General features: G+C 63.1%; 44 protein-coding genes and 1 riboswitch (2 of these 45 only partly in view). Of the genes, 19 read left to right on the forward strand and 25 right to left on the reverse strand.

Annotated features, from left to right (window positions below):
- The 5 genes from VIZ63_RS06555 to VIZ63_RS06575 all read right to left on the reverse strand — a co-directional run.
- Positions 1 to 1,446: the 5' portion of a sensor histidine kinase gene (locus VIZ63_RS06555; RefSeq protein WP_331608730.1), read on the reverse strand. 660 nt of this gene lie to the left of the window's left edge; only the first 1,446 of its 2,106 coding nucleotides appear in the window; the start codon lies at positions 1,444 to 1,446; its stop codon lies off the left edge, out of view.
- Positions 1,447 to 1,493: 47 nt separating this feature from the next.
- Positions 1,494 to 2,366 (reverse strand): sulfate ABC transporter permease subunit CysW, encoded by an 873-nt coding sequence (cysW, locus tag VIZ63_RS06560; RefSeq protein ID WP_331608731.1) that lies wholly within the window; start codon positions 2,364 to 2,366, stop codon positions 1,494 to 1,496.
- Positions 2,366 to 3,208 (reverse strand): sulfate ABC transporter permease subunit CysT, encoded by an 843-nt coding sequence (cysT, locus tag VIZ63_RS06565; protein ID WP_331608732.1) that lies wholly within the window; start codon positions 3,206 to 3,208, stop codon positions 2,366 to 2,368. Before cysT ends, cysW begins: the two co-directional genes overlap by 1 nt.
- A gap of 69 nt (positions 3,209 to 3,277) precedes the next feature.
- Positions 3,278 to 4,360 carry a sulfate ABC transporter substrate-binding protein gene (locus tag VIZ63_RS06570; RefSeq protein WP_331608733.1) on the reverse strand — a complete coding sequence of 361 codons (1,083 nt, stop codon included), beginning with the start codon at positions 4,358 to 4,360 and terminating at the stop codon, positions 3,278 to 3,280.
- Positions 4,357 to 6,144, reverse strand: coding sequence for an ABC transporter ATP-binding protein (locus tag VIZ63_RS06575; RefSeq protein WP_331608734.1), 1,788 nt, complete (start codon positions 6,142 to 6,144; stop codon positions 4,357 to 4,359). The genes VIZ63_RS06570 and VIZ63_RS06575 overlap by 4 nt, the downstream gene beginning before the upstream one ends.
- A gap of 203 nt (positions 6,145 to 6,347) precedes the next feature.
- On the opposite strand from VIZ63_RS06575, the gene VIZ63_RS06580 reads away from it, so the two are divergent.
- Positions 6,348 to 8,690, forward strand: coding sequence for a hypothetical protein (locus tag VIZ63_RS06580; RefSeq protein ID WP_331608735.1), 2,343 nt, complete (start codon positions 6,348 to 6,350; stop codon positions 8,688 to 8,690).
- A 164-nt stretch (positions 8,691 to 8,854) separates the two neighbouring features.
- Here VIZ63_RS06580 and VIZ63_RS06585 read toward each other — a convergent pair whose 3' ends face one another.
- Positions 8,855 to 9,670, reverse strand: coding sequence for an OmpA family protein (locus tag VIZ63_RS06585; RefSeq protein ID WP_331608736.1), 816 nt, complete (start codon positions 9,668 to 9,670; stop codon positions 8,855 to 8,857).
- Between the two features lie 31 nt (positions 9,671 to 9,701).
- The gene (locus VIZ63_RS06590; RefSeq protein WP_331608737.1) at positions 9,702 to 10,094 is read right to left on the reverse strand and encodes a DUF4398 domain-containing protein; all 393 of its coding nucleotides are present in this window, start codon (positions 10,092 to 10,094) and stop codon (positions 9,702 to 9,704) included.
- A 198-nt stretch (positions 10,095 to 10,292) separates the two neighbouring features.
- Between VIZ63_RS06590 and VIZ63_RS06595 the strand changes: the two genes are divergently transcribed.
- The 3 genes from VIZ63_RS06595 (at position 10,293) to VIZ63_RS06605 (ending at position 13,212) form a co-directional block, all read left to right on the forward strand.
- The gene (locus VIZ63_RS06595) at positions 10,293 to 11,522 is read left to right on the forward strand and encodes a TlpA disulfide reductase family protein (protein ID WP_331608738.1); all 1,230 of its coding nucleotides are present in this window, start codon (positions 10,293 to 10,295) and stop codon (positions 11,520 to 11,522) included.
- Positions 11,523 to 11,657: 135 nt separating this feature from the next.
- Positions 11,658 to 12,689: a Gfo/Idh/MocA family oxidoreductase gene (locus VIZ63_RS06600; RefSeq protein ID WP_331608739.1), complete on the forward strand. Its 1,032-nt coding sequence runs from the start codon at positions 11,658 to 11,660 to the stop codon at positions 12,687 to 12,689.
- Between the two features lie 40 nt (positions 12,690 to 12,729).
- Positions 12,730 to 13,212, forward strand: coding sequence for a YajQ family cyclic di-GMP-binding protein (locus VIZ63_RS06605; RefSeq protein WP_331608741.1), 483 nt, complete (start codon positions 12,730 to 12,732; stop codon positions 13,210 to 13,212).
- 187 nt (positions 13,213 to 13,399) lie between these two features.
- Here VIZ63_RS06605 and VIZ63_RS06610 read toward each other — a convergent pair whose 3' ends face one another.
- Entirely contained in the window at positions 13,400 to 14,662 is a 1,263-nt protein-coding gene (locus tag VIZ63_RS06610) for an NAD(P)/FAD-dependent oxidoreductase (protein WP_331608742.1), read from the reverse strand.
- Between the two features lie 12 nt (positions 14,663 to 14,674).
- Positions 14,675 to 15,112, reverse strand: a complete 438-nt coding sequence (locus VIZ63_RS06615) for an NUDIX domain-containing protein (protein WP_331608743.1) — start codon at positions 15,110 to 15,112, stop codon at positions 14,675 to 14,677.
- 185 nt (positions 15,113 to 15,297) lie between these two features.
- Here VIZ63_RS06615 and VIZ63_RS06620 point away from each other — a divergent pair, with 185 nt between their 5' ends.
- From VIZ63_RS06620 to VIZ63_RS06635, 4 genes are all read left to right on the forward strand, one after another.
- Positions 15,298 to 16,188: a LysR substrate-binding domain-containing protein gene (locus VIZ63_RS06620; protein ID WP_331608744.1), complete on the forward strand. Its 891-nt coding sequence runs from the start codon at positions 15,298 to 15,300 to the stop codon at positions 16,186 to 16,188.
- A gap of 4 nt (positions 16,189 to 16,192) precedes the next feature.
- Positions 16,193 to 16,612: a copper chaperone PCu(A)C gene (locus VIZ63_RS06625; RefSeq protein WP_331608745.1), complete on the forward strand. Its 420-nt coding sequence runs from the start codon at positions 16,193 to 16,195 to the stop codon at positions 16,610 to 16,612.
- A gap of 15 nt (positions 16,613 to 16,627) precedes the next feature.
- A complete protein-coding gene (locus VIZ63_RS06630; RefSeq protein WP_331608746.1) occupies positions 16,628 to 17,872 on the forward strand; it encodes an alpha/beta fold hydrolase in 1,245 nt (414 codons plus the stop codon).
- 131 nt (positions 17,873 to 18,003) lie between these two features.
- On the forward strand, positions 18,004 to 18,846 hold the full coding sequence (locus tag VIZ63_RS06635) for a hypothetical protein (protein ID WP_331608747.1): 843 nt from the start codon (positions 18,004 to 18,006) through the stop codon (positions 18,844 to 18,846).
- Here VIZ63_RS06635 and VIZ63_RS06640 read toward each other — a convergent pair.
- The 4 genes from VIZ63_RS06640 to VIZ63_RS06655 all read right to left on the reverse strand — a co-directional run bounded on the left by VIZ63_RS06640 (position 18,840) and on the right by VIZ63_RS06655 (position 27,618).
- Positions 18,840 to 24,752 carry an OmpA family protein gene (locus VIZ63_RS06640; protein ID WP_331608748.1) on the reverse strand — a complete coding sequence of 1,971 codons (5,913 nt, stop codon included), beginning with the start codon at positions 24,750 to 24,752 and terminating at the stop codon, positions 18,840 to 18,842. The genes VIZ63_RS06635 and VIZ63_RS06640 overlap by 7 nt on opposite strands.
- A 104-nt stretch (positions 24,753 to 24,856) precedes the next feature.
- Positions 24,857 to 25,945: a hypothetical protein gene (locus tag VIZ63_RS06645; RefSeq protein ID WP_331608749.1), complete on the reverse strand. Its 1,089-nt coding sequence runs from the start codon at positions 25,943 to 25,945 to the stop codon at positions 24,857 to 24,859.
- 50 nt (positions 25,946 to 25,995) lie between these two features.
- A complete protein-coding gene (locus VIZ63_RS06650; protein WP_331608750.1) occupies positions 25,996 to 26,481 on the reverse strand; it encodes a hypothetical protein in 486 nt (161 codons plus the stop codon).
- A gap of 153 nt (positions 26,482 to 26,634) precedes the next feature.
- The gene (locus tag VIZ63_RS06655; protein WP_331608751.1) at positions 26,635 to 27,618 is read right to left on the reverse strand and encodes a hypothetical protein; all 984 of its coding nucleotides are present in this window, start codon (positions 27,616 to 27,618) and stop codon (positions 26,635 to 26,637) included.
- Positions 27,619 to 28,108: 490 nt separating this feature from the next.
- Between VIZ63_RS06655 and VIZ63_RS06660 the strand changes: the two genes are divergently transcribed.
- The 5 genes from VIZ63_RS06660 (at position 28,109) to VIZ63_RS06680 (ending at position 36,932) form a co-directional block, all read left to right on the forward strand.
- Positions 28,109 to 30,604 (forward strand): right-handed parallel beta-helix repeat-containing protein, encoded by a 2,496-nt coding sequence (locus VIZ63_RS06660; RefSeq protein ID WP_331608752.1) that lies wholly within the window; start codon positions 28,109 to 28,111, stop codon positions 30,602 to 30,604.
- 747 nt (positions 30,605 to 31,351) lie between these two features.
- On the forward strand, positions 31,352 to 33,172 hold the full coding sequence (locus VIZ63_RS06665) for an FAD-dependent oxidoreductase (RefSeq protein ID WP_331608753.1): 1,821 nt from the start codon (positions 31,352 to 31,354) through the stop codon (positions 33,170 to 33,172).
- Positions 33,139 to 34,974 (forward strand): 2-oxoacid:acceptor oxidoreductase subunit alpha, encoded by a 1,836-nt coding sequence (locus tag VIZ63_RS06670; RefSeq protein ID WP_331608754.1) that lies wholly within the window; start codon positions 33,139 to 33,141, stop codon positions 34,972 to 34,974. The genes VIZ63_RS06665 and VIZ63_RS06670 overlap by 34 nt, the downstream gene beginning before the upstream one ends.
- Before the next feature lie 115 nt (positions 34,975 to 35,089).
- Complete coding sequence (locus VIZ63_RS06675) at positions 35,090 to 36,145, forward strand: 2-oxoacid:ferredoxin oxidoreductase subunit beta (RefSeq protein WP_331608755.1); 1,056 nt, start codon at positions 35,090 to 35,092, stop codon at positions 36,143 to 36,145.
- Between the two features lie 133 nt (positions 36,146 to 36,278).
- The gene (locus tag VIZ63_RS06680) at positions 36,279 to 36,932 is read left to right on the forward strand and encodes a thiopurine S-methyltransferase (protein ID WP_331608756.1); all 654 of its coding nucleotides are present in this window, start codon (positions 36,279 to 36,281) and stop codon (positions 36,930 to 36,932) included.
- 90 nt (positions 36,933 to 37,022) lie between these two features.
- Here the strand turns inward: VIZ63_RS06680 and VIZ63_RS06685 are convergent, their stop codons facing one another.
- The 5 genes from VIZ63_RS06685 to VIZ63_RS06705 form a co-directional block, all read right to left on the reverse strand.
- Positions 37,023 to 37,763 (reverse strand): 3-ketoacyl-ACP reductase, encoded by a 741-nt coding sequence (locus VIZ63_RS06685; RefSeq protein WP_331608757.1) that lies wholly within the window; start codon positions 37,761 to 37,763, stop codon positions 37,023 to 37,025.
- A gap of 170 nt (positions 37,764 to 37,933) precedes the next feature.
- Positions 37,934 to 38,293: a DUF559 domain-containing protein gene (locus tag VIZ63_RS06690; RefSeq protein ID WP_331608759.1), complete on the reverse strand. Its 360-nt coding sequence runs from the start codon at positions 38,291 to 38,293 to the stop codon at positions 37,934 to 37,936.
- Between the two features lie 168 nt (positions 38,294 to 38,461).
- Positions 38,462 to 38,665, reverse strand: coding sequence for a hypothetical protein (locus tag VIZ63_RS06695; protein WP_331608760.1), 204 nt, complete (start codon positions 38,663 to 38,665; stop codon positions 38,462 to 38,464).
- A gap of 105 nt (positions 38,666 to 38,770) precedes the next feature.
- Positions 38,771 to 41,014, reverse strand: a complete 2,244-nt coding sequence (locus VIZ63_RS06700) for a Calx-beta domain-containing protein (RefSeq protein WP_331608761.1) — start codon at positions 41,012 to 41,014, stop codon at positions 38,771 to 38,773.
- A gap of 537 nt (positions 41,015 to 41,551) precedes the next feature.
- Positions 41,552 to 42,829, reverse strand: a complete 1,278-nt coding sequence (locus VIZ63_RS06705; RefSeq protein WP_331608762.1) for a hypothetical protein — start codon at positions 42,827 to 42,829, stop codon at positions 41,552 to 41,554.
- Between the two features lie 284 nt (positions 42,830 to 43,113).
- Between VIZ63_RS06705 and VIZ63_RS06710 the strand changes: the two genes are divergently transcribed.
- The 4 genes from VIZ63_RS06710 to VIZ63_RS06725 all read left to right on the forward strand — a co-directional run bounded on the left by VIZ63_RS06710 (position 43,114) and on the right by VIZ63_RS06725 (position 46,761).
- Positions 43,114 to 43,674 (forward strand): hypothetical protein, encoded by a 561-nt coding sequence (locus VIZ63_RS06710; RefSeq protein ID WP_331608763.1) that lies wholly within the window; start codon positions 43,114 to 43,116, stop codon positions 43,672 to 43,674.
- Positions 43,675 to 43,757: 83 nt separating this feature from the next.
- The gene (locus tag VIZ63_RS06715) at positions 43,758 to 44,468 is read left to right on the forward strand and encodes a hypothetical protein (protein WP_331608764.1); all 711 of its coding nucleotides are present in this window, start codon (positions 43,758 to 43,760) and stop codon (positions 44,466 to 44,468) included.
- A 169-nt stretch (positions 44,469 to 44,637) separates the two neighbouring features.
- Positions 44,638 to 45,861, forward strand: a complete 1,224-nt coding sequence (locus tag VIZ63_RS06720) for an acyl-CoA dehydrogenase family protein (RefSeq protein WP_349261140.1) — start codon at positions 44,638 to 44,640, stop codon at positions 45,859 to 45,861.
- A gap of 129 nt (positions 45,862 to 45,990) precedes the next feature.
- Positions 45,991 to 46,761, forward strand: a complete 771-nt coding sequence (locus VIZ63_RS06725; protein WP_349261141.1) for an SDR family oxidoreductase — start codon at positions 45,991 to 45,993, stop codon at positions 46,759 to 46,761.
- Positions 46,762 to 46,825: 64 nt separating this feature from the next.
- Here the strand turns inward: VIZ63_RS06725 and VIZ63_RS06730 are convergent, their stop codons facing one another.
- A complete protein-coding gene (locus tag VIZ63_RS06730) occupies positions 46,826 to 48,457 on the reverse strand; it encodes a caspase family protein (protein WP_331608767.1) in 1,632 nt (543 codons plus the stop codon).
- A 239-nt stretch (positions 48,458 to 48,696) separates the two neighbouring features.
- Between VIZ63_RS06730 and VIZ63_RS06735 the strand changes: the two genes are divergently transcribed.
- Entirely contained in the window at positions 48,697 to 49,527 is an 831-nt protein-coding gene (locus VIZ63_RS06735; RefSeq protein WP_331608768.1) for a dienelactone hydrolase family protein, read from the forward strand.
- A 4-nt stretch (positions 49,528 to 49,531) separates the two neighbouring features.
- Here VIZ63_RS06735 and VIZ63_RS06740 read toward each other — a convergent pair whose 3' ends face one another.
- The 6 genes from VIZ63_RS06740 to VIZ63_RS06765 all read right to left on the reverse strand — a co-directional run bounded on the left by VIZ63_RS06740 (position 49,532) and on the right by VIZ63_RS06765 (position 57,117).
- Positions 49,532 to 50,551 carry a glycerophosphodiester phosphodiesterase gene (locus VIZ63_RS06740; protein WP_331608769.1) on the reverse strand — a complete coding sequence of 340 codons (1,020 nt, stop codon included), beginning with the start codon at positions 50,549 to 50,551 and terminating at the stop codon, positions 49,532 to 49,534.
- Positions 50,552 to 50,821: 270 nt separating this feature from the next.
- Positions 50,822 to 51,658 (reverse strand): NAD(P)-dependent oxidoreductase, encoded by an 837-nt coding sequence (locus tag VIZ63_RS06745; protein ID WP_331608770.1) that lies wholly within the window; start codon positions 51,656 to 51,658, stop codon positions 50,822 to 50,824.
- Between the two features lie 273 nt (positions 51,659 to 51,931).
- Positions 51,932 to 53,134, reverse strand: a complete 1,203-nt coding sequence (locus VIZ63_RS06750; protein ID WP_331608771.1) for a fibronectin type III domain-containing protein — start codon at positions 53,132 to 53,134, stop codon at positions 51,932 to 51,934.
- 89 nt (positions 53,135 to 53,223) lie between these two features.
- A riboswitch (cyclic di-GMP riboswitch) is annotated at positions 53,224 to 53,310 on the reverse strand.
- 378 nt (positions 53,311 to 53,688) lie between these two features.
- A complete protein-coding gene (locus tag VIZ63_RS06755) occupies positions 53,689 to 54,867 on the reverse strand; it encodes an ABC transporter permease (protein ID WP_331608772.1) in 1,179 nt (392 codons plus the stop codon).
- Complete coding sequence (locus VIZ63_RS06760; RefSeq protein WP_331608773.1) at positions 54,864 to 55,592, reverse strand: ATP-binding cassette domain-containing protein; 729 nt, start codon at positions 55,590 to 55,592, stop codon at positions 54,864 to 54,866. Before VIZ63_RS06760 ends, VIZ63_RS06755 begins: the two co-directional genes overlap by 4 nt.
- Positions 55,593 to 55,704: 112 nt before the next feature.
- Complete coding sequence (locus tag VIZ63_RS06765; RefSeq protein WP_331608774.1) at positions 55,705 to 57,117, reverse strand: alpha/beta fold hydrolase; 1,413 nt, start codon at positions 57,115 to 57,117, stop codon at positions 55,705 to 55,707.
- A 244-nt stretch (positions 57,118 to 57,361) separates the two neighbouring features.
- Here VIZ63_RS06765 and VIZ63_RS06770 point away from each other — a divergent pair, with 244 nt between their 5' ends.
- Positions 57,362 to 57,671, forward strand: partial view of a hypothetical protein gene (locus VIZ63_RS06770; RefSeq protein ID WP_331608775.1) — the 5' end (the start) only. 503 nt of this gene lie beyond the right edge of the window; the window shows 310 of its 813 coding nt (coding positions 1–310); its start codon is at positions 57,362 to 57,364; the stop codon falls past the right edge of the window.

A 57,671-nucleotide genomic window follows, 5' to 3' on the forward strand; every position in this document is an offset into this window, starting at 1 on the left:
ATTGGCGAGCACCGAATCGCGCGCGCGGCGCACGCCTTCCAGCTCGGTTTCATCGCGGATCACCTGCACCTGCAGATCGTCGACCGGGGACGCGCTGGTGATGATCGCCGTGCGTGGCGTGCCTTCGCGCAGATTGAGTCGTTCGGTCGCCTGCGAACTGCCTTCCGCACGTGCACGCAGGATCGGGCAATTGCTTTCGCAGGGACGCACGCCGTTCTCGGCGCACGGCTTCAACACATCGCCGCAGAAGCGGCCGATGGCCTCGTGCGCCTGTACGCCCAGCAGCCGTGCCGCCTGCGGATTGAGATAGCGAATGACACGCGACTTGTCGACGGCGTACACGCCTTCGACGATGCCGCCCAGCACCGCCTGCGCTTCGGCTTCGCGGCGACGCAACGCACCCGTGAGTTCCACGAGGTTGTTACGCATGTCTTCCATGGTGCGGCCAAGCTTGCCGACCTCCTTGGTGCCGCCGACCGGAATCGACGTCGAGAAATCGCCGTGACCCAGACGTTCGGCAGCTTCGGTCAGCGTACTCACTGGACCTGCGACCTGCTGACCCAGTATCACGCCAGCCAGCACCGCGAGCGCAGCGAGGATGACGGCGGTAATGAGCAATCGTCGGACCAGGCTACCGACGGATTCGTCGATGTCACTCGCCGGCAGACGCGCCTCCAGCAATGCGATCGCTTCACCGGTCGAGGCGAACACCGGGAAGCTTGCGGCGTACAGATCCTCGCTTTCGATACGCGCCACCGCGGACCGTCCATCCGACAGGCCTGCCGAGTGCAGTCGCGTGTAATCGTCGACCTTCTTGCTGCCGACGAAATTGCGATAGCCGATCAGCCGGATCTGCAGGCCGACACGATCGGTCAGCGCGCGCCCCAGCTTGTCGTCGAACAAGCGTGCCACGTACAGACGTCGCTCGGTCGCGCCGCCGATCTGCGCCGAGGCACCCAGCACTGGATAGGGCGCATCGGCCGCTGTCACCAGAAAGCGCTCGCCCTGCTCCGCACCGGTCTCGGCAATCTCCACCCAGGGCAGCGGGACGCCGGCCTGCGCCACCAGATTCCTGCCTTCGAACACCGCGCACGACGTGATCGTGTCGCTGTTGCAGGAGCGGCGCAGATAGGGACCGATGGCCGCGGCTTGCCGGTTGGCCAGCAGACGCTGCAGCGTGGCCCGCTCCGCGACGGTCTTGGCCTGAACCAGCGCATCCTCGCCGTAGCGGCGCAGATCTTCGCGCGCCATGGCGCCAGCGAGCTGGACGCGTGATTTGCCCTGCTGATCGGCGAGATCGCGCAGCGAGCCGATGGCCGAGATGGAAATGCCGCCCACGACCAGCACCACGATCGCGACGTTGATAGCCGCGATCCAGAAGCCAAGACTGGCTCGCGACGTGTCGATCTGCAGTTGATCGATGAATTGCTGAAGACGGGACAACATGCAGAAGGAACCGCTACCGACTGGCTGCGCAGAGAATCGTCATGGTGCTAGCTCTTGCTGGATCCGCTGCGCCATTCCACCAGCGACTTGATGATCAGGGTGACCACCGCCAGCAGCGTCAGGAGCGAAGCCACGGCGAAGGCGCCGACGAAGTTGTACTCGTTATATAGGATTTCCACGTGCAGCGGCATCGTGGTGGTGAGACCGCGGATGTGGCCGGAGACCACGGACACCGCGCCGAACTCACCCATGGCGCGCGCATTGCAGAGGATGACGCCGTAGACCAGACCCCAGCGGATCTTCGGCAGCGTCACGTGGAAGAAGGTCATCAGCCCGCCCGCACCCAGTGTGATGGCCGCCTCTTCCTCGTCATTGCCGAGCTGCTGCATCAGGGGGATCAGTTCGCGCGCCACGTACGGAAACGTCACGAACATGGTGGCGAGCACGATCCCCGGCAGCGCGAAAATGATGCTGATGTCGTTCTCCTGCAGCCACAGGCCGAACCAGCCCTGCATGCCGAACAGCAGCACGTAGATCAGGCCGGAAATCACCGGCGACACCGCGATGGGCAGATCGATGAGCGTGATCAGGATGCTCTTGCCCTTGAACTCGAACTTGGCGATCGACCAGGCGGCGGCGATGCCGAAGACCGTGTTGACCGGGACCACGATCGCCGCGGTGATCAGCGTGAGCCGGATGGCCGCCAGCGTATCGGGGTCTTTGAAACTGTCGAAGTACAGCGCGAAACCCTTGCTGAGCGCCGTCGCGAACACCGTGATCAGCGGTGCGAACAGCAGGGCTGCAAGGAACAGCAGCGACAAGCCGATGAACACCGCCTTGATCAGCGTGCTCACAAACGTGTCGCGGCCCGGACGGCTCGCGAGTTCGGCCAGCAGTGCCTTGGACGGCCCGTGCGCCATCAGCGTCCTGCCGCCACGTGCCGGCGGCGCCCCCAGGTCTGCAGCAGGTTGATCGACAACAGCATCACGAACGAGATCACGAGCATCAGGAAGCCGATGGCGGCGGCGCCGACATAGTCGAACTGTTCCAGCTTGATGACGATCAGGAGCGGCGCGATCTCGGTCTTCATCGGCAGGTTACCGGCAATGAAGATCACCGAGCCGTACTCGCCGACGCCGCGTGCGAAGGCCATCGTGAATCCGGTCAGCAGTGCCGGCATGACGGTCGGCAGGATGATGCGGCGAAAAATGGTGAAGCGGCCGGCGCCGAGCGTTTCGGCGGCGTCTTCCAGATCGCGCTGCACTTCGAGCAGCGCCGGTTGCACCGAGCGTACGACGAACGGCAAGCCGATGAGCGTCAGTGCCACCACCACGCCGATCCAGGTGTAGGCCACCTTGATGCCGAACGGCGCGAGGTGCTCGCCGATCCAGCCGTTCTCGGCGAACACGGCGGTCAATGCGATACCCGATACCGCGGTCGGCAGCGCGAAGGGCATATCGATCAATGCGTCGATGAACTTGCGACCCGGGAAGTCATAGCGCACCAGCGTCCACGCGATCACGAACCCGAACACGGCATTGAACATCGCCGCAAGGAACGACGCGCCGAAGCTCAGCCGGAACGATGCCAGCACGCGCGGATCGAACAGCACTGCCAGGAAATCGCGCCATCCCATGGTGGCGGTCTTCATGACGAGCGCGGTGAGCGGTATCAGCACCAGCGCACACAGGAAGAACACGGAAAATCCCAGCGTCAGGCCAAAGCCGGGCAACACCGATGGTTGGCGAACGGAGGAATACATGCGCGGACTAGCGGCAACCGGCCAAGGGCCGACGACTGGCCAAACCAATAAGAGTCCAGGAGACCGTCCTCACTTGCCACCCGCCTTGTAGATCAGATCGAAGACTCCGCCATCGGCGAAGTGCGTCTCGTGTGCAGCGCTCCAGCCGCCGAACGCCTCATCGATGGTGAAGGTCGGCACGGCGGGGAACAGTTCGCTGTAGCGTTCCAGCACCTGCGCGTTGCGCGGGCGGAAGTAATGTTTCGCGACGATGTCCTGGCCCGCATCCGAATACAGATGCTGCAGATAGGCCTGGGCGACCTGTCGCGTGCCGCGTCGATCGACCACGGTATCGACGACCGCGACCGGCGGTTCCGCCAGGATGGTGATGGACGGCACGACGATCTCGACCTTGTCGGGACCGAGTTCGCGCAGCGCCAGCAATGCTTCGTTTTCCCATGCAATCAGCACGTCGCCGATCTCACGCTGCACGAACGTGTTGGTGGAGGCGCGCGCGCCGCTGTCCAGCACCGGTGTATGACGGTAGATGTCGCTCACGAACTTCCGGGCCGCGGCCTGCGCCTGCTCCACCTGCACAACGGCCTCCGGATCGTCCAGCTTCGACCAGTCGCCGAGTTGGCGATGCAACTCGTAACCCCACGCAGCCAGGTAGTTCCAGCGCGCGCCACCGGAGGTCTTGGGATTCGGCGTCACGACACTGATCCCATCGCGAATCAGGTCCGGCCAGTCACGGATCTGCTTCGGATTGCCCTTGCGGACCAGGAACACGATGGTCGAGGTGTAGGGTGCGCTGTTGTCTGCAAAGCGCGTCTGCCAGTTGGCACCGAGCCGCTTGCCCTTCACCTGGATGGAGTTGATGTCGTAGGCGAGCGCCAGCGTGACCACGTCGGCTGCGAGTCCATCGATCACCGCACGTGCCTGGCTGCCCGAACCGCCGTGCGATTGCTTGACGGTGACGCGCTGTCCCGTCCGTTGCTGCCAGTCGCGCGAGAAATCCTCGTTGAAATCGCGGTACAGCTCGCGCGTCGGATCGTAGCTGACATTGAGAATCGTGACGGCAGCGTCGCCGTCGGTCGCGTCGCCGCCCGAGCCGCAGCCCGCCGTTACTGCAGCCAGCAGCGCCGCGAGCATGAACCTGGAAAATGGTCTCATCGTTCAGACGCTCCGCCGTGTGCAACAGGCCGATAAACGATCATCAGCGGATGGGTCAACGGCCCCGTGAACAGGGCGGAAAAATTCTTGTGCAGATCCGCGATGTCCGACAAGCCGAGAATCAGCATCTGCTCCGGTGCCTCACTCAACTGACGGCGCAGCTCGTCGGCCGCGGCGCCAAAGCGCAGTTCGGTACGCATTTCCAGGCCATGGATGGCCTGCGCTTCCGAGCGCGCATCCAGCAGCGTGCGCATGCCGAGCGGACGCTGCGCGTCGCCAGCGCCGTGAGGGAGGATACCGACGTACACGGCCTCGGCCGGCACGTGGCGCAACAGGCTCGCCGCCACCGCGAGTGTCGGCCGGCGCGCGGAGTCGTCCGCCCAGTGAATCAGCACACGCTGCGGCGGAACCAGTTCGTCCGGCAGCACCAGCACTTCGGCGGCGCCATTGCGCAGCAACCACTCGATCTGCGCAGCGACGTCACGCCGCGGCGCGATCACCGCCACACCGGAAATCGCCGTCGCGGCATTGCCCGCCGCAGGATTCTCCAGCGCGGGTTCGACACGCGAGACGACGCGCGTCTTCATGCGATTCGCGAGTTCCAGCAGCAATGGATTTTTTGCCAGCGCCTCCGCGGCTGCAGCATCCGCTGCGCATGCGGTGTAGCTCGACAGCGGGGTGGGCAGCACATGAATGCGGCGCACGCCCATCGCCACCGACTGGCCGACGCTCAACGGAAACACACGCTGTTCGTGCTGCGTGCGAGTGACATCGAGCACCGCCGCGTTGCCGCTCTCGGCCGCAGGTCGTGCGATCTGTGCGTCCGCGGCGCCGTCGGTCAGGCGAATGCGCAGTCGTTCGAACGCGCCGGTAAACACCATCTCCTCGATGGTGCCGTGTCCCAGGTAGCCCACTCGCAGGTTGTCGCGCGTCGGAGCGATCTCCACTTCTTCGGGACGCAGCACGGCCACGACTTCATGCTCGCGCCCGCTGTCGAATTTCTCCAGCGCGCGCGCATTGACGGGCGTCGCGCCGAAGCGGATCCCCTGCGCCGTCTGTCGCGCCAGCAGGAGGTTTGCCGCGCCGAGGAACGTCGCGACGAAGCGCGTCGCCGGGCGGGCATACAGTTCGTCGGGCCGCCCGCATTCGAGCAGTCGGCCGAGATTCATCACGCCGATGCGATCCGCCAGTGCAAAGGCCTCTTCCTGATCGTGTGTCACGAGCACCGTGGTGATGTTGAGTTCGCGCTGTACCTGGCGGATGGTGCGGCGCAGTTCTTCGCGGATCTTCGCGTCCAGCGCGCCAAACGGCTCATCCAGCAGCAGCACCTGCGGCTTGTGCGCCAGCGCGCGGGCCACGGCCACCCGCTGCTGTTGTCCGCCCGACAGCTGGCTCGGCAGGCGATCGTCCATGCCCTCGAGCGCCACCAGCCGCAACAGCTCCTTGCGACGGGCCTGGCGTTCCGCGGTCTTCATGCGCCGTACGCGCAGGGCGAACTCGATGTTGTCGCCAATGGTCATGTGCCGGAACAGGGCGTAGTTCTGGAAGACCAGCCCGACGCCGCGCTGCCGCGCCGACATGTATGTGACATCGTGGCCGTGCAGGGCAATACGACCGTGATCGACACCGGTCAGACCCGCGATGGCGCGCAGCAGCGTGCTCTTGCCACTGCCGCTGGGACCCAGGAGTACGAAGAATTCGCCTTCGCCGACTTCGACGGAGACGTCGTTGACGACAGGGGATCCCTGATACCGTTTGGTAACTTGGTCGAGGGTGATAGACATAGGGTGCGCGAGCTTACCGGCCTGCAGGTAGCAGGGTCAGTCTCCAAGAGGTGACAAAGCGGTTACAAAACCGGATGACTCCGGCAATGAAAGTGACGATAGTCACCCGGTTTCGGCGAGTCGTGACCGGTGCGCGGCTGGCGTCGCAGTCCTTCTCCTCGTCACTATCGCCATTTCGTGACCTGTCGTATTCAAGATTTCCCATGCTGCCCACCTACGAAAAACTCGGCTCCTTCTATCTCGGCCGCGAAGTCGATCCGGCCAGCGGCGCGGACAAGCCCGATCTTCTTCTATATGACTCGCGCGACCTGACGACCCATGCCGTGTGCGTCGGCATGACGGGCAGCGGCAAGACCGGCCTGTGCCTGTCGTTGCTGGAGGAAGCCGCGATCGATGGCATCCCGACGATTGCGATCGACCCGAAAGGTGACATCGGCAATCTGCTGCTGACGTTCCCGCAGTTGCGTCCCGAGGATTTCGCCCCGTGGGTCGACGCGGGCGAGGCAGCTCGCAAGGGAATGAGTACCGAGGCTTATGCCGCCTCGACCGCGGATACCTGGCGTAAAGGGCTTGCGGACTGGGAACAGGACGGTGAGCGCATTCAACGCTTTCGTGACACGGCCGAAGTCGCGGTCTACACACCCGGCAGCACGGCGGGCCGGCCGCTGTCCGTGCTGCGTTCCTTCAGCGCTCCCGATCCGGCGCTGCGCGCCGATGCCAGTGCGCTGCGTGAACGCATCGGTTCGACCGTTGCGGGCCTGTTGAGCCTGGTCGGCATCCAGGCCGATCCCTTGCAGAGCCGCGAGCACATCCTGCTCTCGACCCTCCTCGAGCAGGCCTGGAGCAACGGTCGCGATCTCGACCTGGCCGCGTTGATCCAGGGCATTCAGAAGCCTGGCTTCGACAAGGTCGGCGTCTTCGACCTGGAGACCTTCTACCCGGCGAAGGAACGCCTGCAACTGGCGATGTCCCTCAACAACCTGATCGCCTCGCCGGCGTTCGGCGCGTGGATGCTGGGTGAAGCGCTCGATGTACAGCGCCTGCTGTTCACCGAGTCAGGCAAGCCGCGCATCGCCGTCATTTCCATCGCGCACCTGAGCGATGCCGAACGCATGTTCGTCGTCACGCTGCTGCTCGGAGAAATCGTCGCCTGGATGCGCCGGCAGTCCGGCACCTCGAGCCTGCGCGCGCTCTTCTACATGGACGAAATCTTCGGCTACTTCCCGCCAACGGCCATGCCGCCATCGAAGCAGCCACTGCTGACGTTGATGAAGCAGGCACGCGCGTTCGGTCTCGGCGTCGTGCTGGCAACGCAGAATCCGGTGGATCTCGACTACAAGGGACTCTCCAATGCCGGTACCTGGTTCATCGGCCGGCTGCAGACCGAACGCGACAAGGCGCGCGTCATCGACGGACTGCTGAGCGCCGGCGATGGATTGAGCAAGAGCGAACTCGAGTCGTTGCTCGCCAATCTCACTGGCCGCGTCTTCCTCATGCGCAATGCTCACGACGATGCCCCCGTGCTGTTCCGCACACGCTGGGCCCTGTCGTATTTGCGCGGACCGCTGACGTTGCCGGAGATCGCGCGACTCGCGCCGCCGGTAACTGCCTCCGCAACACCCACTCGCAATGTGACGCCGCAAGCCACGGACAGCGCCAGCAAACCCGTCATCCCTGCGGCAATCGACGAGTACTACCTGACTCGCCGTACGGGGGCGCCTTACGTTCCCCACGTGCTCGGTCTGGTGCGGATGCATTTCGTGAATGCGCCTGCCGGCATCGATGTATGGGAGACACGCTCCTACCTCGTCGCTATCGATGGCGACGCGCCCGACTGGTCGCAGGCGCAGATCGGTGGGGATTTGAAGGACCAGTTGCAGACGACCGGTGCAGCGGATGCGCCTCATGCAGAAGTTCCGGCTGCGCTGTTGCGCGTCGATAACTACAAATCCTGGGGCAAGCAGCTCGCCGCCCATGTCTATGAAACAGCCGGACTCGCCGTGTTTCGCAATGCTGCACTGGGAATCGCTTCCGCTGCGGGGATGTCCGAGGCCGATTTTCGCGCGCGCATCGCGCTCAACTTGCGCGAGAAGCGTGACGGGGCGGTCGAGGCGCTACGCAAGAAGTACGCGCCGCGCCGCGCCACGCTGCAGGATCAGATCCGTCGCGGGGAGGACCGGGTGCAACGGGAGAGCTCGCAGCTTTCGCAACAGAAGATGTCGACGGCCATCAGCATCGGCACCTCCATTCTCGGCGCCTTTCTCGGGCGCAAGAAGGTCAGCGTCGGCAACCTCGGGCGCGTCGGCACAGCGGCGCGCAGCGCCGGACGCATCGGCCGTGAAAGCGACGATGTGTCGCGTGCACAGGAAAGCGTCGAAGTGCTGAAGCAGCGTTACGCGGATCTGGAGAACGAATTCGAACAGGAAACCAGCCGCCTGCACGGGGAGTTCGATCCGGCCGCAGCAGCAATCGACCAGGTGCAGATCAAACCGCGCAAATCAGACATCGACGTGACGACGATGGCGCTGGTGTGGGTTGCCGAATGATTGAAGTCGGACAAAGATCTCCACGGGGGATACGGGGTAACACGGGGCAAGAACAGAATGCATTCTCTACCCGTGTAACCCCGTGGACTCCTCGGTTTTTACTCGCTGGCGCTTACTACGACGCTCGCGATCAGCCAGAGCGAACTCACAACGGCGTCACTGCCTCAGCTGCCATCCGTGGCGACGCGCTGACCCGCCACTTCCGTGAAGATCAGCTCGACGCGACGGTTCTGCTGCCGGCCAGCCGCATTGTCGTTACTGGCCACCGGCGTGCTCTCGCCCTTGCCCAGCGAATTGATCTGACCGCCGGAGACGCCTCGCTGCATCAGCGCCGATTGCACTGACATCGCGCGGTTTTCCGAGAGCTGCTGATTGAATTCATCCGAGCCCACGCTGTCGGTGTGGCCTTCGATGAGCACCCGGCGATTCGGATCTTCCTTCAGCGCCTGTGCGAGGCGATCGATCGTGGAAAAGGCTCCCGGCTTCAACGTCGCCTTGCCTGTGTCGAACAGCACGTCGCCCAACGTCAGCACCAGGCCCCGGTCGGTCTTCGTCGCCTTCAGATCCTTCAATTCCTGTTCGAGGCTCTGGGCTCTGGTGCGGGCTGCTTCGGCCTCGCGATCGCGGGCCTGCGCCAGGACCTGCTGCCGTTCGCCTTCGCCCTTGGCGATTTCGTCCTTCGCCTGTGCCTCGAGAATCTTCTCATTGGCAATCTGCGCATGCGTCGCGGCGACCGTGGCTTCGTAACGAATATCGTCGATCTTCCCGCCCTTCTCTACCATGCGATTGGCTTCATCCAGCGCCTTGCGGGCATTGGAGATGTTTTCCGCGGCAACACCGGCGCGCGGCGAAGATTCGACTTGCGGAACCACGGCGCGAGCGGTTTCGAGCTCGGCGATGGTTTTGTCCGGTGTCGAACTGCAGGCTGCCATGGCAGTTGCCATGGCCAGGCCCAGAATCAGATTATGTGTGCGTTTCATGATCGCGACCTCAGAGATAAGTGGAGTGCTGTTACTGCTGTGACGTCGCGGGGCGATTCGTTTCCTGGCGTAGCGTCTGGATGCTCGCCAGTAGCTCATCCGCCGCCTTGCGCGCGCTCGCGTTCTGCGCCTTCGCGGTCGCCAGCTGAGCGCTCAGTTCCGCCTGCTTGGCGTAACGTTGCGCGCGAGTTTCGTTCTGCTCTTCCACCGCCTTCTGTGCCTGTGTGAAGTAGTCCTTCGCCTGCTGCAATTCGATCGCGCCGGCTTCCGAGGAACCCAGGGATTGCTGCGCCTGCTTCACGGCCGTTTCACTACGCGCCACCTCCTGCCTCGTCAGTTCCGACACTCCGCCGCAGGCAGTCAATGTCAGCAGCGAAGCGGCAGCGCCTGCGACCAATGTCAGGGACCTGAATGAAATACTCATGATGGATCTCCATAAACCGAGCGTGGTCACACGCGCGCCAGTTAGATTTCGAGAAATTTGTGGATCAGCTTCTGGAAGGAACAACGCGCATTTGCGAAGACCAGTTCCCCCCGCGTGGATTTACCGACGCATCTGCACTTTTCGCAGCGGCGCATCGTCGGTAGAGTGCGGACACCGTGTGTACTCCGGGATTAACTCATGACCCCATCGTCGGCCATCGTCCGCGTCCTGCTGCCATTACTGTGCCTGGTCTTCGCCTCCTGCAGTTCACGCGCGCCCGAACCCGTCGCAGGAACTTACCGCGCAACACTGGAACTGCCCGGAGGCCCGGCTCCGTTCGGTCTTGAAGTACGACGCGAAGGCGATGGCATCGTGCTGTACCTCGACAACGGCAGCGAACGTACGCGCGTGCCGAACGTGACCATCGCCGATGGCAAGCTGGTCGCAATGTTCCCCGGCTATGAAAATTCACTGCACGCTGACATCCATCGCGATCGCCTCGAAGGCAGCGTGACACTCATCAAGGCCGGCGGCGTCGAACAGGTGATTCCTTTCCGCGCGAAGCTCAACGAGAACTGGCGCTTTCATCCCGAATCGCTCACCGACAATGCCGACGTGTCGGGCCGATGGGAGGTCACGTTCACCGACGACACTGGCAAGACGAGCAAGGGCGTCGCGCTGCTCGAGCAGAGTCACGATCGCGTGACCGGCACGGTGATGACGCCCACCGGTGATCACCGCTTTCTCGACGGACAGATTCGGGGTGACGAATTGCAGCTGTCCACATTCGCAGGTGGTCTCGCCTATCTGTACAAACTACGCCTCGAGAAGGGAGCGCTGGTCGGCGAGTACTGGCAGGGATTGAACAGTCACGAGAAGGTCGCGGCCCAGCGCAATGACGACGCGCAGATCGAGCACATCGAAACGACGCTGAAGTCCGACCGTTTCGATTTCACCTTCAACGACGTCGACGGCAAACCGGTGTCGCTGAGCGACGAGCGTTTCCGCGGCAAGGTCGTGCTGGTCACTCTCGGCGGCACCTGGTGCCCGAACTGTCACGACGAAGCCGCCTTTCTCGTGCCGTTCTACAAGGAATACCGGGAGCGTGGTTTCGAGATCGTCGCGCTGATGTTCGAGCGCCACGGCGACTTCGCCAAGGCGGCGGCTGCCGTGCGCGGCTACCAACGCGATCTGCATATCGACTACCCGATGCTGATTGCCGGCGTCGCTGACGATGAGGATCCGGAACGCAAGCTGCCGACGCTGAGCGGCGTGTACGGCTATCCGACCAGCATCCTCATCGATCGCCAGGGAAAGATTCGCGACGTGCACACCGGCTTCAATGGTCCGGCGACCGGCCATCACTACGACGAGTACGTGCGGGAGTTCACGCAGCAGGTGAATGCACTGCTGGCGGAAACCACGTAAACGCGAAGGGAGGTCAGGTTCTGAGGATCTGGCCCACCTGTCTTTTGCGGCCTTTGCGGATCGGCGGCCGCCACATAGGTCCGGGTGGCGCCGAATCGTTCGCCACGCATCGATGCCGCAGACATAATGCGCGGCATGACGATTCGGGCTGGATTGATCGGCTTCGGCCTCGCCGGACGCTACTTTCACGCGCCGCTGTTGGGTCCGGCGGGCATACGCCTGCACTGTGTGGTGACCAGTCGCGTGCAGGAATTGCGCGATACCTATCCCGACGCACTGGCGCTGGAATCGGCGCAGAGCCTGATCGCACGGGGCGATGTCGATCTGGTGGTGATCGCATCGCCCAACCAGTTTCACTTCCCGCAGGCGCGTGCGGCCCTGCTCGCCGGCAAGCATGTCGTGGTCGACAAACCCATGAGCATCACTGCGGCCGAAGCCCAAACGCTCGCAGAGCTCGCTCGCAGTCAGCGCCGCGTACTCGCCGCGTTTCAGAACCGGCGCTGGGACAGCGACTTCCTGACGGTCCGCAAGCTGCTGGACGGGAATCGTCTGGGCCAGCTGGCGTCGTATCGCGCACGGTGGGATCGATTCCGGCCCCAGGTTGCCGACCGCTGGCGCGAACGCCCCGATCCCGGCAGCGGCATGTTGTACGACCTTGGGTCGCACCTCATCGATCAGGCGCTGACATTGTTCGGCCGACCCGACTGGGTGCAAGCCGATGTGTTCGTTCAGCGCCCGGATGGCGCCGTGGATGATGGATTCGAGATTCTGATGGCCAAGGGCTCGTTGCGTATCTCGCTCGGCGTCAGCTCTCTTGCCGGACCGGGCGATTTTCGTTACTGCATTCACGGCAGCGACGCGTCGTTCGTGAAATACGGACTCGATCCGCAGGAAGACCAGCTGCGCAGCGGCCAGGCGGCGCTGGACGCCGGCTTCGGTGTCGAGGCCGAGGATCACTGGGGCGTGTTGATATCGAGCACGTCGTCGCAGCGCGAAATCGTGCCTTCCGAACGCGGCCGCTGGCTGAGGTTCTACGAAGCCGTGAAGCAGAGTATCGTTACCGGCGCAGATGCCCCTGTGACGGCCCACGACGCCCGCGACGTGATCGAGATCATCGAAGCCGCGCAGATCAGCAGCCGCGAAGGCCGCCGCATCCCTCTTCTTTAGAAACTGTCCACTATCAATTTTCAACTATCGACTATCCGCCATGCCCTCCTTCGACATCGTTTCCGAACTCAACGCCCACGAAGTTGCCAACGCGCTCGACCAGGCCAGCCGCGAAGTCGGCACGCGCTTCGATTTCAAAGGCTCCGATGCCAAGTTCGAACTCAAGGATCTCGTCATCACGCTGTCAGCCCAGGCTGAGTTCCAGCTCAAGCAGATGATGGACATCCTGCGACTCAAGCTGAGCAAGCGCGGCATCGACGTGCAATGCATGAAAATCGACGATCCGGTCGTCACGGGCTCGACCGCGAAACAGGTGGTCACGCTGCGCGAAGGCATCGACACGGAACTCGGCAAGAAAGTACAGCGGCTGATCAAGGACTCGAAACTCAAAGTCCAGGCCGCGATCCAGGACAAACAGGTGCGGGTCACCGGCAAGAACCGCGACGACCTCCAGGAAGTCATCGCGATGGTGCGCGGCGCGAAACTCGAGATGCCCTTCCAGTTCACGAATTTCAGGGACTGAGGGTATTGAGGAGTAACCGCAAAGAACGCATAGAGCGCATAAATAGAGAATAGCCGCAAAAAAATCGCAGAAATCGCAAAGCGGAATTGCAATCAATCCAGCCGTCCTTTCTGACCTTGCGTGTTTTGTGCCTTTTGCGGCTATTCCCTCATCTATTCCGTCTTTGCGTTCTATGCGTTCTTTGCGGTTACTCCGGCTCTTTCCCGTACGCCTGCCACTCCTTGCCGACGATGAGCCGCGCACCGCGCGTGAATGTCATGTATGACCACGCCCACTGCACCAGCACGATGATGCGATTGCGGAAGCCGCTCAATCGATAGATGTGCACGAGCAGCCATACCCACCAGGCCAGCCAGCCTGAGAGCTTCAGACCGAAGATTTCACAGATGGCGCGGCTGCGGCCGATGGTCGCGAGCTGGCCGAGGTTGCGATAGCGAAACGGTTTGCGCAGGCGGCCCAGCAAGTCGTTGCGGATCATGTCGGCAGCGTACTGACCCTGCTGCATGGCGACGAGTGCCACGCCCGGCAGCGGTTTGCCGTCTTCGCCCTGGCTATGCGCTAGGTCCCCGATCACGAACACTTCCGGATGACCGGGCACGCTGAGATCGTCTCCGACGATGACGCGTCCGACCTGATCGACGGGCACGCCCAATGTTCGGCCGATGTCGGCAGCGCGTACGCCCGCTGCCCACAGCACGGTGGAGGCGCTGACGTGTTCATTGCCGACGGTCACACCGTTCGGCGTGATATCGGTGACGCGCGCAGCCGTCCAGACCTGCACACCGAGGGATTCGAGATCGCGCATGGCGCGTGCGGCGAGACCGGCATCGAAGGACGGGAGGATGCGCGGACCGGCTTCGACCAGGATGACGCGGGTCTGGCGCGGATCGATGGCGCGGAAATCACGGGCCAGCGTGTAGCGACTCATCTCGCCGATCGCGCCGGCGAGTTCGACGCCGGTCGGACCGCCGCCCACGACGACGAAGGTCAGGTGCTGCCGCCGTAGCCCGGCATCGCGTTCACGCTCTGCTGCTTCGAATGCTTCCAGCACGCGGCGGCGGATTTCCGTGGCCTGCGGCAGCGTTTTCAATCCGGGGGCGTTCTGTTCCCATTCCTCACGACCGAAGTACGCGTGCTGCGCGCCGCAGGCGAGCAACAGGTAGTCGTAGGGATATTCGCCGCTGTCCGTCAGTACGCGTTTGCCCGCAACGTCGATGCGTTCCGCACGTGCCTTGATGACGCGGGCATTGCCGCCCGCCAACAGACTGCGGATCGGTGCGGCGATCTCCGCGGGACTCAGTGCCGCCATCGCAACCTGGTACAGCAGCGGCTGGAACAGATGGTGGTTCTCGCGATCGATGACAGTGATGTCGACATCCTGCAGACGCTGCATGCGACGCGCTGCATTGAGTCCTGCGAATCCGGCGCCCACCACCACGATCCGTTTCACTCGGCACCTCGATCAGTCGGTACGATTCACACCGCCATTCATCATGCCGCGCGCCCACTCCAGTACGGGTTCGACCCGCGGCGACACGAGTTTCAACGCACCTTCGAAGTCGACCCAGCGATACTCATTGTGTTCGGGACGGCCGAGTTCTTCGATGACCGGCAGCGACACCTCGCTCGTCCGGGTACGCGCAATGTAGTAACGCGCCACTTTGCCGCGGCTGTAGGGACCGGTCTCGGTGTGCTCGTGGCCCCAGATGAATTCGAGGTCGTCGATCAGCGATTCCTCGCGGACTTCGCGGATGGCGGCCGCCAGCGGTTCTTCGCCGGACTCGACCATTCCCTTGGGGAAGTCCCAGTGATTGAAGGCGCGCAACAGCAGAAAGCGCCAACCGTCGGGGGTTTCGCGCGCCACGATGACGCCAGCCGACAGTCTGGTGATGCGGGACATGGGCCCGAGTATAGCGATCAGGCGGGGGCTGCTGGGTACTGGACGCTGTCCCGCGGGATGCTTTCGGTCACGCTGCTGGCCAGAACCCACGGCAGCGGCATCAATCACACCTTGAATTTCCATAGCCTAGGCCTATGGTGTCAGCCGTGGCATCATGACCCTTCCGTCCACCAGCAGCCCTTCCTATGAATCTGCGTGATCTTCGATACTTCGTGGCCCTGGCGGATACCCGTCATTTCGGCAAAGCCGCCGAACGTTCCTACGTCAGCCAGCCCACGCTGTCGGCGCAGATCAAGAAGCTCGAGAACTATCTCGGCGTACAGCTGATCGAACGCCAGCCGCGCAAGGTCTCGCTCACCGAAAGCGGCTTGAAGATCCTGCCGCTGGCTCGGCGCATCCTGCAGGAAAGCGATGACATCGTATCGCTGGCCCGCAACCAGCACGATCCGCTGTCAGGCAAGATCAAGGTGGCACTGATTCCCACCATCGGCCCCTACCTGCTGCCGTTGGTAGCGCGCAAGCTGCGCAAACAACTGCCGCAGCTCAAGGTGATGCTGTACGAGTACCAGACCCAGCCACTGCTCGACCGGCTGCGCGACGGTGAGATCGAGCTGGGCATCCTGGCGCTGCCGGTTCCTCACGATGGACTCGAAACACGCGCCCTGTATGAGGAACCCTTCACCGTCGCAGTGCCGAACCAGCATCCGCTCGCAAAAAAGCCGTACGTGAAGCTCGATGACCTGAACGGTGAAGAACTGCTGCTGCTCGAAGACGGACACTGTCTGCGCGATCAGGCGCTCGATGTCTGCAGCAGCCTCGACGTGAAGGAAAACGACGATTACCGCGCTACCAGCCTGGAAACGCTGCGACAGATGGTTGCGGCGGGCCTGGGCATCACCCTGCTGCCGGAACTGGCGACGCAGGGTCCCTTTGGCTCGGGCCATGGCCTGACCGTCAAGAATTTCGCGCGCCCGGTGCCCACCCGCACGGTCGGCGCCGTCTGGCGCAAGAGCAGCGCCCGCTCGGAAGCGATCGATGCGGTCTGCGAAGTCATCAGCAGTTCGATGAAGAGATGAAACCATGCTGAACCGCCGCGCATTGCTGTTCGCAGCCGCACTCCTGACACTGACGGCTTGCGGTCAGACTCAACCGCCTACGGTCGTCGTGAATGCATGGTCACCGGCGGCGCCTCCGGGCGCTACCGTGGTCGCCGTCTACGGCGAGATCAGTGCCAGGCAGGACGATGTGCTGTTGCGAATCGCCGCGCCATCCGCGACATCGGCAGAGCTGCATGAGACCAGCGAAGAGAACGGGATGATGAAGATGCGGCCTGTCACGCGACTTGAACTCAAAGCAGGCACGCCGGTGCAGCTCGCACCGGGCGGCATGCATGTGATGCTGATGGGCATGCAGGAGGCTTTCGCTCCCGGTGCACAGATTCCGATCACATTCGAGTTCGAGCAGGCCGGCGAGGTCAGCGTGATGGCGCAGGTCAAGTAGCGCGCCGTCGCCGCAATGACCTCCGTTTCCCCCGATATCAGCGATCTGCACGACGAACAAATCGTCGGTTTGCTGCGCACGGGTGCGCACGGCACCCTGCTCAGCGCCTATTTCGGCGATGTTGCCTACCGCGAGCTGAGTCATCTGGCGCGACTCGCCGCGATCCGGCGTGACGAACGCGGACAACGTGTATTCATTCTTCCCGGCATCATGGGATCGCGGCTTGCCGAGGTGGATGGAGCGAATGCGGGCCTCGTATGGCTGCATCCGTCGGCGATCAGCCAGGGATTGCTGTCGAATCTCGCGCTGCCGGGATCGCCGACGCTGCGCGCCGTCGGCATCATGTTGCCCGGCTATCTCAAACTGAAACTGTCGCTCGAGGTCGCCGGCTTCACACCGGTGTTTCATCCCTTCGACTGGCGCCGCGATCTGATCGAGCTGGGACTCGAGTTCCTGCAGGTCATCGAACGAAGCGGCGCGCGCAAGGTGCTGGTCGTCGCGCACAGCATGGGTGGCCTCGTGGCGCGTGCGGCGCTGGCGCACGACACATCGAACCGTATCGAGCGACTGGTGCAGCTCGGCGCGCCCAACAATGGTTCGTATGCGCCGCTGCTCGCGTTGCGTGCGGTCTATCCAACCGTGCGCAAGATCGCTTCACTGGATCAGCGTCACAGCGCCGAAGAACTCGCGCGCGATGTCTTTCGCACGCTGCCGGGACTGTATGAACTGTTGCCTGAAGGATTGTTCGATGCTGACGCCTGGCCGCGCGATGAACTCGCACCGGAGCTGGCATTGCTGGCGCAGGCGCGACGCTCCCGTTCGCAACTGGCCGACGCAGACGAACGCTGCCTGCTCATCGCTGGCACCGGCCACGAAACCGTGACTGCAGCCGACGTGCGCGACGGCCAGTTCGATTACACGTTGCGTGCAGCAGGTGACGGTACCGTGCCGTCGTCGCTGGCGCTGTGGCGCGGCGCGCGAACCTGGTTCGTCGCCGAGAATCACGGCACGCTGACGCAGAACAATTCGGTGCTCGCGGCGGTCGATGAGCTGCTGCGTCACGGCGATACGCAGCGCTTGTCGGATCAATCGCCTCCTGCCATCGACACCGAACGACATATCCTCGAAAGCGAGCTGCGCAGGCAAGCCACGCACAAGGTTCGCTGGGACGAACTGTCGCTCGACAGCCGCCGCCGGATCCTCGATCCCGTGCTCACGCCGGAATTCTGCCGCGTTTGCAACAATACCGACATTACGTAAAGGACCGGCACCTTTCCGCGACGGCCGGGGCGCTATCTGCTCAAGCGCACCGCCGGCGGGACGATATCTGACTCAGGCAGCGCAACTTGCGTGTGCCGCGTCACGTCCATTCCCGAATCAAGGAAAGCACGGTGCCTGAGTCGCCGCGGATGCCCGGCCTGCATGCCGTCATGCTAGCCGCCACGCTGCTGGTCGCCAGTTGCGGCGGCGGTGGTGGCGATGATGCGCCTGCGAGCCCCGCCGCATCCTTGCCGCCGCGACCAGTGCAGCAGACGGACCTGCAGATCGCGCAACTCATCTACGCCGGCACGCCGCGAACACCGGCCGGCTTCCAGGAAGACTCCCAGCCCGCAGGTCTGCACAACGTAGCCACGGTGCACCTGAAAAACACCGACATCGATCCGTCGCTCGTGGCACCGGCGCCGCAGCACGAACTCTGCACGGATGACTGGACTGTCGCACTCGACTGGTCGGAGACCCACGCGCAGCACGCGATGACACAGTACGCAGACCTGGTCGAGACGAACGATGCCGCTCACTACTACGAGTTCGGCCGTTCTCGCGAAGGCGATCCGGATTTCCACATGCGTGAACGCGTTTTCAAATGTTCGTATCTGAATAGGGCGACCGCGAATCTTCGCTCTCCGGAAGGCTCGGCCGGTGAATTGCATCAGCGGCCGCTCTCCGGCGATGAACTGCGCACGCTGGCCGAATACCTGTGGCGATTCACTCCCTACAACAACTTCGGGCATGCGGTATTGAAGAGCAGCGGCGAGTCGACGGCATCGACGCTCAGCCACACGCTGATCATCGCCACGCTGGAACGCGCCGTTGCATCGGGCCGCTGCGACCGGATCGATGTGATTGCCTGGCGTCACGACGCCGATGCCACCTCCGGCGCGCTGCGACTCGATGTGGAAACGCTGTGGAGTTTCAACGCGCGCGAAGCCGGCGGCGGCGAACTCTGTCAGTAACGTCCGTTGCGATGACCTGGACGCAGCGCGTCCAGTGACAGATCCCTGAACGTGTCCTGGTCGGCCTTGACGCGGAACTTGATGAACGGCCCCTGCGCCGTGTAGCGGCTGGCTTCGAAGTCGTCGTCGCGGAATCCGCTCCAGTTGTAGCCGATCGAAATCCAGATGTTCTTCGCCACGGCGTAGCCCACGTCCACACCTACTGCTGTCTCGCTGACGTCCGATTCGAGCGAACCCAGCAGCGTACCGTGCAGGCCGACATCGACACCATCCGTGAGATCGTGGCGCAGGTCGACGCCATACAGGCTGGACAGACCGCTGTAGCGTTCGTCGTCGAAGGTGCTGCGAACGTAACGGGCGCCGAGCTGCAGGCCCAGTTGCATCCAGGGATTGAGCTGCCAGTTGGAGTTCAGGTTGTTGACGAGGCGCGCCGATTCGAACTCGCCGCGCAGATCGCGCTGCGATTCCTGTTGCAGATCCAGACGATTCAGCACGATCCAGGCGCTCGTTGCCGGGCGGTAGGCCCAGGCGAGCTGCATTTCGCTCGCCATCGTGTCCGCACCGGTCGCGAACCGACTGTCGAACCAGGTCGACGACATCGCGAAGGCGTGACCGGCAATCGGCTCGCGATAGAAGCCGCCGGAGAACACCCGACGTTCCTCCTGGTCCGAATGACGGTTCTCCAGGCGCGAGGTGAAGGTCCAGAAATCACCGCGGAAGGTCGCGCCCGCGAAGGCGGCCAGGTAATCGCCATTCAGCGAGCCGGAGGACAACGCCGCCTTCGCGTTGAAGGGCGACACGTTCGTGCCGCTTATCGTGCGGCTCCGGTCGACGCCGACATCCAGGTCCCAGCGCTCACTGGCCTTCCATCCCTGCATGAGGCCGAAGTTCGCGAACACGCGCGGACCGTACTCCGTCGCCTGCTGACTCATGCTCGACTGGATCTGTGCCCGCTCCCACGGTGAGGTGCGCACGCCGAGGCGGGTCATATCGGCATCGAAGTCATCGCCGTCCGCATGTTCGTATTCGGCGAAGAAGCTGGTGCTGGCGCGCCAGTGATAGTCGACGCCGATGAGGGATCGCGCCGGGAAGTCGACGCTGGCGTTCTTGCCGCCCAGCGGCAGATCCTGGGATGCGCGCAGCGTGATGAGATCGCGGAACAGATCGAGGCTGCCGTTCACGAAGGCCTGCTGCGACTCCCGGTCGCCGTCGCTTAGTCCCGTGTCCGACACGTGACGGGCGCCGACGCCGACGGTGTAGTCGTCGGACTCGCGCCGCACCTCGGCGCTGACGTAGTCACGTTGCGCACCGCTTGCCAGCATCTGCTGCCGATAGGTCTCGCCTTCGAGCGCGAAGCGCTCGGTGATGTTGTAGCGCGCATCGGCGCCAACCTTGCGCGTGCCATCTTCGGAGGTCATCTGCTGTCCCAGACCGAATCCGCCTTCCTGCTCGCGCAGATACAAACGCGCATCGAGACTTTCGGTCACGTGCTCCACCTGCGTGAGGTACGCCATCGCCTGCGCCGTAGCCGTCGGATCGTCTGATTCGCTGCGCGCCACTTCCGCCCGCAGCTCGGTCGACGCAGCGATCTGCCAGCGCAGATCCGTCCCCACCAGACGTGAATCGCCCGCGATGGCGCCTTCCTGCAGGTACGTCGTACCGACCTCCATCCGATCGCCCGCGAATTGCATTGAACCGCGTCCGCCCGCCGTGACCTGCGACTTGCCGCCGCTCAGGACTTCGTACTCCGCCACGATGACAACGGGATTGAAACCGGCGTCGCGACTGGGGACAGGCTGTTTGAAGAACACCGTGCCGTTGAGATAGTCGATGCTGTAGTCGATGTACCTCGTGAAGTCGCGCGACTCGATGACGACTTCGCTGTGGAAGCGATCGCGCACTTCGACACGGATCCTGTCGCTGTTGACGATGAGCGGGCGGCGCGACAAGCGGTACAGGCCGGACGTACCGTCACCCGGCAGTTCATCCTTCACATAGCCCTGCTGCGATTCTGCGGCGAAGGCGGTGTAGCCGAAGCGTTCGCCGGCATACTCCGCTTTGAGACCGTTGAACGTGCGGCTGTAGCGCGACAGTTCGGTCACCGTCATGCCGGTCGTGAAGCCGCCGAACAGGGCGGCGAACTGGCGACGCTCCATCTTGAGATACAGCTTCTCGGTCGTGGCCGCTTCGAAGCGCTGCTCGGTCGCATCCCCATAGAGCGTGTAGAAGCGATTCGGATCGATCGTGCCGAGCAGACGATCCTTCTCGGCCTCGTGATCGCGCGCCGAGTCATAGGCCATCGTCAGCAGCGTGTCGCCCTTGATGGCGCCCTTGGCGAAGAACGCGACACGGTCGCCTGTCGTGTAGCCTTCCTCCAGCCCGGCATCCTCTGCCGACTGCATGTTCTGACGGATCGCTTTGTAGGCGCTCGTGCCCTCGGCGAGACCGACCAGAATCCAGTCGCGTGCGCGGGGTTCGAGCCACACGCGGATTTCCTGTTCCTGGCGTTCATTGAGACGCAGCCGCACGACCGCCGTGCCCGCCTGCGACGTCGGCTCCAGTTCGAGGCGTGCAATGCCGTCGGCGTCGACACTGAACGTCGGCGAGCGCGTGCCGACCGCGACCAGCTTGTTGTCATCGCGCGATTCGACCTCCCACCAGGAACGATACGGCTCGCTGATGCTCCAGCCGCCGAGCGTGCCCGGACGCGCCGGCCGGCCGTACGCATCGACCATGCGCAGTGCGATGACCGGATGCGTCGTGCCGTCTGCCACCAGGCTCGATGCCGCACGATCCAGCTCCGCACGCACTGCGCCACCGGCATAGTGCACGTCACGTTGCAGCTCCGTGACGAACTGGCCGTTGTCATCGAGAACCCTTGCAGTCAGCCGATTCTCGCCATTGCGCACATCCACGCCCCGCCAGCGACTCAGCGCAACCGTGCCCGCCGCATTGGTGGTGACGCCATCGAAATTGAGTGCGCTCACCGCGGTACCGTTCACCGCCAGTTCGAGCCGCTGCGTCGGCAGATGTCGAATGGCAACCGACAGGCTTGGGATCGCAGGCAACTCATCTTGCGCAGGCGACACCCAGTCCACGCCCGGCTGGACCTGTTCGATATCCATGCCGCGCGCTGACGACTCCTTGACGACGAGAACCGGCGCAGCAGCAACCGGTGCCGGATCGAGCAGACCCAACGTAGCCACCGCAGGTGAAATCGCGTCAGCACGATGCAGGGACAAACCACCGGCGGCCTTGACGCGCAGGCCCTCGATTGCGACGTCGACCCGGCCGTGCAGTGCACGCTGCTCGTCCACGGCTGCGGCAGCATCGGCTGCGACGCTCACGCTGTCGGAGTCGATGCCGAGACCATCGGCCAGGTACTTCGCCACGGCGTCGGCGCGCGCCAGGGCCAGCGCCTGCGGATCGGCGGAAGCAACGGAGTGACTGGCAGCGACCAATGCCGTATCGGTGTGCCCCGTCACGCTCAGGCGCAAGTGGGTGACGCCGCGCCATTCGTCGACGATACGATCCAGCGGCTCGCGGTCGGCGGGCTGAAGCGGGGTATCCAGCAACTCGGAGCGCGGTGCGAAGCGATATGACGCGGTCTCATGCAACAGATGGCCGCGCAATGCGACATTCTCGACGGTGACGGTGGCCTGATTCTTCGCCGCCGGTGTATCGAAGCGCGCCAGCGCCTTCACCGTCATCCCGCCACTGGATGCTTCATTCAGTCGTGTGTCGAAAGTCAGCGTCGACGCGACGTCCGCCGGCAGCGTGCCGAGCTTGAATATCAGCACGTTCTCCGCCCGCGTCGGATCGACCGCCGATTTCGAGTTCAGGTGCGCACTGCCGGGCACGTAGGCCAGTCCATCGGCCAGCACGGCCATGATCTGTGCATTGTCGATGGCGAGGCCGGTGACGTTGAGGGTGGCGGTGTGCGAGAGCCCTTCGATGGACTCAGGGCGAGCAGGAAGAACTTCTTCCGTCTGCGTTCGCCCTGAGCCCGTGACCGCAGGGAATGGTTCATCCATCGAAGGGGCCGCCGCCCGCGACTGAAACTGCAACGTCACCTCGCCCTTCGCCGGCTGCTTTCGCTGCAGCACGAAGTCGCTGCGCCACAGGGCGCCGCCGCGCACATCGACAAATTGTGAGTAGGCGCTGCCCGCATTGCGTACGCGTCCAGGGCACGTCGACGCGAGGTGAGTCGAAGGGATCGTCACGGTGTCCATCTGCACGACATGCGAACCGGGTGTCACGTCATCGAAGTGATACTTGCCGTCGTCATCCGTCACCGAGTAACGGCCGTCTTCGAGATACACCCGCACGCCGCGAACACCCTGCTGCCGATGCGCCAGTGCCGAACAATCGCCTTCGGTGACGCGGCCCATCAGGATGGCGCGTTCGCGGAACAGTTCTTCGCGCAACTGAATGGTGGCCTGGGCGGTATTGGAGACCGTGCCATCCGGCCCTCGCGCCTGTGCGCTGTTGACGAGCTGTTTGCCGCGCGCCGCCACGGTGATCTCGACGACATAGCGGATCTCGACGCGCTGACCGGCACCGAGACGGCCGTGAGTAAAGGTCAGCGTGCGGCCATCGGACGAAATGGACGGGTCCGTTGCCACCGCGCCTTCGATGCGTGCGGAGCCGGGACGATAGCGCGCGCCATCGGGCAGGCGATCGACGATGCTGACGCCGGGAATCGCGGCATTGCCGGAGGTGTTCTCGGCGACCAGCGAGTACTGCACGAAATCGCCAACGGCCGCGACCGTCGTGATCGTGCTCTTGCGCATGAACAGTTGTGTCGCAGCGGCATCGACGGGCACATCGATGGCGATCGTTGGACCAGCCTCCACCGCGAACGTCCGACCGAATGAACCGTCCTGAAGCCGATACGGACCGCCCGGCGAATTGGCGAGATCGCCGATGCTCAATGCGCTCGGGAAGGCATGCCCCGCAGGGGGATCGACCTCCAGCCGATAGCTGCCGGTGGCGATCAATGGAAAGCGGAATACACCGGCCGGCAACGAGTACACCGAGCCGCCCGAGTCAGTGACCTGCTCGCCGGTCACCATCTCTGCGGGATAGCGACTGGCGCCGTCGTCGCCGAACACGCTGGCGAGCGCCCCGGTCGCGTTATCGATGAGACGGACACGTGCACCGTCAACCGGTGCGCCAGTCGCGGAATCGAAGACGAGTCCGTAAGGATCGACCAGCGCGCTGGCATTGCTGACATCGCGCGCATCGAGCGGATCGACATAGAAAGAGTTCAGCGCTGCATTGCGCGCCACTTCGAGCACGCAATTGCCAGCGCTCGCCGCAGCGGCGCGCGTCTGAATGTAGCCGGCAAAGATGCCGGTGTCGGGTCCGGTCTCGGCGAGGCGCAGTACTTCGCTGTCCCCCGCGGGGGTCGACACGCGCAGCTCCACAACATCGATTGCCGCGGCGTCGAGGTTCTGATCGGCATCGACGAGTCGCAGGAACGTGGCTTCGCCACCGTGAAGTGACGCGGTGGTCGCCAAAGCGACTGGCCTCGACAAGTCGATGATCGTTCCCGCTGCGGACTGAGGCGGAGGCAGTGTCGATATCGTGTTTCCCGACCGACACTGAGTCAGGTGCATCGTCGTCTCTGAACCCGCGCCCGCGCCATCGATGCGCAGAATGCTCAGCGTCGAGCGCGTTGGCGCACTCGCCACCACCGTACGCACCGCGTTGCTCGCGATCGTCTGCGGATTGCCCTGCGAGTTGGCGAACGACACGGTCGCCACGTTCTGAATCACGGTGCCCGGCGCGGTCTGCGCCGACACCACGCTCGCCATCAGGCCGGTGGCGAGCAGAAGCAAACCTGCGAACCATGCACGGTTTTTGCTGTTCGCAGACACGCCGAGGGCGGGACGGTTGTTCACCGTCCCGCCCGCGTCGTGTGTCGGAGCTTCGCAATTCTCGCCGTGCATCAGCTCACATCCCGTGAGCACGCCGCACAGCGTCGTGGTTACGCATGTGACGATCCTTAGTTGATCGTCACCCGGAAACGCACGGTTGCGGTCTGGCCGGCCGGAATGCTGGGACGGCTGGCGCCCGCAATGGTCAGCGTGCCGCTGGCCACCGAGCAACCGTCGGCATCGGCCGCTGCCGTGCACGTCGTCGTGCCACCACCGCCGGAGACAGCGATCTCGATGTCGTTGCCGCTGTACGCCCCGGTGGCGATCGCGGTGTTCGCATTCAGCGCATCCGTGACCCCCACCTGCTGCGCTGGCACCGCACCGGTGTTCGCGATTGCAATGGCGTACTCGACCACGGCACCGGGGATCGCTTTCGGATTGCTGGTGTTGTTGAACGGATCGCTGATGATCGTCGCGCTCTTGGTGACGCCCAGCGTCGCCGAAGACACCGTGTACACGTTGGTCGTGCTCTCGGTGCCGTCGCGACCTGCATCGCCGAACACCGTGTCGATCCCCGCCGTGTCGGCGCCTGCGGTCTGCACGATGTCGGCACCGACCGCACCCACGTTGAGCGTCGTCGGCTCGATGGAGATCGCCTGCAGATTCACGGTCGCGGACTGGGTGTTGGCCGCTGTCCCCGGAACGTCGGCGAGCACGAAGACCGTGGTGCTCTGATCGGCCGCCAGCATCGCAACGGTGGTCGCCGTGTCCGTCGCACCGTCGTACGTGCCGGGCGTGAACGAGGCGATCGGCTGGCCTGCAGCGGAATCGACGCGCACTGCGAGATTCGCGAGATCGAAGTTGTCCGACCCGACATTGGTCGGCGTGAAGCGGAAGCCGATCGGCCGGTTGGACGTGTTGGTGATGCGGAAGGTGCGAACCACACCGACCGCCGCCGGAACCGTTGCCGCAAGTTCTGTCGGCGAAGGCGTGATCGCCACGACCGACAGGAAGATGCGACGGTCGACGACGAACGTTGCCGCCGAACTGTTGATAGGCGTCTGTGCGACGCCGCCCACGCTGTAATTGACCGACGCCGTATTGCTGATGGACGTTCCGGCCTCGGTGCCAGCCGCGTAAGCGCTCTGCAGCGCTGCGGCGGACGACACGATGAACAGCGCGAGGCTTGCCTGCTTGAGGTGCCTTGCAATCGACATTACGAATCTCCTTGGTGACACAACGAATGGGTGATCGGAAGCGATGGGAATCAGTCGACGATGGCGCGATAGCGCACGAACGCAGTCGCGCCTGGCGTGAACGCAGTGCGGTAGCTCCAGCGGATGTGGCGGATTTCTTCGGGCCGTACGCCGCGCGTCGCGCCATTGACGTCGCGCACACTCAGGGCACTGGAAGCTTTGAATTCCCTGCCGTCGACGGAATACGTGATCTCGGTGCCCACGCCCATGGCGGTGTTCGCCACGAGCGTCATGTGCTCGGGCACGGGGTTGGCGATGACGATGTTGTCGGCCGGCTTGCTGCAGCGATTCTTCGCCGTCACGGTCCACACCACCTCATCGCCCGGCAGCGCCCTGGCGATCGGCACGAGGCGCGTAGCCTGCGCGCCCTGTTCGTTGATGTACGACTGTTCGGATTCCGCCGTCGTCGTCAGCTCGATGCAGTTCTCCTGTGCGGAGACGGTTTGCAGGATGCTCAACGCGAGCGCGGCGGCCAGCGCATGTGAAGGAGTACTCATCGACATAGTCGTCTCTCCGCAGGTTTCAGGCTGTAGGGCAATGGGCTGTCGGTAAGCAAGAAGACGCGCGACTGCATGCCGCAGACGTAAGCGAACTCGCGCGAAAGCGCGTTCTTGCCTACAGCCCACAGTCCACAGTCCACGGCCTTCTCCTCAATCGATCGTGACGGCGAATTCGATCGTCTGCGACGCGCTGGCCGGGGTGAGATCGCCGAGGGTGATACGCACTTGCGGCGCGGGGGTGGACGCGAGTTCGCCGCCATCGCTGTCGGCGTCATCGGAAAGCGAATCGCTGTTGAGACGCAGCGTGCCGGGCACGTACGTCGTGTTGACCGGAATCGTGTCGTTGAAGAGCGCACCGACCGCCGTACCCGAGCCGGTTGCAGTCACGACGATCTGATAGTTGATGCGGGCGCCGGGCGTCGCGCGGGAACCGCCGAACGGATCGACGACGGTCTGCGACTTGATGACCGCAAGCTGCAACCCGGCAACGACGTACTCACCCACGTGCTCTGCGCGTGCGCCGGTGTTGCCCGCCATGGCATCGAGTCCGCCATCGCCCTGGCCGGCGAACAGCGTTCCCGGTGCGCCGGAACCGGTACGCGCGGTGGCCGTCAGCTGGCTGCGTCCGCGCTGCCCATCGCCGGCGCCGGCCGGAATGTCGTTGACCAGAATCACGCGCACGCTCGCATCCGCCGCCAGCACCGGATCGTTCGTGCCGGGCACGTAAATCGTGTCGCCCGCCGACAGATCGTTGCTGTTGTCCGTGTCGAAGTAGATGGGATTGACCGCCAGCGTCGGGTCGAACTGATCGCCCGTGAGTCCGGCACTCAGTGCAGCGAGATCGAAGCTCTCGGTGCCGTTGCCCGTGTTGGTCACGGTGAAAACGAGTTCCTGCTGTGTGCCACCGGGCGACACGGAACCGGCGCCGGCCACCGTGACCACGACGTCGAGAATCTCGACGACGATGACATTCACCGTGTTGGACGTAACCGACTGCGGTGCGCCGCCGACGCTATAGGTGATCTGCGCGGCGCTTTGAATGCTCGTGCCTGCCGTCGTGCCTGCGGCACGGACGGGCGACGTGGCGCAAAGCGCCAGCGCGAGCAGCAACAGCAATGAACCACAGCGAACCAAGCGAGTTCTCCCGGCGGATCCGGATCGGCTCGGCGTGCTGCTGGGAAACTCGCTCACTCATCCATTGCCCCAGGCGTCGCCAAGCCTTTTCCCTATGCCGGGGCATTCTTGTTGGGCAGAAATCGCTGTTTGTGAATGTGGTCGCAATTCGCCGGGGATCCCTCAAGATTCGCGATGAAGTGCCGATAGCATCGCGTTTTCGCGGGTGCCGGCCGCGCGCCGCTGAAATGAGCGGAGGAGATTGCGAGAACTGCGTCGCAATGACGGTGTCGATCATGCACGCCCCCGCGCGTGACGCATGCACATAGGACATAAGCACAACGGTTTACCGGCACTCCAGGCCTAGGCGCGCGTACTTGCACCGAATCGAGACGGGCATCGCGATTCGTACAGGGTGCCGACATAAGCGCGTCAATTTGTGATCGGTTCACGTCGGCTTGCGAGTTCCCCTCATCTACCTTGCGCCGATCCATGCCGCGGTAGATCGGTCGTGACTGCCAGGTTCGCCACATTTCTCATCGGTCTTGCAATGCTCGCGCTCGCTGCCGGCCGCGTGCATGCGGCCACGATCACGGGCACTGTGTTCGAGGACGCAAGTTATGGCGGCGGTGCGGGGCGTGCGCGCGTCACGGCGGGCGGTATCGGCGTGCAGAACGTGCGCGTGGAGTTCTACGAGAACAATGGTGCCTACGCCGGTACGGCCACCACCAACAGCGCCGGCTTCTATACATTCAACTACAACGGGCACACGCTGAAGCGGGTACGTGTCGTCAACGGCACGGTGCGATCGACACGCAGCGGCGGTGCAGCGTGCACGACCTGCGTTCCTGTGCAGACGTTTCGCGTCGAGGCGCCCACTGGCTCACTCGTGGCCGTCACGGACGAAGTCGGTGGTCGCAACCCGGCCCGCAGCGACTACGCCTCGCGCGCGGCCAGCTTTCCTGCGACCAGTGCGACGCAGACGATGCAGTCGTGGAGCGAGGTCGATCCACCCAGCAACACGACGTTCGGTGGCATCGATTTCGGTTTCAACTTCAGCACCATCGTCAACACGCGCGATGCGGCCACCTGCACTCCGAGCGACACAGGCAACACGTACTTTCCGTGCCAGGGCACGCTGCGCCAGTTCCTGATCAACTCGGCGACACTCGGCACGCCGGCGAGTCAGTCGGGTTCCGGCCTGATCGGCGGCGTGACGACATCGCTGCCCTCCGGCGCCGAGACGAGCATCTTCATGATCCCGACGACGGGCGTCGCATCGATCGCGCTCGTCACTGCGCTGCCGACGATCAGCCGCGCCAATCTGCGCCTCGACGCCACCACGCAGACCGTCAACATCGGCAATACGAACGGCGGCAGCTCCGGCAGCGGCGGCTCGGTCGGTGTGTTGGCCACGCCGTTTCCGCAGTTCCCGCGGCCCGAAATCGAGATCGCCGACGCGGCGTTCACTCTTACCGGCACGAACCAGGCGATACATGGCTTCGCGTTGCCGCGCGGCGCGATTGCAACATCGGGCGCGAATGCCGTCGTGCGCGACAACTTCGTCGGCGTGGCTGCGAACGGCACGGCAGATTCCGGCAGTGCGATGGCCATCGTCTTCACGGGCGCGAACGCGTCGATCCGCAGCAACTACGCCTCCGCCAACAACTCGGTGATTCGCGGCAACAGTCCGGGTGTCGCCGCACAGGTCAGCTTCAACGAAGTGATCCGCGCGTCGTCGACGCCCGCGGACACCTTCGACGGCATCCTTCTGATCGGTAGCGCCACCGGCGCTCGCATCGAGAACAACCTGACCCGCAACCAGCCGGGCGCAGGTATCGAGCTCGGATTCGAAGGCGGTTCGATGAGTGGCGTGGTGATCACCAACAACACGGTGCGACAGAACGGTTTCTCGGGCGCGGGATCCGCGCCCAACACCACGTCGGGCAACGAACCCACCGGCATTGCAGCGTGGAATTACTCGGGCAGCGGCAACGAGATCTCGCTCAACGTCATCGAGAACAACGCCGGCCCCGGCGTGATGCTCAGCGCCGCGTCGGGCACGCGGCTCTCGCAGAATCGTTTCAGCAACAATCGCGGCCTGAGCATCGACCTGTATCCGGCGTCGACGGATCCAAACAGCATGGACGCCCCCAACGGTCCGACGCTGAACGACAGCGGCGACGGCGACTCCGGCGCGAACGGTCTTCTGAACTTCCCGGTCATCACCGCCGCGACCATCGCCAACGGCGAGTTCTCCGTGGCCGGCTTCGCCCGACCCGCCAGCGCCATCGAACTCTATGTCGCGCAGGCCGATCCCACGGGATTCGGCGAAGGACTCACGTATCTCGGCACTTTCATCGAAGGCAGCAGTGATCTCGACGGCACGACCGGCAACTACTCCGGCACCGTCAATGGCTTGAACCAGGGCAGCGACACGACCAATCGCTTCCTGTTTCGCGGCCCGCTGCCGCCCGGTGTCGCGGCAGGCAGGGTACTCACCAGCACCGCCACGCTCGGCGGACAAACCTCGGAGTTCGGCGGCAATGTCACAGTCACCGGCGGGCCAAACCTCGTGCACGCCAAATCCGCGCGCGTCGAATCCGATCCCTTCAACAATGCCGCCAACCCGAAGAGCATTCCCGGCTCGATTCAGCTGTACACGATTCGCATCACCAATCAGGCCACCGGCGCGGTGGACAACGACTCGATCGACATCATCGATTCGATTCCGCTCAACACGGCGATGTGCGGGCTCAGCGGTACAGCCGTGACCTTCCAGAACGGCTCGCCATCATCGGGCCTGACGTTCAACGCCGCCACCAACGTGTCGTACTCGATCACTGCCAGCGGACCACCGATCTGGGGTTATACGCCCGCACCGGATGCCACCGGCTGCGATGCGGCCATCCGTCACATCCGCATCAGCCCGCGCGGCACCATGACTGCGAGCAGCGGTTCGGGAAATCCGTACTTCGAGGTGCTGTTCCGGGTGAAAGTACTGTGAAGAAGCATTTGGAAGCGCTGACGTATCTTTTGTTCGTCATTCCCGAGAAGCGCTCGATTGTCTGAGAAATCGCGGTTGAACTCTCTGTAGCAACCATCACCGCGCGCGCCTGTCGGCCGTGCGACTGGTGAGGACAGGGGGAAGGTCTTGGCGAGACCTCCCGTTGTTTCATCTCGGCCTCGAAGAGGTCGCCGCAGCATTTGTGCAGTGGCCACTTTGCCTGTAGATACACTGTCGGGCACCGCTCCTGCTGCGTGCCAGCCTGACTTGGGAGCGCCCATCTGCGTTGCCCTTCCCGACACAAACCGGGTCCGCCAAGCCCCTCCCCCTATCCTCACCAGTCGCGAAGAGCGCGCTGCTGAGGGTGGATCTTTCGAGAAAAGCCGCTCGAAGCTGCCCACGCGCCTTGCTTCGCTCGAGGCGTTTCGGGGCTTTCGAAAACATGGATGTTTTCGAAGAGCCTCCATGGACGGATTCACGGCGCCCCGAAACGCCTCGAGCGAAGCAAGGCGCGCACCCACCGACTTCGATGAACTCGAAAGTGGAGTCTCTGCTCGCAGCCAGGTGAACCTCCACCGGATGCGTAGGCAGCTCGCTCCCTCACTGACCGTCGCGATCCGGCCCCACACTCGCACTTCCGCAGATCCCAAGCCTTCCCGCCCCCGCACATTGGGTATAGGCTTGCCGCATCGATCAGATGCGATGTCAACGAACACCGCACGATTGCTTTGCGGGGGCTGAGTGGCGGTGGAACCGACCGATACCGGAAATCCTGACTACTACCATCGTGTCGTCGATTGCCAATGGGCCTGTCCGGCCCACACCGACGTCCCCGAATACATCCGACTCATTGCGCAGGGACAGTTCACGGAGGCCTACCTGGTCAACCGTGAGTCCAATGTTTTCCCGGGAATTCTCGGTCGGGTCTGCGACCGGCCGTGCGAACCTGCATGCCGGCGCGGACGCGTCGAAGAAAAGCCCGTCGCCATCTGCCGACTGAAACGCGTCGCGGCGGATCATCGCGACGATGTCACACCGTTCCTGCCGCGCGCGCCAAAACAGAAGAACGGCAAGCGGATCGCATGCATCGGCGCCGGACCCGCATCGCTGACCGTCGCCAACGACCTGATGCCGCTCGGTTACGACGTGACTGTTTTCGAGAGGTGGGAGACGCCTGGCGGCCTGATGCGCACCAACATCCCATCGTTCCGCTTGCCGGCCGCCGTGCTGGCGGAGGAAATCGGCTACATCGTGGACATGGGTGTCGACCTGCGGCTCGGCGCTCCGGTGGACAGTCTCAAATCTCTGCTGAATACGCGCGAGTTCGATGCCATCTTCATTGGCAGCGGCGCACCGAAAGGCAAGGATCTCGATCTGCCCGGCCGCAATGCCTCGGACGCGGTCCGCGAACACATCCACATCGGCATCGACTGGCTCGAATCCGTGGCGTTCGATCACATCAAGAGCATCGGCAAGCGTGTGCTGATCATCGGCGTCGGCAATACGGCGATGGACTGCTGCCGCACATCGCTGCGCCTCGGCGCGACCGACGTGAAAGTGATGGCGCGCAAACCCCGCAACTTCTTCAAGGCGTCGGACTGGGAACTGGAAGACGCCGAAGACGAGAACGTCGAGATCGTCATCAACCACGCACCGAAGTCCTTCGTGGTGGAGAACGGCAAGCTCACGGGAATGATCTTCGAGCGCATGGAGTACCAGCTCGACGGCAACCGCATCGTGGCAGAGAACACGGCTGGCGAAGTGCTCTTTCCCTGCGACGACGTGATTCTCGCGATCGGCCAGGAGAACGCCTTTCCCTGGATCGAGAACGACCTCGGCATCGAGTTCGACAAATGGCACGTCCCGAAGGTCGACAAGGTGACGCATCAGTCGACGCGGCCGAATGTGTTCTTCGGCGGCGACGCGGCGTTCGGACCGAAGAACATCATCTGGGCGGTCGAACACGGCCACCAGGCGGCGATCTCGTTGCATCGGTTCCTGCAAAACGAGCCTGTACAGGAACGGCTCCCGCCGCTCATGAACCTGTCGAGCCGCAAGATGGGACTGCACGAGTGGTCGTACAAGAACGACTACAACTCGACCGAGCGGCGACTGATGCCGCATGTCTCGCTCAAGGAGCGCTTCAAGAAGATCAATATCGAGGTCGAGCTGGGCTTCGATGCCGAACAGGTGGCCGCGGAAGTGCAGCGCTGCCTCAACTGCGACGTGCAGACCGTCTTCGAGGCGAAGCTCTGCATCGAATGCGATGCCTGCATCGACATCTGCCCGGTCGATTGTCTCACGATGACGGTGAACCGTCCCGAAGACGAGTTGCGCCTGCATCTCAAGGCGCCCGCGCTCAACAAGACGCAGCCCCTGTTTGTCTCGACGCCCCTCAAGCAGACCGCGCGCGTGATGGTCAAGGACGAAGACCTGTGCGTGCACTGCGGCCTGTGCGCCGAACGCTGTCCCACAGCCGCATGGGACATGCAGAAATCGACCATCCAGATTCAGCACGCGAGTGATGCGACCCCATGCTCCAGTCCGCAGACGCGCAAGACCGCATAAACGACTTCGTCATCAAGCTTGCGAACGTCAACGGAACCGGCTCCGCCAGCGCCAACACGCTGCTGATGAAGTCCATGTTCCGCATGGGTATTCCCGTGATGGGCAAGAACTACTTCCCATCCAACATCCAGGGACTGCCGACGTGGTACGAGGTGCGCGTAACGCGCGACGGCTACGTGGCGCGTTCAGGTCGCATCGACATCATGGTCGCCATGAACGCCGAGACTTACGCGCGTGACGTGCGTGAAGTCGATGCTGGCGGCTACCTGCTCTATGACTCGAGCTGGCCGCGGCCGACGCTGCTCAAGCGCGATGACATCACCATTCTGGGTGTGCCGCTGGCGCGGATGTGCAACGAGACGTTCAAGGGTGTGCGTGCGCGCATCCTGCTCAAGAACATCATGTACTCCGGCGTGCTCGCCGCGTTGCTGGAAATCGACCTCGATGTCATGCGTGCGCTGCTCGCCGAAAGTTATGCGAGCAAGAAGGCGCTGCTGGATTCGAACGTGCAGGCGCTGGAGATCGGCTACAACTACGCCCGCGAGCATTTTCAGTGTCCGCTACCGATCCGTGTGACACCCATGGACCGCACGGCGAATCACATCCTGATCGACGGCAACACGGCCGCGGCGCTCGGCTGCCTGTATGCCGGCGCGACGGTGGGTGCGTGGTATCCGATCACGCCGTCGACGTCGGTGATGGACGCCTTCAAGGGGTTCTGCCAGAAGTGGCGCGTCGATCCAGCGACTGGCAAGAACAACTACCTCATCGTGCAGGCCGAGGACGAACTCTCGGCCATCGGTGCGGTGATCGGCGCCTCCTGGAACGGCGCACGCGCCTTCACGCCGACCAGCGGTCCGGGCATCTCCCTGATGAACGAATTCATCGGACTGGCTTACTACGCGGAGATTCCCGCCGTGCTGTTCGACATCCAGCGCGTCGGGCCCTCCACCGGCATGCCGACCCGCACACAGCAAGGTGACATCATGGCGGCGGCGTACGCATCGCATGGCGACACGCGCCACGTGCTGCTGTTCCCCGCCAATCCGGAAGAGTGCTTCCACATGGCGATCAACGCCTTCGATCTTGCCGAGCGCCTGCAGACCCCGGTGTTCGTCATGTCCGATCTCGATATCGGCATGAACGACTGGATGTGTCCGGTGCTCGAGTGGGATGACAGCTATCAACCCGATCGCGGCAAGGTCCTGACGAAGGAGCAGATCGAGCAGCTGCCGACCAAATTCCATCGCTACCTCGACCTCGATGAGGACGCGATTCCCTATCGCACCCTGCCCGGCGTGCATCCCAAGGGCGCGTACTTCACGCGTGGCTCGGGCCACAACCAGTACGGCGGCTATACCGAGGATGCGGCGGACTACCAGGTCGTGCTCGATCGCCTGAAGCGCAAGTTCGAGCGCGCCAAGTCGCTGGTGCCGAAGGCTGTCATCGAAACCTCCGGCAACCAGGCCGCCATCGTTTCCATCGGCAGCAGCGACGGCGCCGTGCGCGAAGCACTGCACCTTCTCAATGCGCGCGGCGTGAGCCTCGACTACATGCGCATCTGTGCTTTTCCCTTCGGCCAGGACGTGGAGAAGTTCCTCGCCACGCACCCGCTGCTGTTCGTCGTCGAACAGAATCGCGACGCGCAACTGCGCAGCCTGCTGACACTGGAAACCGCAGTCGAAAAGCACCAGCTGCGCTCGATCCTGCACTACAGCGGCCTGCCCATCTCGTCGAGCTGCATCGTCGATGGCGTGCTGGCCGAACTCGGCTCTGCTTCTCGCGCTCGCTCAGCTATCTAAGACCCATGAGTAACCGCAAAGAACGCATAGAAGCGCATAGAAAGAAAAATCTCTGCTTCCTATTTGCGATCTATGCGTTCTTTGCGGTTACTCCTCCTCTTCTCGCAGGTTAACCATGAGCTTCATCACCAAACCCAAAGTCACGCATCCCGGTCTGCCGAAGAACGATCTCGGGCTGACGCGGCGTGACTACGAAGGCGGCATGTCGACGCTGTGCGCCGGTTGCGGGCATGACTCGGTGACGGCGGCGGTGATCGAGGCCGTGTGGGGACTGTCGATGCGGCCCGAGCAGCTCGCCAAGTTGTCGGGCATTGGCTGTTCGTCGAAGACCACGGCGTACTTCGTCAGCGGCGGTCATGGGTTCAACTCGGTGCATGGACGCATGCCGTCGATCGCGACCGGTGCGGCGGCGGCCAATCGCGATCTTTACTACATCGGCGTCTCCGGCGACGGCGACACGCTGTCGATCGGCTTCGGGCAGTTCGCGCATGCGATCCGGCGCAACGTGAACATGCTGTACCTGATCGAGAACAATGGCGTGTACGGTCTCACCAAGGGCCAGTTCTCCGCTTCGGCCGACATCGGTTCGAAGGCCAAGCGCGGCGAAGAGAACGTGCAACCCCCGGTCGACCCCGTGCTGACGGCATTGACGCTCGGCGCGACATTCGTGGCCCGCAGTTTTTCCGGCGACAAGGAACAGCTCGTGCCGCTGCTCAAGGCGGGTCTCAAGCATCAGGGCTTTGCGCTGATCGACATCCTCTCGCCCTGCGTCACGTTCAACGATCACGAGGGCTCTACCAAGAGCTACCAGTTCGTGCGCGATCACTACGATGAGGTCGTGCACACCGATTTCGTGCCGCCAGCAGCGGAGATCACGACGCAGTACGCGGATGGCGAGGCCGTGCCCGTGACCATGCACGACGGCAGTCGTGTGCTGTTGCGCAAGCTCGATGCGTCCTACGACCCGACGCATCGCGGCAAAGCCATGAACTATCTGCGTGAGAAGCTGCGCCAGGGCGAGTACGTGACCGGGCTCATCTACCTGGACGAGAACAGTCGTGAGTTTCACAGCGTAAACAACACGGCTGCGGAACCACTGAATCAGATGCCCTACGCGAAGCTGACGCCGGGCAAGCCAGGCATGGCGAAGATCATGGCGAAATATCGCTAATGACCTGCAAGGACTGACTCTGAACTGCCACCTGGTAGGTCCGGCTTCAGCCGGATGTCATGCGGAAGCATCCCTGCCGATAAAGACCGACTGTGGCCACAGGATCTCCTGCGGGAAAGCTTACACTCGCCCCATGAAGACTGATTTCTGGATCGAACGCTGGCAGAAACGCGAGATCGGCTTTCACCAGCGCAGCATCAACCCCTACCTGCAGCATCACTGGCCCGCGCTCGGGCTCGCTCCTGGCACGCGGGTATTCGTGCCCCTATGCGGCAAGAGTCTCGATATGCACTGGCTGCACGACCAGGGCCATTCCGTGATTGGTGTCGAGGTGGCGCGCGAAGCGGTGGCCGATTTCTTCAAGGAATGGGGCGTGCAACCCAGGATCGCGCAGGCAGGTGCTTTCGAGCGATGGCAGTTCGGGCACATCGAACTGTGGTGCGGCGACTTCTTCGATCTGTCGGCCGCTGATCTTGGCGACGTCGGTGCCGTGTTCGATCGAGCAGCATTGATCGCCTTGCCCGAGACGCTCCGCCAGGCCTATGCAAAGAAGCTTCGGGAAATACTACCAGCCAGCTCACCAGTACTCCTGGTCACGGCCGACTACGCACAGCACGAAATGCCGGGGCCGCCGTTTGCGGTCAGCGATGCAGAAGTGAGGACGCTGTTCGACGGGAGTCGCATCGAACTGCTGGAAGAAAACGATGTGACCGATGTCCCCGATAACCAGCGCTTTCGCGAACGCGGCCTGAGTCGACTGGTGGAGCGCGTTTACCGCGTCGGGTGATAGTTGATAGTGGATAGTTGATAGCGCGAGAGCCGGACGCCATGCAGTGACCTTCTCATCAACTATCCACTATCAACTTTCAACTTCCTGTCAGTGCATGTGCAGTCCACCGTTCACCGAGAAATCGGCGCCGGTGGCGAAACCGGATTCATCGGAGGCGAGCCATGCGACGATCGAGGCGATCTCGTCCGGGTCGCCGAGTCGCTTCACCGGGATCGTGCCGACGATCTTGTCCAGCACATCCGGGCGGATGGACTTCACCATCGACGTGCCGATATAGCCCGGCGACACCGTGTTCACGGTGACACCCTTGCCCGCCACTTCCTGCGCCAGCGCCATCGTGAAGCCGTGAATGCCGGCCTTCGCGGTCGAGTAGTTGGTCTGGCCGAACTGACCCTTCTGCCCGTTTACCGACGAGATGTTGATGATGCGACCCCAACGTCGCTCCAGCATGTCGTCGATCACCTGCTTGGTGACGTTGAACATGCTGTTGAGATTGGTGCCGATGACGCTGTCCCAGTCGTCCTTGCTCATCCTGCTGAAAGTGCCATCGCGCGTGATGCCCGCGTTATTTACCAGCACGTCGACGGGCCCGAGCTCTGCCTTGACCCTGTCGAAGGCGGTCACCGTCGACTCCCAATCGGCGACATTGCCCTCGGAAGCTACGATGTCGTGACCGAGCGCCTGCATCTCCGCGAGCCAGGTGATCTTGCGCTGTGAATTCGGACCGCAGCCGGCGACCACGCGGAAGCCTTCGCGCGCGAGCCGCTTGCAGATGGCCGTACCGATGCCTCCCATGCCGCCGGTGACATATGCGATGCGCTGAACCATTGCAGAAATCGCTCCGTAAACTGCCCCTGCGTCAGTGATCGCAGCGGTACTGCGGTCGACGCATTATCGGGAAACCCTGGAATGCCGCTGATAAACGGCTGGCGCGCATCATACGTGGCGATCCTCGCCGGATCGCGACTAGTTGGTATTGCAGCGCAACGGAACGACGCTCAGCTCAAGAGACGCCGCAGACGCAGTAGCACGGCTTCCGGACGGTGGAACAGATCGCGGCGGCTGACCACCACGATCCGATAGCCCAGGGCTTCGAAAAAACGTGCCCGCGCTTCCTGTTCGCTCGCGGGCCGGGTGAGATCGATGATCAGCGCCTGCTCGCGGCACAGATGATCGACCACGAAAGGGCCGATCTCCACATCGCTGACAAATGTGTGCTGCCGGAGACTTCTCGCCCGCAGCAGCTGTGTCAGTCCATCTTCGGATGAATTCGCTGCCCGCTCGCGAACGAGCATCTCGGTTTTTGGTCGGTGTCGTAGTACGCCGGTGAACATGCGTCGCACGATAGGCGATCGCATACAGAGACGGTCCGCGCAAATCTGCGGGGATACCCAAGAAATGTGGAGAGAAATGTGGTCTTCGACCGGGAGCGAGAGAATCAGCGGCGCGCGTCCGACGGGATGCGCCGGGGGATGACGAGCGGTCGCAGCGGAGCGGCTGCGACACTGTTGCATTACAAGAGGCGGCTACTGCCAGCTGCGACCCGGCGCGACCGACCACAATGCGCAGACTGGCGCACGTGTATCTGGCATATGACCCACGCGGCGATGGTTGGAGCCATGCTGCATGCAGCGCGGATCGCGCGCCCATCGCACCGCATAGACCACTGGATCCAGACCCGAACTCACCAGGTTGATCAAGTGCTGCCGCCAACGCCTCTTCGTGTTCATCATGGACTCCACGCCTCGCATCCTGTCATTTTCGAACGCCGTCAGAGTGAAGTCAGTTCCTTCAGTCCGGAACCAATCCATCGGCGCGGATTGCGCAGGGTTGAATTACTGACAGCGGACGTCGGTGAGGAGCGACAGATTCTGCGAACCGCGTCGCAACCGGCGGCGTGAAACCAGGATTCCCAGCCCCAACAGAACATAGCCACTGCAACTGCCGCCACCTCCTCCACCGCCGCCCCCGCCCGCACTGGGTGGCGGCGCACTGTCATCGTTCGTGATCGTGACGGCCAGAGTCGTCGTCGTACCGAGGAAGTCGCCATGGAGTACGACGCTGAATGTGCGCGCTGCATCGACAGTAGTGTTGTTCGTGACAGGCACGGTAATGGTCCTGACAGTCTCGCCGGCCGCGAATGTGAGTACACCACTGGCCGCCTGGTAGTCGACGCCAGCGCGAGCGGTGCCATCCGTCGTCGCGTAGTTCACCACCAGGGAACTCTCGCTGCCGTCGATTCGTGTGACGGTGAAGACGGCGTTGCCGATCGCTTCGGCGACGCTCACGTTCCCGGATTCGAACTGCGCACGGCCCCGGTTCGGATCGTCATTGAGGATGGTCACGGAGCTCGCAACCTGGCTGCCAGTCAGATCGCCGCTGAGTCTTACAGTGAACGTGCGGTTCGCAGAGAAGTGAATGTTGTCGACGATCGTGACGGGAATCGTGGCTGCCGTTACCCCTGGCGCAAAGATCACCTGACCCGTGGTGTGCTGGAAGTCGCGCGGCGATTCGGCGCTGCCGCTTTCCGTTGCGTAGAACACCGTGAGAGCCTCTGTCGTCGCGCCGGTGCGCCTGACGGGAATGAGCACGGTTCCTGCTGTCTCTGCCACTTCCTGCGCCGACTGCGCAAATTCCGCGAGGCCGCGGTCCGGATCGTCGTTGACGATCGCAATGGTTGTCGTGGTTACAGGGCCGGGCGACTGACCGCCCAGGTTCATGGTGAGAACTCTTCGGCCGTCGAATCGACTGTTATCGAGGAGCTGAACGGGAATGACACGTTGCACTTCGCCGGGCTGGAATGTGAACGAGCCCGCGGCGGCGACATAGTCGCGACCGGCCACGGCAGTGCCATCGGCTGTGGCGTACTCGACGAACAACGTCGACTCGCTGCCCTCGATACGCTGAATGGTCAGGTTGGCCGCGCCGGCATTTTCCGGCACTTCCATTGCAACCGCTGCGAACTGCGAACGACCGCGATTCGGATCATCGTTGAATACGTGGATCCATTGCGTGCGCCGTTGACCGAGGTTTGCGCCGCTCCACGCGAAAGCGAAGCTGCGGTAGTTCGGCTGCTCGTAGCGATCGTTGTCGAGAATCCGCACTGCGACCGACGCACTCGTCGCGCCGGGCGCAAAGGTTACCTGTCCGGATACCGCTTCGTACTGCGCGCCAGCGACGGCAGTCCCATCCACCGTGGCATAGGAAACCGTGAGCGGTTGGGTCGTGGTGCCGGTGCGATTCATCATCACCGTCACCGGACCGCCGTTTTCCCACACGCTGACACTGTCGGTGCCGACCTCGGCCTTGCCGCGATCGAGATCGTCGCTGGTGAGGGTGACCGTGATCGGCGAGCCGGCCACGACCAGGCCCAGGGGGTATCGCAATACGATGCGAAACGTCTCGTCCTGCTCGAAGTCCTCATCATTGACCGGCGCCACGCGCACAGTCTTGCTGGCCTCGTTCGCTGCGAACTCCAGACGGGTGAGAATGGGCTGATAGTCCGCTTGCTCCTCCGCGGAACCATCGAGCGTAGCGACCTCGACGGAAACGACGCGAGTCAGATCGCCATCACGCGCGATCGTGATGTCCACACCCGTATCGCTCTCCGGCACGGCAACCGTGTTCTGAACCAGGCGCACCGAACCGTATGTGGCCGCCGGGGTGCGGAAAGCTTCGATCTGCGGACGCATCACTTCGATGGCACGACCGTTGTGTGCAGCACCGGATTGCCCCTCTGCGATGCCGCACGGCGCACCGTCCCGGCTCAGCGCGGGATCGGAGTAATGCGACAGCCGCGGTGTGCCGACAGAGCTCATCAATGTTCCGGCGCCACCGCAGACGAATCCGTAGTTGTAGGCGTTGATGGGCAGATTCACATTGCCGGTCGCGTTGGCGCGATCGTGATGCGCCCCGAAATTGTGTCCCGCTTCGTGTGCGAAGGTTCCGGCGCCGCATTGCAGGCCGGAGACGCCGCTGCTGCCGACCAGGTACGCCTGGCCGCAATAGGCTATGCCGCTGCGCTGGAAGTAGAGAAAATGCCGCAGATCGGCGCCGAACTGATCCGCGCGCGTATGCATGGCAGCGTTTCCGACGAAGCCGGGAAACGGGTCCATTGCATTGAACGGCGCCGGAAACATCTCGACGAGCACCAGGTTGAGTTCGGCCTGGATGTCGTTCGCGATGAATAGTTGGCCGTGTCAGTTTCCACGAAGCCATAGGCATTGCTGCCATCGGAGGTCAACAACAGCCGCGCGGCTCCCTCGCGCCCGCGAATGGTGGTGACGCCATGTCGGGTGCGCTCGGAGAGCGGCACGAACCGCAGCAATGTGCCGTCAGGCAGGACTATCGGTAGGCGTCCGGTCTTCGCAGCGACCTTCTGCGTGCTGATATCCAGCCTCTGCCTGGCATGGATCGGAGCGGTGCGGATGTCCTCCGCACCGCGCGCTTGTGCAACCAGAATCAATAACACCGATGCCAGCCTGATCGCAGCGCGCATGGTCTGTTCCTTGAGTAGCGGGGATCACGTTCCGCAAATTACTGTCCTGATCCCGAGGCCTGGGTTTCGACCCCGGTTCAGGCCTCATCACGAACGCAACAGGCGCTGATGGGCACCGCTAGTTCAGTCGACACCCCGTCAGCGGACTGCCAGTCAGGTTGATGTCCCGGTTCTTGATGTTGTCGCGCAGGCTGCCCGTGAGCCGATAGGCGCCCGCCGCGGCGTTCTTGTCGAAGGTGGCATTGAATGCATATTGATTGCCCGCCGACGCCGCGGAGAACGCCGTACCCGTCAACGTCCCCGTCACGGTCACCGGTTCGGCCCGACCCTGATAGTCGCGATCGATGATCGATCCGGTGATGCGATCTGCCGCGTCGATCTCCAGATTGATCAACAGGGCGGTGCCGAGCGGGAATGAGTAGCCGCTGATGCGATATATCGCTGCGTTGGAACCGCCCGAGCGTGCGCCGGCGAACGTGCCGGTGTCGGGCCCACTCGTCCATGTACCAGTGATACTGTCCGGCGTGCGGAAGCTGCCGGAGAACGTTGCGCCGGTGCTGACCTGCCCGGTCGCAAACGTCGGGAAGATCGACAATCCTGTGCCGGATTGTTTTTCCAGTTCGAACCCTGCACGATCGACCGCGCTGTACCCCGCACCGAACATGCGCGCACCGGTACCGTAGGCAACCATCGTCCACACACCGTTGTCGCCAGAGCCGGTGTAGGTGCCCCGGTAAAGCCCGTTGTAAGTACACCAGGCGGTACGAACGAAGTGCTCGCGTGCCGTCACTTCGGAAGGCACTGCGTGTGTCGTTCCGTCGGCAGCGCTGGCATCGGCAACGATTGGCTGCACGGCGGTAGCGAAGTCCGCGTAGCTCGCACCAAAGTCCGGCGTCGTCCAGTTCGTCGCCGTCGCGCGCACCGCATCGGAGATCAGAATGCCGTTCTCCGGGTTGCCATCCCGATCGAGCAGCTGCAGAAGACGCAGCCGGTTTTCGATCTGCTGCGCAAGGTTGGTCGTCGTTCCGATCAGATGCAGAGGGCTCATGAACGGCTGGCCGGGATAGCTGCCGAGCGTCACTCCCCCAATCCTGAAAGTGACCGTATTGCCCTGTGCGTAGCGGAATCCGCCATCGCTTCCCGTCACGCCGCTCAACGCACCGCCGTCGCTGTAGTCGAGACCCTGCACCAGCGCATCGCGAAACACGCCGTCGACGGTCGCACCAGTCGCGGGTGCGGGCGGCGCCGCTGGTGGCACGGTCCAGCCCGGTCCTGCAGTCGTGCCGCCACCGCCGCCACCGCCTTCCTCTTCATCATCGTCGCCGCCGCCTCCGCTGCAGGCGGCGAGGATAGTGATCAGTGGCAGCACCAGAAACCGGAAATGTCGTCCGACCATACGCCCGCCCCTTGGTTGTTGTTCGAGAAATGCAGGTCAACGTTCAAGCGTCTGTGACGAAGGGGGTCAATCTCTCACGTGATTTCGGGACGGCGACGCGGGCAAGGGAGGTAGCGCTGCTGACGGGGAGATATTTCAACGTGCGATTGCCTTCACAACGATGACCTCCCTGATCGTCCAGCGGTGGCACGACTCTCACGCATCGTCGGATGGCTTGTCGGACGATGCGTGCGTGTGCTTATCTAGTGTCGTCCAACAACGAAAGGCACAGCGGGACGCCTCGATTGAACCAGGACGCAGTCGCAGCGCTGATCGAAAAGCAATACCCCGGACTCCTTTTGCTTCTGCGCCGGAAGCTGCGGGACGAGCAGCTGGCGCAGGATGCCCTGAATCAGGCCCTCGTCACCTCTCTCGAGCACCTTCAGGCCGGGCGCGTGACTGACCCATCGTTGCTCGGCGGCTATGTCTTCCAGGTCGCCATGAATCAGATGCGCAATCATCGGCGCAAGATGGTGGAACGCTCGGACCGTCGGGCCGATCCGGCCCTGGTCGACACCCTGCCCGATCTGCGCGTTGCGGCGGACAGCGCAGGCATCGAACCTTCCATGGCTGAACAGGTGCGGTCGGCGATCGAATCGCTTCCCACGTTGCGCGACCGCCAGATCGTGAAGCGCTTCTATCTCGACGAGGAGGAAAAGGACTCCATCTGCCGGGACCTGCGACTGACGACCCTTCATTTCGACAAAGTGATCTTCCGCGCCCGACAACGCATGCGAGCCTTGCTGGAGGCGAAGGGGTTCCGGAAGCCCGACATTTTCGCCGTCCTTCTTTTAGGCCTCGCGTGAGATGTCGGCCTTCTTTACAACAGATATCGTTCGGGGATGGGCTGTGCTCCGAGGGGTAGGCACACTGACGGCGCAATGAACCCATGGATCGCAGATACATAGACGACCACCGCCTCGTCGCGCGGTATCTCGCCGACCAGCTTCCGGATGCCGAGCGGGAGGCGTTCGAGGCGTACTACCTCGAGCATCCGGATGTGGTGCAGGACATGGAGGCAACGGCTCGACTCAAAGTGGGCCTGGCGCAACTCCAGGAATCGGGTGAGCTGCATCGATTGCTGCAACCGCCGCCGTGGTTCCGGCAGCATCGCTACCTCGCAATTGCAGCGGGAACTGCATTCCTCGCCATGGGCACCTTGCTGTGGTTCGGTAACCGACCAGCGCCTCGGGAACCGCTGCTCGTTGCTTCGGCAACCGCATTGGTCGATAGCTCCGGACACCCGCTGCCGATATTCGCCACCTATCCTGTCCTGCGAACGCGCAGTGCTTCCTACGATGCCACCATCAAATTGCCGCAGGCAGCGCAAACGATCGCACTGCGTGTGTTGCCGGAAGTGGACGCCGTTCCGCCTCGTTATCGCGTGGCTCTGTCTGTCATCGCCGACGACGACTCGCTTCGTGAGGTCGCCACCCTTGGTGAGCTGTCGGCCGACGAGGATGGCTTCGTTCCGGTTTACTTCAACTCCACCAGTCTCGTTCGCGGGCGGTACCAACTCGCGCTCTCCGGTGATGCGGACACGAGCGCGGCAGATGAACTGAGCTCGTTCCTTATTCGAGTCGTCGATGGCGCGCCATGAACGGCGCGCATGACTCGCGCCTCTGCGGCCGCATGCAAGGCGGTTTGCATCTGCATCGCAGCACTCGAACTGTATTCGCTGCGACTTGCTGATTCTTTGATGTGATCGGTCAACTGCGTTGGCTATGATCCCGACCCCGCGTCGCACGCGACTTGTATTGGGGCCGATCATGCAGTTCGAATACACCCATAAAGTGAAGACGCTGATCGAGCGTCTCGAAAAATTCTTCGCCGAACACATCTATCCGAACGAGAAAGGCGTCGCCGAGTTCGTCATGGCGCGCGAAGGCCAGGCGCGCTGGGAGCCGATTCCGATCATCGAGTCGCTCAAGCCGGAAGCGAAGGCTGCAGGATTGTGGAATCTGTTCCTGCCGCACTCAGCGAGTGGCGCGGGGCTCACCAATCTCGAATACGCACCCCTGTGCGAGATCATGGGTCGCGTTGCATGGTCACCCGAAGTCTTCAACTGCTCGGCACCCGATACGGGCAACATGGAGATCCTCGATCGCTTCGCCAGCCCGGCCAATCGCGAGCGCTGGCTGAAGCCATTGCTGAATGGCGACATCCGCTCGGCGTTCTGCATGACCGAACCTGCGGTTGCTTCGTCCGATGCGACCAACATTTCGACGCGCATCGAGCGCGACGGTGATTCGTATGTCATCAACGGCCGCAAGTGGTGGTCGTCGGGCGCAGGCGATACGCGCTGCGAAATCCTGGTCGTGATGGGCAAGAGCAATCCGGACGCGCCGCAGCACCAGCAGCAGTCGCAGATCCTCGTACCGATGAAGACACCAGGCGTGACGGTGCTGCGTCAGCTTCCCGTGTTCGGATTCGACGACGCGCCGCACGGGCATTCGGAGATCGTGTTCGAGAACGTGCGGGTGCCCGCCGACAACATCCTGCTGGGTGAGGGTCGCGGCTTCGAGATCGCGCAGGCCCGACTCGGGCCCGGGCGCATCCACCACTGCATGCGCAATATCGGCGTCGCGGAACACACACTGGAGAAAACCTGCCGGCGCCTGCTGTCGCGCGTCGCCTTCGGCAAGCCCCTTGCCGATCAGTCGATCTGGCTGGAGCGCATCGCCAATTGCCGCATCCACATCGACCAGACGCGTCTGCTGGTGCTGAACGCCGCCGACAAGATGGATCGCCTGGGCAACAAGGCGGCACGCCGGGAGATCGCGATGATCAAGGTCGCAGCACCCGCCATGCTCAACTTCGTCGTCGACTGGGCGATCCAGGCCCACGGCGCCGCTGGCGTCACGACGGATTTCGGTCTCGGCCACGTCGCTGCGAGTGCACGCACGATGCGCCTCGTCGACGGACCCGATGAAGTCCATCGCAACCAGATCGGCAAGATGGAACTCGAAAAGTACAAACCAGCGAAGCAGTAGGGAATCGGAATCTCCACGGGGAGACACGGGGTCTGATACGCCGCATTCTGCAGGCTGTTTGGTCTCTATACCCCGTGAGTCCCCGTGCCCCCCGTGGAGATCTTCTTCTTTGAGGTACAGAACATGGCGATGTCATCACTTTTCGATCTGAAGGATAAAGTCGTGGTCGTCACCGGTGCGAGCCGCGGTATCGGCGAAGCCATCGCGTATCGCATTGCGGAGCACGGCGGCAAGGTGGTCGTCTCGAGTCGCAAGCTCGACGCCTGCGAGAAAGTCGTTGGTGCGACCAAGGCGAAGGGCGGCGAGGCGTTCGCGCATGCGTGCAACATCGGTCGCAGGGAAGACCTGCAGGGGCTCGTGAATGCCACGATCGGGAAATGGGGCGGCATCGATGTATTGATCTGCAACGCAGCGGTGAATCCTTACTACGGCCCCGCTGCCGATATGTCAGACGACGCATACGACAAGATCATGAACTCGAACGTGCGCAGCAACTTCTGGTTGTGCAACATGGTGCTGCCGCAGATGGCGGCACGCGGCGGCGGTTCGATCGTGATCATCTCCTCGATCGCGGGCTTGCTGGGTTCGGCGAGCATCGGCGTGTATGGCATCTCGAAGGCGGCCGACATGGCGCTGGCCCGCAACATTGCGCTGGAGTGGGGTCCGAAGAACATCCGCGCCAACTGCATCGCGCCGGGCCTCGTGCGCACCGATTTCGCCAAGGCGCTGTGGGAGAACCCCGAGACCTATGCGCATACCGTCGCGACCTATCCGCTGCGTCGCATCGGTGAACCCGATGAAATCGCTGGCGCCGCCGTGTTTCTCGCTAGCCCGGCCGGCTCGTTCATGACCGGCCAGACGATCGTCATCGATGGCGGCGGCGTCATCGGGCGCGGATGACTTCTCCCTGAATTGACCGCACAGATCGCAGAGATGGAAAGAAACTAATCGCTATTTTCTGTTCCTATCCCTTGCTTCTCGGCACGAAGAAGAAATCGCCGACTTCGTGGCCGGCACCCTTGATCGACTTGAATTCCGGCTTCTGTACGAACTTGTTGTGCTCGGCCGCGATCTGCACGCGCTTGCTCAGGCGACTGAAGAGTTCGGGGCTGGAGAGAATGCCGGTGTTGGCTTCGAGTTCGTCGATGAAGGCGCGTGCGAACACGGAGTTCTGACCGCCGCCCTCGTCCAGTACGGGCGCATCGCCGCCGGAGGTGAGCAGCAGGCGTGAGCGCTTCGGCAACTTGTAGGCAACGTAGTCCTTCGAATAGCTGACCTTGTCGTTCATGAACAGGTAGCTCGGGTCCGTCGACAGCAACCCGGCATAGCAGGAGTCTGCGACGACCAGCACGCGCTTCGCTGGCAGCCGGCCCAGATGGCCGGTGATCTGTTCATTGGGAACCCAGAACGTGTCCTTCGGCGGTGCATCCGCATTCACGGGCAGCCAGTAGCCTGCCTGCGACTTGCCACTGCTCAGGCGTTCGCCGTGGCCTGCGTAATAGATGAGCAGGTTGTCTTCTGGCTTGAGCACCGAGTTCAGATCGTTCAGCGCCTTGAGCATCTGGATGTCATCGGCGTCTTCGAGGATCTGCACGTTGAAGCCGTACTTGTCGGCGAGCACGCGCGCGGCGCGCTGCACGTCGTGCTTCGGCGTCTGCAGGCTTTCGATGGCCTGATAGTTCTGGTTGCCGATCACGATGGCGTAGTAGCGGCCGAACTTCATGCCGGACAGCGTGCGCTCGTCGGCCACCGCCGGCAGCTGCGTTAGCTGCGCCTTGGTCTGCGGCGAGCGCGTGGTCGGGATACCCGCCAGGCGTTCGGCGCTCTTGTTCTTCTCGGCTTCCAGCTGCGCAATCCACTTCTTGAGCGCTTCGACTTCCTTGCTGTCGCCGGTCTGCTGCGCCACAGGTCGCTTCGAGAGCTGCTCCTGCATGTCCTTCAACTGCTTCTGCAACAGGGTGAGCTGCGTGTCGCGTTCACCGATCGCGTTTTCCAGTTCCTTGCGCAATTCGTCCTGCTCGCGCTGCGCAGCCGACGTATAGATGAGGCTGTCCTCCGACAGTCCGGACGCCTGCCGATACAGATTGAGCGCCTTGAGCTGGTCCTGCGGCACGCCGAGTCCCTGTTCGTAGAGCGTGCCGAGATTGAAGATGGCTCGCGAGTAGTTCTTGTCGGCTGCCTTCTGGTACCAGCTCGCGGCGGCGGAAAAATCAGGATCGACGCCCATGCCGCGCTCATAGATTTCGCCGACGTTGGTCATCGCCTCGGGATCACCGCTTTGCGCCGTGTCCATCCAGATACGCAGCGCCGATTTCAGATCGGCGCGGTCGTAGGCCACGTATTCGCCACCGCGGATCGAGCACTCCGCCGTCGTGGTGCGGATCGGTCGACGCGGGGTGAGGTAGCTGGAATTGCCGAGCTGGCGCACCTGGCCGGGCAACAGGCAATCCACGATTTCCAGGTCCGAGCGCTTGACCATACCCTTGGTCGCTGCTGCCTTGTCGGACGGCGATGCCGCAGACGCCGCAATCAGGAAGGCGGGCGCCAGCACAATGGCCGCGCGCAGCAGAACATTCGGAAGGACGCTGGAGTTCATCGATGCCTCTTTGACGACGGTCTTGGTAGAGCCCGTATTCGACGCCGATCGGCTCGCAGATTCAATGATTCAGTGTGATCCACGTCGCGAGTTGGACATCGGCAAGCACGGATTAAGTCGTCAGGCCCACAGATCCGCCGTGGGGACGTTCGTTGGTCCCCGTTGACGGGGATGACAGGAAGAGCCTCCGGATCGGCGGCGCAGTTGACATCGGATGCGCGTCGAGCCGCAATGGCGCGATGCGCCTCGTCCTCATTCCGCTTCTTCTTCTGCTGCTGCAGGCCTGCGTCAACAATGCGCAGCGCATCGATCGGCAGGCAGCGGCGGCCCAGCTGACGAGATCCGTCGTCGCGGGTCGCGAGTTTCGTCATGTGGTTTACGCGAATGGGCAGGCCGCCAACGCGACTACGCAGCGGCTGCTCGTGTACCTGGACGGGGATGGGCGACCGTGGGGTGCGAACGGCCGGGAGCCGGCTGCCGATCCCACGACCCGCAATCCCGTCGCACTGCAATTGCTGGCCCAGACGACAGCGCCTGCAATCTACGTAAGCCGGCCCTGTTACCAGCGCATGAACGATTCGATGTGCGGACCCGCGACATGGACGAGCGACCGCTACTCTGCCGTGGTCGTGGACAGCCTCGCCGCCGCAATCCAGCAGGCTGCAGGCGACGATGCGCGGAAGCAGATCGTGCTCGTCGGTTACAGCGGCGGCGGTGTGCTTGCCGTACTGGTGGCGGAGCGCCTGGCCAACGTGGCGGCCGTCATCACGATCGCTGCGAATCTCGACATCGATGCGTGGACCCAGCATCACCACTACTTGCCACTGACCGGGTCATCGAATCCCGCGTCGAGCATGCACGATCATCCGTGGCCGGAAGTGCATCTGCAGGGCACGGCGGATCACACCGTTCCCGCAGCCACCACAGCGCGCTACTTCGCCCGCTATCCGCTGGCTCAGCGGCGGCAATTCGACGAGTTCACCCACGTCTGCTGCTGGGTCGAGCAGTGGCCGGAAATTTTCGCCAGCATCGCCGGCCCACTGGAAATGATTCCCGGCACGGCACAGTAGAGATCTATTCCGTCGCCCCCCGCGCGCGCAGCGCCACATCGGGGAAATCGGAGAACACACCGTCGATGCCGAGTTCGAAGAACTGACGATATTCGCGCAACGGATCGTTAGAATACTGCGGCGCCAATGTCGCCGGCTCGTTGCGAAACGTATAGGCGTGGACCTTGAGCCCGGCTGCATGCGCCTGATCGATCACGACGGTCTGTAGCAATTGCGGCCCCTGTCGATCGCGCAGGATCTGCCGCTTCCATGGCCCGATGGCATTCGCATACCGCGCGACATCGGCCAGTTGTCGTGGCGGTTCGCCGCCTCGCGGATCGTCATACTGCGGGATGTTCACGCCAACGACTCGCGTGCCGGCATCGTCGTAGAGCAATGCGCCGTCGTCCAGCAACTGCACCAGCGGCAGTCGCGTCTTCGATCGCAGATACTGCAGGTTGGCGCTCTCGAACGACTGGATGAACACCGGCCCGTCAGGCCGGTCCAGCCCATGTCGACTCAATGCCTCGAGCAGCCGATCCTCCAGCGGTAGTCCCAGCGAGAGATGGAACGCCGGATGCTTCGTCTCCGGGTACACGCCGATGGTGCGCTGGCGCGCAGTCGATTCGCGCGTGGCCAGCGTGAGAATCTCATCGAATGTCGGGATCTCGAACTGTCCGTCGAACTCCCTGGACCGTGCCGGATTCGACTGGCGTGCGCGCAGGGTCCTGATCTCGGCGAGCGTGAAGTCGCTGGCAAAGAGCGCCGTGATGGACTTACCGTCCACGATGCGAGTCGTGCGGCGACTGGCGAACTCCGAATGCGCCGTGACGTCGGTGGTGTCGTCCAGCACGGGCTCGTGCCGCGCGATCAGATGGCCATCGCGTGTTGCCACCAGATCGGGCTCGATGAAATCCGCCCCTTGCTCGATGGCCAGCTGGTACGACGCCAGCGTGTGCTCAGGCCGATAGCCTGAGGCGCCGCGGTGGGCGATGACGAGCGGCGCCGTACCGTCGAGCGTCGGCCATGTGACAGGATCAGCCATGACAGTTCCTGATGTGACAACCAGAGACGGAACACAGTAACCGCAAAGAACGCATGGAGCAGCCAGAGGCCAATTGACGGCGAGACGCGTGGATAACGCAGGAAGATGAATTTCTATTCCCTTCTTCTGCCGATCGCCATTCGGAGATGGTTGGGAATCCGCTGCATTCATCTCACGCACGCCGCTGCGCACCTCTGCGGCCACTCTCGTACCTTCATTTGCGGTCTATGCGTTTTCTTTGCGTTCTTTGCGGTTACTTCTTTTCGGCCGTCATTGTTGGTCGACGAACAGATCCGGCAGCAGATTCCGGTTGCCCGGCGTCACCGCATACTGATCGAAGTCAGTGACGCCAGAGGCTTTCAGCACTTCGTCGTCGATGAAGAAATTGCCGGTGCATTGGCGTGGATCGCGCGTCAGCACGACATGCGCTGCGTCCGCCATGATCTGCGGCTTGCGGCCGAGCTGCGCGTTCGCCATCGGAATCAGATTCAACGCCGCGGTGGCAATCACCGTCCGCGGCCACAGCGCATTGACGCCGATGCCCTGCGGTTTGAGTTCCTCAGCCATGCCAAGCACGCACATGCTCATACCGTACTTCGCCATGGTGTAGGCAACGTGCGGCGCGAACCAGCCCGGCTTCATGGTCAGCGGGGGCGACAGATTCAGGATATGCGGTCCCCGTCCCGCCTGCGCGGACTGCGTCAGGTAAGGAATGGCCGCCTGCGAACAGGCAAACGTGCCGCGCACATTGACGCCGAACATGAGATCGAAACGCTTCATCGGCGTTTCCACAGTGCTGGTCAGCGAAATGGCGCTGGCATTGTTGATCAGGATGTCGATACCGCCGAAGCGGTCGGCGCATTGCCGCATCGCCGCGGCAACCGCGTTCTCGTCGCGGATATCGACCTGCATCGGCAGCGCCTTGCCACCCGCCGCTTCGATCTCCGCGGCGGCCGAGTGAATGGTGCCAGGCAGCTTCGGGTTCGGTTGATCCGTCTTGGCCGCGATGGCGATGTTGGCGCCATCGCGTGCGGCACGCAGGCCGATTGCCAGACCGATGCCGCGCGAGGCGCCGGTGATGAAGAGGGTTTTGCCTTGGAGAGACATGACGGGCTCCCGCGGATGTTCTGCTTAGAAGCTACTCGCAAGGCGGGAAAGGCGCCAGACCCAAGGAACCAGGAACCAGGAACCAGGCTCCAGGGACCAGGCTCTAGTCGGAGGCTTCTCTCCGGCCTCCAGATTTCTTACTAGTACCTAGTACCTAGTACCTAGTGAAAAAAGGCGGGAACCCTTCCGGCTGTAACGCCAGATGGATTCCCGCCCGTAAACGTTTCGGTCTACTCCGAAACCGTCAACCATCAATTCTCGACTGTCACTGTCCTAGTTCACCTTCTTGCTCGCGGTGTTCGACATCGCACTTTCCTTGCCATTCGAAGTCAGCGCCTTGACCGCAAAGTAGTACGTAGCAGGCGAGAGATTGTCGACGACATAGCTCGACAGACTCGGATTGTTGAGCTGCACGGTCTTGTTCATCGCACTGGAGCTCGTGCCGTAGTAGATGCGATAGCCGCTCAGGTTGCTCAGCGCGGAACCGTCGGTGTTGCGGGTCGGCGGTGTCCAGCTCAGGCTGGCCGAGCCATTCGACACGGCCGTCACTTTGATGGCGAACGCCTTCAGCGCAGTGGAGGCCTTGCCGTCAGTAACGGTGATGACGATGTTCGAATAGCTGCCGACCTGGGACGCACTCGGAGTACCCGAGAGACGGCCATTGGTCGTGCTGAACGTTGCCCAGGACGGCTTGTTCTGAACACTGAACTTCAGCGTGTCGCCGTTCGCGTCACTGGCCTTCGGCGTGAACGAATAGGCCGAGCCGGCGTTGATGGCCGTGATGGGTGAACCGCTGATGGTCGGCGCTGTGTTGGTCGAGCCGGATGCTTTCACCGCAATGGAGAAGGCGGACAGCGACTTGCTGATCTTACCGTCGCTCACCGAGATCACGATGTTCGAGAACGTACCCACGTTGCTGCTCGCCGGCTTGCCGGTGAGCTGGCCCGTCGAGGTGCTGAAGGTAGCCCAGCTCGGACGGTTCGCGATCGTGAAGCCGAGCGAGTTGCCATCCGGATCGGATGCGGTGGGCTTGAAGGAATAGCTGCCGCCCACAGTCACCGAAGTCGCCGGGGTGCCGGAGATGACCGGAGCACGATTCGTCGTGCCACTCGCCTGTACGACGATCTTGAACTTGGGCAACGATACGCCATTGACGCCGTCCCACGCATAGATGTCGATGTTCGAGTGGGTCCCCGACTTCTTCGGCGTACCGCTGAGTCGCCCCGCGTAGCGATCGAAGGTCGCCCAATCCGGCTTGTTACGAATGCCGAAGCTGACGAATTTGCCTTCCGGATCGGTCGCCTTTGCCGTGAAGGAATACGCCGTGCCGACGGTCGCTGTCGTGGCCGGCGTGCCCTTGATGACCGGAGGTTTGTTGACTGCCGCGCTCGCGAACTGCGGAACGCAGAGCGTGGTCAGGAGAATCAAAATGAAATGTTGCACGTCCCGGCGGAACTTGCTCTGCGCAATGAACATTACTTGCCCCTCAGCGGACATCCGTTCACGAGCAATAGGGGGGAGCGCTTGATCGAAAGACTGCAGCACGTGAGGACACGGCTGGGTGTTCCGGTAGCCCCGCCGTCCCGCGCATCATGCACGCTGGACCGGTGGCGTTGCGTCCCCGTCTCGCAACGGGTTTGCCCTTGTCAAAACACAATGAAGCTTCGCTTGCGGCGAAGCGCGTCAGCTCATGCACGCAAGTGGACCTGAAGCCTTTCTGCCGGTGGTCTGCTTCGTCTGCCTGCGCTGCATGGCGGCGGCGAGTAAAGCCACAACGATCGCCAGTCGCAACTGTCGGAGTCACCAGACAACGGCGTGAATTTCTTGCCGGCGCGCCCATGGTGGACGACTGCAAATGGCGACAACCGAAAACTCCGTAAATTCCAGCCTCAAATGCACGCTCGCGAGTTCACTCGGAGTGCGACGCATGACGCGGTGAGATCGCACCTTGCAGGTCTTTCAGGGTGCGGATGATCAGGCTTTCCCGGACGCGAAGACAGCGTGCGCAAACGTGCGCAAACGTGCGCAACTCAGCCGAGGATCGATTCGCGCCGATAGAGCCTCGCGGCCACCGCAATCAACAGCAGCCCGGCACCGAGCGTCGTGATTACCGATACGGCAACGTGCAGCGGATCGATGGAGTCGCCCCGCATCAGTGCAGTGGCCAGCAGGTGCTGACTCAAACTGGGCACCGTCATCAGCGCGGTGGTTGCCCGAGTGCCGCTGACCACGGCAAACATGATCGGCACCAGAGGAATCATCAGCACGACCGACAGCCAGGTCTGCGCCTCACGATTGCTACGAGTGAAGGACGCGACGACGGTCATCAAACCCGCGCCGAGCGGCACGAATACGACCATTACGGCGAAGATGGCGAGTACGACCGATGGCCCAAAATTCGCCGACATACCCAGCCGTTCGAGCGGTACGAATTCAAGCGCGATCGAAAATGCCGCCAGGGTCAACAGCAGGGACACTGCCATGAAGGCGCAGGTCGCAAGAATCTTGCCGAGGATCAACTGCGCCCGGGTCACGGGCAACGCCAGCAACGGCTCCAGCGAGCCGCGCTCGCGTTCACCGGCCGTGGTGTCGATGGCGAGATAGAACCCACCGACCAACATCGACATGAGACAGAAATAAGTCATCATGCCCAGGATGATGAGCGAGCGACCCGCAGGAGTGGCGACATCCACAGCACGCACGCTCACTGGATCGACGACGCTGGGACTGACCCCACGGGCCAGCAATCGCAACATCGCGAGCTGATGTCCGTAGGCCTCCAGCAGCCGCCGCGTGCGCTCCGTCGTCCCCGCGGCGTGGGTATTGGACGTATCGACCACCAGGTCGAGAGCCGCGAGGTCTGCGGTCCGCAGCTGCTCTGCATACTGCGCTGGGACGATGAGAATCAGCTCGTATACGCCGTCGCGCACTTTCCGGGTCGCCTCATCTGGCGAGAACATCACCGGTTCGATCTGCGCGCCCTGCTCCACCAGGAACTGCATGAGATTGGGCGCGTGCTCGGCACCGATCACCGGCAGCTTGAGCGGCTGCTCCTGATCGCGCACCGCGCGGTTGGACGCAAGCGTGGTGGTCAGCGCGAAAATTGCCGGCGCGAGCAGTACGCCGAAGAAGAACGCGGAGAACACGACGCGACGGTCCCGCAGGTTCTCGATGACTTCCTTGAAGAAGACCGTCCAGATCGCACTCATGCCTGCGCCTCGCCGGCCGCCGCCCGCACGAAGGCTTCCTCCAGATCATCGGTGCCAAGTGCAGCGAGGATTTCATCGGGCGTACCGCGTACGGCCACCCGGCCCTGCGAGATGATGACGATGTCATCGCACAGCGCGGCCACCTCCTGCATCACGTGGCTGGAAAACAGCACGCAGCAACCGGCGCCGCGCAGCTCGCGAATGATTTCGCGCAGCATGCGCACGGCATTCACATCGAGCCCGTTGGTCGGCTCATCCAGAATGACGGTGCGCGGCGTGTGAATCAGAGCGCGTGCCAGCGCCACCTTGAGGCGCTCGCCCTGCGAGTACCCCCTGGCGCGACGACCAGCGACGGCGCCTATGCCCAGTCGCTCGATCATGGCATCGCACGAGGTCTTGAGCGCCGCACCCTTCATACCGTGCAGACGCGCGTAGTACTCGATGTTTTCGCGGCCGGTCAGCTGCACATACAGACCACTTGCGTGTGGCAGCACGCCGAGCGATTGCCGCACGCGCAGCGACTCGTTGCCGCAATCGTGACCGTCGATGAGCGCGCGGCCGGCATCCGCGCGCAGCACCGTGCTGAGAATGCGCAAGGTCGTGGATTTGCCAGCGCCATTGTGTCCGAGCAGCCCGGTGATGCGGCCGTCCGCGGCGGCAAAGGAGACATCGTGCAGCGCCTGCACGGGACCGAAGCGCTTGGTGATGCTCTCGACGAGAATCATGATTCGAAGTGACGGAGGTCACGGGAGTCACGAAGGTGACGAGGCTGATCAGAACAGATCATCGCCACTTCGTGATCCTCCTGACCCTCGTGACTTTCGTGACCTTCGTCATTCACGGCCCCGTCGCGACGGGCGACAGCATGAACGGCGCCGGCTTCACGCCTTTCAGGCACGTCGTGTCGAGACCCGCTGCGTCGGCATTACGGATGAACGTCGATAGCAGACGCGGCATGCATCCCGTCGCCAGCTGCCCGTGTCCCTGACCGTCAAGCACCAGATGACGGCCGCGCGCATACGATTCGATGGCGCGCGCACCATACTCCGCCGGTGTCACCGGATCGTTCCCGCCGGACAGAATCAATGTCGGTACGTCGCTGCGCAATGGCGCGTTGAATCCGGCGTCGACCACACCGCGCGGCCAGATGTCGCACACGGCCCGCATACCCTGCATGAAGTTCGTGCCGAGGTACGTCGCCGCCAGTTCGTCGCTCGAAATATTCGCACCGTCCCAGCGTGGCGCATCCTCGCTGCAGACGACCGCGAAGTGCATGCCGTAGGCGAACTGCAGCTCCATCATGCGTTCGATCATGAGGTATTGCGCGACGAAGGCTTCGAGCCGCTTCCCCGACTGCGCTTCGTGAATGAGCAGCGGGAGCAGCGACGCCGTCTCGTCGCTATAGGTCAGCATGCGCACGGCCGCGTTGAGATGCAGATTGCCGAACGTCGAGTCGATCATCTGCGCGTTGACCGGGTCGGGCAGCCGCACGGACGCCGGTTTGACATCGAGCGTGGCGTGCAGCGCCCGGAACTGCTCGCGTACGCGCGGAAACGCCTTCTCACACTGTTGCTCGGCAGCGCAACGATCGAAGATGGCGTCGAGCGCCGCCTGTGCGCGTAGCGCGATATCGGGTCCGAGCGCCAGATCGACGGGTACGACGCCATCCAGCGTCAGCGTGCGCACACGCTGCGGATAACGGCGCAGATAGTGCTGCGCGACGCGGGTGCCGTACGACACGCCATACAGATTCAGCTGCTCATAGCCGAGCGCCGCCCGGACGTCGTCCAGATCACGCACAGCCACACTCGTCGTATAGAAGCGTGGATCGCCCGGCAGCTTCGCGAGGCACGCTGCGCCGAGTTCGCGCAGATGCGCGGGATCCGTGGTGACGATGTCTGCATCGTTGTCGAATTCGCAGTCCAGCCGCTGCGACTCGCCAGTCCCGCGCTGATCGACGACCAGAATGTCGCGCTCACGCCGGATCGCAGCCAACGCGGGGCCGATGGAAGCATAGAAGCTTGTCGCCGATTGCCCGGGACCACCGCTGATGACGACCAATGGATCGGGCTCGGGCTGCAGGCGCAGCGAGGGAATCACGGTGACCCGCAGTTCGATGGTCCTGCTGGCCGGATCGTCCCGATTCTCAGGCACCCGCATGCGACCACAGCGCGCCGCTGCCGTACCGCCGAGCATCTGCTCGAATTGGCACTCCCGCAGCTCGAGCGTGGCGGGCGCAGGTGCGGTCAATGCGGACGGAGCCGCCAGCCACCCTGCCGCGATGCAAGAAATCAGTCTGGGAAATGAGCGGGTCTGGATCATGCGCGCGACATGGTAGTCACTTCGCCAGTCCGGTGGCCAGAATCTGCGGCTCACGGATGGAACTGGCAGCGCACCCGCTTGTCATCAAAGCCTGGCGGTACATCGGTGTTGCGCTGTTTGGTACAGTCGGACGCGCCCACGACGCGGCTCATTCACCTTCGGAGTTTTGCCTATGCGTTCCATGCGATTTGTTCACGCCATCGCCGGCCTGGCTCTGGCGACGTTGCCGTTGTCAGCCGTTGTGGCGAAGGATGCCGCGCTCGCCAAGGCGATTGCGTCCCCGCATCGCACGCCGGCCTTCGTCGAACGCGACAAGGCGCGCAAGCCGCAGGAAGAGCTGGAGTTCTTCGGCATCAAGCCCACGATGACCGTGGTGGAAATTGCACCCGGCGGCGGCTACTGGACGGAAATCCTCGCGCCCTACCTCCACGACAAGGGCACCCTGTACATCACCACCGCGCCACGTGCCGCCAGCGAACGCG

Source organism: Povalibacter sp. (genome assembly GCF_036520495.1).
Lineage (GTDB): Bacteria > Pseudomonadota > Gammaproteobacteria > Steroidobacterales > Steroidobacteraceae > Steroidobacter.

What these genes read in the sequence shown, in the direction of transcription:
- cysW (WP_331608731.1), bottom strand. Translation starts at nt 2,366, where the DNA reads ATGGCGCACGGGCCGTCCAAGGCACTGCTGGCCGAACTCGCGAGCCGT.
- cysT (WP_331608732.1), bottom strand. Translation starts at nt 3,208, where the DNA reads ATGTATTCCTCCGTTCGCCAACCATCGGTGTTGCCCGGCTTTGGCCTG.
- VIZ63_RS06570 (WP_331608733.1), bottom strand. Translation starts at nt 4,360, where the DNA reads ATGAGACCATTTTCCAGGTTCATGCTCGCGGCGCTGCTGGCTGCAGTA.
- VIZ63_RS06575 (WP_331608734.1), bottom strand. Translation starts at nt 6,144, where the DNA reads ATGTCTATCACCCTCGACCAAGTTACCAAACGGTATCAGGGATCCCCT.
- VIZ63_RS06580 (WP_331608735.1), top strand. Translation starts at nt 6,348, where the DNA reads ATGCTGCCCACCTACGAAAAACTCGGCTCCTTCTATCTCGGCCGCGAA.
- VIZ63_RS06585 (WP_331608736.1), bottom strand. Translation starts at nt 9,670, where the DNA reads ATGAAACGCACACATAATCTGATTCTGGGCCTGGCCATGGCAACTGCC.
- VIZ63_RS06590 (WP_331608737.1), bottom strand. Translation starts at nt 10,094, where the DNA reads ATGAGTATTTCATTCAGGTCCCTGACATTGGTCGCAGGCGCTGCCGCT.
- VIZ63_RS06595 (WP_331608738.1), top strand. Translation starts at nt 10,293, where the DNA reads ATGACCCCATCGTCGGCCATCGTCCGCGTCCTGCTGCCATTACTGTGC.
- VIZ63_RS06600 (WP_331608739.1), top strand. Translation starts at nt 11,658, where the DNA reads ATGACGATTCGGGCTGGATTGATCGGCTTCGGCCTCGCCGGACGCTAC.
- VIZ63_RS06605 (WP_331608741.1), top strand. Translation starts at nt 12,730, where the DNA reads ATGCCCTCCTTCGACATCGTTTCCGAACTCAACGCCCACGAAGTTGCC.
- VIZ63_RS06615 (WP_331608743.1), bottom strand. Translation starts at nt 15,112, where the DNA reads ATGTCCCGCATCACCAGACTGTCGGCTGGCGTCATCGTGGCGCGCGAA.
- VIZ63_RS06620 (WP_331608744.1), top strand. Translation starts at nt 15,298, where the DNA reads ATGAATCTGCGTGATCTTCGATACTTCGTGGCCCTGGCGGATACCCGT.
- VIZ63_RS06625 (WP_331608745.1), top strand. Translation starts at nt 16,193, where the DNA reads ATGCTGAACCGCCGCGCATTGCTGTTCGCAGCCGCACTCCTGACACTG.
- VIZ63_RS06630 (WP_331608746.1), top strand. Translation starts at nt 16,628, where the DNA reads ATGACCTCCGTTTCCCCCGATATCAGCGATCTGCACGACGAACAAATC.
- VIZ63_RS06645 (WP_331608749.1), bottom strand. Translation starts at nt 25,945, where the DNA reads ATGTCGATTGCAAGGCACCTCAAGCAGGCAAGCCTCGCGCTGTTCATC.
- VIZ63_RS06650 (WP_331608750.1), bottom strand. Translation starts at nt 26,481, where the DNA reads ATGAGTACTCCTTCACATGCGCTGGCCGCCGCGCTCGCGTTGAGCATC.
- VIZ63_RS06670 (WP_331608754.1), top strand. Translation starts at nt 33,139, where the DNA reads ATGCTCCAGTCCGCAGACGCGCAAGACCGCATAAACGACTTCGTCATC.
- VIZ63_RS06675 (WP_331608755.1), top strand. Translation starts at nt 35,090, where the DNA reads ATGAGCTTCATCACCAAACCCAAAGTCACGCATCCCGGTCTGCCGAAG.
- VIZ63_RS06680 (WP_331608756.1), top strand. Translation starts at nt 36,279, where the DNA reads ATGAAGACTGATTTCTGGATCGAACGCTGGCAGAAACGCGAGATCGGC.
- VIZ63_RS06685 (WP_331608757.1), bottom strand. Translation starts at nt 37,763, where the DNA reads ATGGTTCAGCGCATCGCATATGTCACCGGCGGCATGGGAGGCATCGGT.
- VIZ63_RS06690 (WP_331608759.1), bottom strand. Translation starts at nt 38,293, where the DNA reads ATGCGATCGCCTATCGTGCGACGCATGTTCACCGGCGTACTACGACAC.
- VIZ63_RS06695 (WP_331608760.1), bottom strand. Translation starts at nt 38,665, where the DNA reads ATGAACACGAAGAGGCGTTGGCGGCAGCACTTGATCAACCTGGTGAGT.
- VIZ63_RS06700 (WP_331608761.1), bottom strand. Translation starts at nt 41,014, where the DNA reads ATGCATACGCGCGCGGATCAGTTCGGCGCCGATCTGCGGCATTTTCTC.
- VIZ63_RS06705 (WP_331608762.1), bottom strand. Translation starts at nt 42,829, where the DNA reads ATGGTCGGACGACATTTCCGGTTTCTGGTGCTGCCACTGATCACTATC.
- VIZ63_RS06715 (WP_331608764.1), top strand. Translation starts at nt 43,758, where the DNA reads ATGGATCGCAGATACATAGACGACCACCGCCTCGTCGCGCGGTATCTC.
- VIZ63_RS06720 (WP_349261140.1), top strand. Translation starts at nt 44,638, where the DNA reads ATGCAGTTCGAATACACCCATAAAGTGAAGACGCTGATCGAGCGTCTC.
- VIZ63_RS06725 (WP_349261141.1), top strand. Translation starts at nt 45,991, where the DNA reads ATGTCATCACTTTTCGATCTGAAGGATAAAGTCGTGGTCGTCACCGGT.
- VIZ63_RS06730 (WP_331608767.1), bottom strand. Translation starts at nt 48,457, where the DNA reads ATGAACTCCAGCGTCCTTCCGAATGTTCTGCTGCGCGCGGCCATTGTG.
- VIZ63_RS06735 (WP_331608768.1), top strand. Translation starts at nt 48,697, where the DNA reads ATGCGCCTCGTCCTCATTCCGCTTCTTCTTCTGCTGCTGCAGGCCTGC.
- VIZ63_RS06740 (WP_331608769.1), bottom strand. Translation starts at nt 50,551, where the DNA reads ATGGCTGATCCTGTCACATGGCCGACGCTCGACGGTACGGCGCCGCTC.
- VIZ63_RS06745 (WP_331608770.1), bottom strand. Translation starts at nt 51,658, where the DNA reads ATGTCTCTCCAAGGCAAAACCCTCTTCATCACCGGCGCCTCGCGCGGC.
- VIZ63_RS06750 (WP_331608771.1), bottom strand. Translation starts at nt 53,134, where the DNA reads ATGTTCATTGCGCAGAGCAAGTTCCGCCGGGACGTGCAACATTTCATT.
- VIZ63_RS06755 (WP_331608772.1), bottom strand. Translation starts at nt 54,867, where the DNA reads ATGAGTGCGATCTGGACGGTCTTCTTCAAGGAAGTCATCGAGAACCTG.
- VIZ63_RS06760 (WP_331608773.1), bottom strand. Translation starts at nt 55,592, where the DNA reads ATGATTCTCGTCGAGAGCATCACCAAGCGCTTCGGTCCCGTGCAGGCG.